The organism is Blautia glucerasea (assembly GCF_020537505.1).
Taxonomy (GTDB): Bacteria; Bacillota; Clostridia; order Lachnospirales; family Lachnospiraceae; genus Blautia_A.
Window position 1 is genome coordinate 1 of the sequence record NZ_JAJBMO010000009.1, and the last position, 57671, is coordinate 57671.

Annotated in this window: 42 protein-coding genes (1 of these 42 running past the window's edge); 34 read left to right on the forward strand and 8 right to left on the reverse strand. The window is 43.1% G+C overall.

The features are described from left to right. Positions 1-127 precede the first annotated feature (127 nt). Positions 128-1042, reverse strand: a complete 915-nt coding sequence (locus LIQ05_RS09430) for a LysR family transcriptional regulator (RefSeq protein WP_226820221.1) — start codon at positions 1040-1042, stop codon at positions 128-130. After that, positions 1039-1737 (reverse strand): FadR/GntR family transcriptional regulator, encoded by a 699-nt coding sequence (locus LIQ05_RS09435; RefSeq protein ID WP_226820223.1) that lies wholly within the window; start codon positions 1735-1737, stop codon positions 1039-1041. The genes LIQ05_RS09430 and LIQ05_RS09435 overlap by 4 nt, the downstream gene beginning before the upstream one ends. Before the next feature lie 286 nt (positions 1738-2023). On the opposite strand from LIQ05_RS09435, the gene LIQ05_RS09440 reads away from it, so the two are divergent. The 11 genes from LIQ05_RS09440 (at position 2024) to LIQ05_RS09490 (ending at position 15312) form a co-directional block, all read left to right on the forward strand. Beyond that, positions 2024-3379 (forward strand): GntP family permease, encoded by a 1356-nt coding sequence (locus tag LIQ05_RS09440; protein ID WP_226820225.1) that lies wholly within the window; start codon positions 2024-2026, stop codon positions 3377-3379. Positions 3380-3392: 13 nt separating this feature from the next. Continuing rightward, positions 3393-3629 (forward strand): HPr family phosphocarrier protein, encoded by a 237-nt coding sequence (locus LIQ05_RS09445; RefSeq protein WP_173715741.1) that lies wholly within the window; start codon positions 3393-3395, stop codon positions 3627-3629. 18 nt (positions 3630-3647) lie between these two features. After that, positions 3648-5393 carry a dihydroxy-acid dehydratase gene (gene ilvD / locus LIQ05_RS09450; RefSeq protein WP_226820227.1) on the forward strand — a complete coding sequence of 582 codons (1746 nt, stop codon included), beginning with the start codon at positions 3648-3650 and terminating at the stop codon, positions 5391-5393. Positions 5394-5395: 2 nt separating this feature from the next. Next, the gene (locus tag LIQ05_RS09455; RefSeq protein WP_226820229.1) at positions 5396-6448 is read left to right on the forward strand and encodes a sugar kinase; all 1053 of its coding nucleotides are present in this window, start codon (positions 5396-5398) and stop codon (positions 6446-6448) included. Between the two features lie 17 nt (positions 6449-6465). Further along, a complete protein-coding gene (locus LIQ05_RS09460) occupies positions 6466-7101 on the forward strand; it encodes a bifunctional 4-hydroxy-2-oxoglutarate aldolase/2-dehydro-3-deoxy-phosphogluconate aldolase (RefSeq protein WP_226820231.1) in 636 nt (211 codons plus the stop codon). A 201-nt stretch (positions 7102-7302) separates the two neighbouring features. Beyond that, entirely contained in the window at positions 7303-8835 is a 1533-nt protein-coding gene (locus LIQ05_RS09465; RefSeq protein ID WP_226820233.1) for a sugar ABC transporter ATP-binding protein, read from the forward strand. Further along, positions 8828-9844 (forward strand): ABC transporter permease, encoded by a 1017-nt coding sequence (locus LIQ05_RS09470; protein ID WP_118577607.1) that lies wholly within the window; start codon positions 8828-8830, stop codon positions 9842-9844. Before LIQ05_RS09465 ends, LIQ05_RS09470 begins: the two co-directional genes overlap by 8 nt. A 138-nt stretch (positions 9845-9982) precedes the next feature. Beyond that, on the forward strand, positions 9983-10915 hold the full coding sequence (locus LIQ05_RS09475) for an ABC transporter substrate-binding protein (protein ID WP_226820235.1): 933 nt from the start codon (positions 9983-9985) through the stop codon (positions 10913-10915). Between the two features lie 212 nt (positions 10916-11127). Further along, positions 11128-12774: a response regulator gene (locus LIQ05_RS09480; RefSeq protein ID WP_226820236.1), complete on the forward strand. Its 1647-nt coding sequence runs from the start codon at positions 11128-11130 to the stop codon at positions 12772-12774. Between the two features lie 7 nt (positions 12775-12781). Next, on the forward strand, positions 12782-13831 hold the full coding sequence (locus tag LIQ05_RS09485; RefSeq protein ID WP_226820238.1) for a sensor histidine kinase: 1050 nt from the start codon (positions 12782-12784) through the stop codon (positions 13829-13831). Then, the gene (locus tag LIQ05_RS09490) at positions 13828-15312 is read left to right on the forward strand and encodes an ATP-binding cassette domain-containing protein (protein ID WP_226820240.1); all 1485 of its coding nucleotides are present in this window, start codon (positions 13828-13830) and stop codon (positions 15310-15312) included. Before LIQ05_RS09485 ends, LIQ05_RS09490 begins: the two co-directional genes overlap by 4 nt. Before the next feature lie 252 nt (positions 15313-15564). Here the strand turns inward: LIQ05_RS09490 and LIQ05_RS09495 are convergent, their stop codons facing one another. Next, complete coding sequence (locus LIQ05_RS09495; RefSeq protein WP_226820242.1) at positions 15565-17976, reverse strand: glycoside hydrolase family 3 protein; 2412 nt, start codon at positions 17974-17976, stop codon at positions 15565-15567. Positions 17977-18253: 277 nt separating this feature from the next. Between LIQ05_RS09495 and LIQ05_RS09500 the strand changes: the two genes are divergently transcribed. Together LIQ05_RS09500 and LIQ05_RS09505 are read left to right on the forward strand one after the other, a co-directional pair. Beyond that, the gene (locus LIQ05_RS09500; protein ID WP_226820244.1) at positions 18254-19177 is read left to right on the forward strand and encodes an AraC family transcriptional regulator; all 924 of its coding nucleotides are present in this window, start codon (positions 18254-18256) and stop codon (positions 19175-19177) included. 260 nt (positions 19178-19437) lie between these two features. Then, positions 19438-20292 carry a hypothetical protein gene (locus LIQ05_RS09505; protein ID WP_226820246.1) on the forward strand — a complete coding sequence of 285 codons (855 nt, stop codon included), beginning with the start codon at positions 19438-19440 and terminating at the stop codon, positions 20290-20292. An 87-nt stretch (positions 20293-20379) separates the two neighbouring features. On the opposite strand, the gene LIQ05_RS09510 is transcribed toward LIQ05_RS09505, so the two are convergent. Next, positions 20380-21120: a lysophospholipid acyltransferase family protein gene (locus tag LIQ05_RS09510; RefSeq protein ID WP_226820248.1), complete on the reverse strand. Its 741-nt coding sequence runs from the start codon at positions 21118-21120 to the stop codon at positions 20380-20382. A 219-nt stretch (positions 21121-21339) separates the two neighbouring features. Between LIQ05_RS09510 and LIQ05_RS09515 the strand changes: the two genes are divergently transcribed. The 9 genes from LIQ05_RS09515 (at position 21340) to LIQ05_RS09555 (ending at position 30266) form a co-directional block, all read left to right on the forward strand. After that, on the forward strand, positions 21340-21750 hold the full coding sequence (locus LIQ05_RS09515; protein WP_226820250.1) for a protease complex subunit PrcB family protein: 411 nt from the start codon (positions 21340-21342) through the stop codon (positions 21748-21750). A 151-nt stretch (positions 21751-21901) separates the two neighbouring features. After that, the gene (locus LIQ05_RS09520) at positions 21902-23458 is read left to right on the forward strand and encodes a DUF3794 and LysM peptidoglycan-binding domain-containing protein (RefSeq protein ID WP_226820251.1); all 1557 of its coding nucleotides are present in this window, start codon (positions 21902-21904) and stop codon (positions 23456-23458) included. A 205-nt stretch (positions 23459-23663) separates the two neighbouring features. Then, positions 23664-24518 carry a 4-(cytidine 5'-diphospho)-2-C-methyl-D-erythritol kinase gene (ispE, locus tag LIQ05_RS09525; RefSeq protein ID WP_226820253.1) on the forward strand — a complete coding sequence of 285 codons (855 nt, stop codon included), beginning with the start codon at positions 23664-23666 and terminating at the stop codon, positions 24516-24518. A gap of 15 nt (positions 24519-24533) precedes the next feature. After that, on the forward strand, positions 24534-25208 hold the full coding sequence (locus LIQ05_RS09530) for a GntR family transcriptional regulator (protein ID WP_226820255.1): 675 nt from the start codon (positions 24534-24536) through the stop codon (positions 25206-25208). 113 nt (positions 25209-25321) lie between these two features. Continuing rightward, on the forward strand, positions 25322-26836 hold the full coding sequence (locus LIQ05_RS09535) for a spore germination protein (RefSeq protein ID WP_226820387.1): 1515 nt from the start codon (positions 25322-25324) through the stop codon (positions 26834-26836). A 9-nt stretch (positions 26837-26845) separates the two neighbouring features. After that, the gene (locus LIQ05_RS09540) at positions 26846-28510 is read left to right on the forward strand and encodes a GerAB/ArcD/ProY family transporter (RefSeq protein WP_226820257.1); all 1665 of its coding nucleotides are present in this window, start codon (positions 26846-26848) and stop codon (positions 28508-28510) included. Between the two features lie 148 nt (positions 28511-28658). Beyond that, positions 28659-28886, forward strand: a complete 228-nt coding sequence (locus LIQ05_RS09545; RefSeq protein ID WP_226820259.1) for a hypothetical protein — start codon at positions 28659-28661, stop codon at positions 28884-28886. 87 nt (positions 28887-28973) lie between these two features. Then, a complete protein-coding gene (murI, locus tag LIQ05_RS09550; protein ID WP_226820261.1) occupies positions 28974-29795 on the forward strand; it encodes a glutamate racemase in 822 nt (273 codons plus the stop codon). A gap of 24 nt (positions 29796-29819) precedes the next feature. Next, positions 29820-30266 (forward strand): DUF1934 domain-containing protein, encoded by a 447-nt coding sequence (locus tag LIQ05_RS09555; RefSeq protein ID WP_226820263.1) that lies wholly within the window; start codon positions 29820-29822, stop codon positions 30264-30266. A 63-nt stretch (positions 30267-30329) separates the two neighbouring features. Here LIQ05_RS09555 and LIQ05_RS09560 read toward each other — a convergent pair whose 3' ends face one another. Further along, the gene (locus LIQ05_RS09560; protein WP_226820265.1) at positions 30330-31499 is read right to left on the reverse strand and encodes an ATP-binding protein; all 1170 of its coding nucleotides are present in this window, start codon (positions 31497-31499) and stop codon (positions 30330-30332) included. A 205-nt stretch (positions 31500-31704) separates the two neighbouring features. Further along, the gene (locus tag LIQ05_RS09565; RefSeq protein WP_226820267.1) at positions 31705-32409 is read right to left on the reverse strand and encodes a LytR/AlgR family response regulator transcription factor; all 705 of its coding nucleotides are present in this window, start codon (positions 32407-32409) and stop codon (positions 31705-31707) included. A 14-nt stretch (positions 32410-32423) separates the two neighbouring features. Between LIQ05_RS09565 and LIQ05_RS20625 the strand changes: the two genes are divergently transcribed. From LIQ05_RS20625 to LIQ05_RS09610, 10 genes are all read left to right on the forward strand, one after another. Continuing rightward, positions 32424-32570: a DUF6783 domain-containing protein gene (locus LIQ05_RS20625; RefSeq protein ID WP_416385994.1), complete on the forward strand. Its 147-nt coding sequence runs from the start codon at positions 32424-32426 to the stop codon at positions 32568-32570. A gap of 219 nt (positions 32571-32789) precedes the next feature. After that, on the forward strand, positions 32790-35531 hold the full coding sequence (locus tag LIQ05_RS09570) for a glycoside hydrolase family 3 N-terminal domain-containing protein (RefSeq protein WP_226820269.1): 2742 nt from the start codon (positions 32790-32792) through the stop codon (positions 35529-35531). 167 nt (positions 35532-35698) lie between these two features. Continuing rightward, positions 35699-38734, forward strand: coding sequence for a beta-glucosidase (locus tag LIQ05_RS09575; protein ID WP_173770780.1), 3036 nt, complete (start codon positions 35699-35701; stop codon positions 38732-38734). A gap of 46 nt (positions 38735-38780) precedes the next feature. Continuing rightward, positions 38781-39845: an alpha/beta hydrolase gene (locus tag LIQ05_RS09580; protein ID WP_226820271.1), complete on the forward strand. Its 1065-nt coding sequence runs from the start codon at positions 38781-38783 to the stop codon at positions 39843-39845. A 355-nt stretch (positions 39846-40200) separates the two neighbouring features. Beyond that, a complete protein-coding gene (locus tag LIQ05_RS09585) occupies positions 40201-42117 on the forward strand; it encodes an amylo-alpha-1,6-glucosidase (protein WP_226820273.1) in 1917 nt (638 codons plus the stop codon). A gap of 271 nt (positions 42118-42388) precedes the next feature. Continuing rightward, positions 42389-43999 (forward strand): DUF1593 domain-containing protein, encoded by a 1611-nt coding sequence (locus tag LIQ05_RS09590; protein ID WP_226820275.1) that lies wholly within the window; start codon positions 42389-42391, stop codon positions 43997-43999. Positions 44000-44195: 196 nt separating this feature from the next. Continuing rightward, positions 44196-45899, forward strand: coding sequence for a sensor histidine kinase (locus LIQ05_RS19870; protein ID WP_226820277.1), 1704 nt, complete (start codon positions 44196-44198; stop codon positions 45897-45899). 33 nt (positions 45900-45932) lie between these two features. Then, positions 45933-46724 carry a response regulator transcription factor gene (locus LIQ05_RS09600; RefSeq protein WP_226820279.1) on the forward strand — a complete coding sequence of 264 codons (792 nt, stop codon included), beginning with the start codon at positions 45933-45935 and terminating at the stop codon, positions 46722-46724. A gap of 53 nt (positions 46725-46777) precedes the next feature. Then, on the forward strand, positions 46778-48229 hold the full coding sequence (locus LIQ05_RS09605) for an ABC transporter substrate-binding protein (protein ID WP_226820281.1): 1452 nt from the start codon (positions 46778-46780) through the stop codon (positions 48227-48229). A 137-nt stretch (positions 48230-48366) separates the two neighbouring features. Further along, on the forward strand, positions 48367-49896 hold the full coding sequence (locus LIQ05_RS09610) for a DUF1593 domain-containing protein (RefSeq protein WP_226820283.1): 1530 nt from the start codon (positions 48367-48369) through the stop codon (positions 49894-49896). A 24-nt stretch (positions 49897-49920) separates the two neighbouring features. Here LIQ05_RS09610 and LIQ05_RS09615 read toward each other — a convergent pair whose 3' ends face one another. Then, a complete protein-coding gene (locus LIQ05_RS09615; RefSeq protein ID WP_226820285.1) occupies positions 49921-51261 on the reverse strand; it encodes a sensor histidine kinase in 1341 nt (446 codons plus the stop codon). Further along, on the reverse strand, positions 51254-51967 hold the full coding sequence (locus tag LIQ05_RS09620) for a LytR/AlgR family response regulator transcription factor (RefSeq protein ID WP_226820287.1): 714 nt from the start codon (positions 51965-51967) through the stop codon (positions 51254-51256). The genes LIQ05_RS09615 and LIQ05_RS09620 overlap by 8 nt, the downstream gene beginning before the upstream one ends. Before the next feature lie 151 nt (positions 51968-52118). Here LIQ05_RS09620 and LIQ05_RS09625 point away from each other — a divergent pair, with 151 nt between their 5' ends. Together LIQ05_RS09625 and LIQ05_RS09630 are read left to right on the forward strand one after the other, a co-directional pair. Next, the gene (locus LIQ05_RS09625) at positions 52119-54974 is read left to right on the forward strand and encodes a glycoside hydrolase family 3 C-terminal domain-containing protein (RefSeq protein WP_226820289.1); all 2856 of its coding nucleotides are present in this window, start codon (positions 52119-52121) and stop codon (positions 54972-54974) included. Positions 54975-55246: 272 nt separating this feature from the next. Beyond that, positions 55247-57671 carry the 5' portion of a glycoside hydrolase family 2 TIM barrel-domain containing protein gene (locus LIQ05_RS09630; RefSeq protein ID WP_226820290.1) on the forward strand. The gene runs 200 nt beyond the window's last position, so only the first 2425 of its 2625 coding nucleotides appear in the window; its start codon is at positions 55247-55249; its stop codon lies beyond the right edge, outside the window.

Below are 57671 nucleotides of genomic sequence, written 5' to 3' on the forward strand. Positions count from 1 at the left end.
AACAGGTACAAAAAGGGAGATGCGAAAAAACTCAATCGAGTTTTTTCACATCCCCTTTTTTCGCTATATCAAGAAAGGTGTTTTCTCACTGCATTATTATTTTATAAGAAAATCGTTGGATTTTTATCTACATAGAAACAGCCTCATTTTGCATTAAAAGCTCCACAAAACGGCTGGCTGTATCAGAAAGCGTATGCTTTTGACGCAAAATCCATCCTATTTCAAGGCGGACTCCGTTTTTGACAGGCAGAGAAATAATGTCACTGTAATTACTATCAAAAGATCTGTAACCACTTCCAATAGCAAACCCATGGCAATAACGCATAGCAGAATAGGAAGCTGCCCGGTCAGAAACATGGATTATTTTTTTTACCTGATAATTAGGAATGATAAGATCAGTATAAGCAGGGTTCGTGTCAGGCGAACGATCATAAGAAATAAAAGGATATTGTATCATTTCTTCAATATTAATTTCCTGGCTATTGGCAAGTGGATGGTTTTGGCATATGTAAGCATGAGCCGTCTGATAAACAATGTGATTAAAAATAATACCACGATTTCTTAATTCCTGGATCATCTGTCCTTTGCTATGCTCTGTGAAAAAAATAATTCCCAAATCGTCCAGTCCACGTTCTACGCGATCCAGTACTTCTGATGTACGGCATTCATAAAAACCACAGTGATAGGAACCATAGCTTTCGTTTAATTTATTGATGACAGAAATAAAAGAGGCCATGCCGCAAATGTGGTGCTGGGCAGAAACGGACAGACCTAAAGGCCGTTTTTTGGAACCGTTATATTTCTCATCCAGGTAGTCAAGACGGCTTAAAATTCCCTTAAATTCAATTAAAAGCTCTTCACCGCTTCTGGTAAGACGCACACCTGTGCTCTCTCTTATAAATGCAGTAATATCATATGTATTTTCTATTTCCTTAATAGCACTGGAAATGCTTGATTGCGCTGTAAACAAACGCTTGGCTGCTTCACTGATAGAGCCGGACTCAGCTACGCTGATAAAATATTTTATTTGCTGCAGTGTCATATAAGGTCTCCTTTTTTTATCATCTGGATTCTCTTACGGTTGTAAACCAGATGCAGATACATGGCATCCTGTGCCCGGAGTGATTCATGAGCTGCAATGGCATCTGCAATCTCACGGTGAGTCTCGATGGTTTCTTCCTGCAGTGCACCTCCGGTGGTTTCTACAAAGAGAGGAATTGAGCTGTTGATCACAGGAACCAGTCTTGGAACTACAACATTTTTGCTGCTTAAAGCGATAGCCGTATGGAATTCGATATCCTTTTGCGTATGATCTTCGTGATTCCTTAACAATTCTTCCACTTCATCGCAAAGCGCAGTGATTTTTTTGATGTCTTTTTTGTCAGCATGTGTGGCGGCCATTGCTGCAATAGATGGCTCAAGAAGAAAACGGACCTCCAAAAGATCGTTGATCAGCTTTTGCTTGTTGCCGATGAAGGTAAAGCCAAGGGGATCCTCCACCATTCCGGGAGAGGAGGCAATATAGGTACCGGAACCCTGACGGATCGTAACAATGTTTCGGGAAGCGAGAAGCTTCATGGCTTCGCGCACAGAACTTCGTCCTGCATTCAGACGTTCCGACAGAATGGTTTCATTAGGCAACTTATCTCCTGGCTGTAAGTTTTCTTCCAAAATAAGTGTGATAATGTCTTCTGATATTTTTTGAGGAAGGCTTTTTTCTTCAGATAACAAATTCATCGTATGATTTGCTCCATTTTTAATAGTTATCGTTCTTGTTTCCTATGATAATGTGTTTCGGGTTCAATGTCAAAATGCTAAAATGTACAAAAATAGATACAAAAATTTAGATAAAATTCCAGTATTGCATTTTTGATGAATAGAATATATGATAAATACATCAGATGAATTCAAAGGAAAAACACATTAAATAGCGGGGAAAAAGGGTATAAACACCTAAATAGGTCAGATGAATTCATTGGAGAAAGGTAAAACATCAGATGAATCAAGGAGGTATAAGGAAAAAATGGAAGAAACAACTTTTGTGGCAGATCCAATGAGACTGATGATCGCCGCGGCGGCCGGAATCGTAGTTCTATTGGTGCTGATCATCAAATTTAAGCTTCATCCGGTCCTGTCAATGATGATTTCCGCTATTATCATTGGGGCAGGAGCAGGCATGCCGCTTACGATGATTTCGGATACAGTAGAAAAAGGTGTTGGAAAGACACTACAGGGAATTGCGCTTCTGGTAGGCCTGGGTTCCATGTTTGGCGGAATCCTGGAGGTAAGCGGAGGTGCCCAGAGAATAGCAGAGACATTGATTGGTAAATTTGGTCAGAAAAAAGCCGGATGGGCACTTGGGCTTACAGGACTTGTAATTGGTACTACCGTATTTTTTGAAGCCGGTGTTGTGGTACTGATTCCGCTGGTGTTCAGTGTTGCAAAGCAGACCAGAAAATCCACTTTGTATTATGCAATCCCCCTTCTTTCCGGTCTGGCCAGTGGCTATGCATTTGTTCCACCATCTGCAGGCTCCGTACTTGTGGCAAATGCACTTGGAGTAAATCTGGGAACCATGATTATGGTAGGAGTTCCGACAGCACTGATCTGTATGCTGGTTTCCGGAATTATCTGGGGAAGCGTGGTTGGAAACAAGATTTTCACAGAACTTCCGGCGAATGTAGAAGAAATCAAGGATGATGGAAAAGAGCTTCCGCCTTTCGGACTGGTCTTAGGAGTGATACTGATTCCGCTTATTCTCATACTTCTCAGTACATTATCTAAGTATATGCCGCTTCCTGCAGGAGTGAAGGATGTTCTTGGATTCATAGGAAAACCATTCCTGGCATTGACCATCGCCACTCTGGCATCCATGTATTTCCTGGGAATTCGAAGAGGATTTACAGGTGCCCAGTTAAAGAAAATCCTGGATCATTCGCTCAGACCTGTAGGTATGATCCTTCTGGTCATTGCCAGCGGCGGTGTGATCCGCTGGATGCTTCAGGATTCCGGACTTGGAAATATTATCGGACCGGTGCTGGAGAAGAGTGGTCTTCCATTGATCCTGATCGCATTTCTCATTGCACTTCTGGTCAGAGCTTCTGTAGGAAGTTCGATTGTAGCGATGACAATGGCATCCGGAATTATGGCAACCATGCCGGCTGTAATGGGAACCAGCATGATTTACAGAGCAGCAATGTGCTGTGCAATCTGTGGTGGCGCAACAGCACTGAGTCATGTGAATGATGCAGGCTTCTGGCTGGTAACTTCATTCCTTGAGATTGACGAAAAGACAACCCTGAAATCCTGGACGATCATGGAGACACTGATCGGTGTTACGGCACTTATTGTGAGCTTTATTGTTTCAATCTTTGCATAGGAGGCAGGACGCAATGATAAAGATACCGGTTTATTTAAGAGATATGTGTGATGCCAAGCATCTGGTGCAGGCAGCATCAGGATGTGAGAAAAATGTAGATCTGATCTGCGGAAGATATATTGTAGATGCGAAATCAATGCTGGGTGTGTTCAGTCTGCCAACATTTGATGATGTAGAACTTGGAGTAGAAGAAGAGGACGAAGAGAAACTCAGGAAAACACTGGAAAGTTTAAAGCTTATCAGAGAATAAAAAATGGAGGAAAAAATCATGCAGTTAAAAAGTCAGGAAATGAGAAAGCTTGCACCGGAGCTTGATCCGCTGCGTATTGGAACAGGATGGACAAAAGAAGATCTTGGAAAGGTCCAGGTTATGGTTGAAAGCACCTATGGTGACAGCCATCCGGGAAGCGGACATCTGAATATCCTTGTAGAAGAAGTCCGCAAAGGAATCGCAGAAGAAGGCGGTTTCGGAGCACGTTATAACTGTACAGATATCTGCGACGGTGAAAGCCAGGGAACAGACGGAATCAACTACAGTCTGGCAAGCCGTGAGATGATTGCCAATATGATCGAAATCCATGCAAATGCAACTCCTTTTGACGCTGGTGTATACCTTTCAAGCTGTGACAAGGGAGTTCCGGGAAATCTGATGGGACTTGCCAGAGTAAATATCCCTTCCGTATTTGTTCCTGGTGGAACCATGAATGCCGGACCGGAAATGCTGACCCTGGAGCAGCTTGGAATGTACAGCGCAAAATTTGAGCGTGGTGAAATTGATGAAGAGAAGCTTGACTGGGCAAAATGCAATGCATGCCCAAGCTGTGGCGCATGTTCCTTTATCGGAACTGCATCTACCATGCAGATTATGGCAGAGGCACTTGGTCTTGCACTTCCAGGCACAGCCCTAATGCCTGCAACCAGCCCTGACCTTCTTGACTTTGCAAGAGAAGCAGGAAGACAGGCAGTGAGAATTGCCCAGATGGAAAATATGCGTCCTTCCGACATTGTGACTATGGACAGCTTTGAGAATGCAATTCTTGTTCATGCTGCAATTTCAGGAAGCACCAACTGTCTGCTTCATCTTCCGGCAATTGCCCATGAGTTTGGCATTGAGATCACAGGTGATACCTTTGATAAGCTGCACAGAAATGCAAGATATCTTCTGAATGTACGTCCGGCAGGCCGCTGGCCAGCAGAGTGCTTCTACTATGCAGGTGGTGTACCGGCAATCATGGAGGAGATCAAAGATCACCTTCACCTGGATGTAATGACAGTTACCGGAAAGACATTAGGAGAAAACCTGGAAGAACTGAAGAACAACGGATTCTATGAAAAATGTGATAAATGGCTTCAGGAATTTAACAAACGTTATAATGTAAATGTTACGAAGGAAGACATCATCCGTCCATATGACAAAGCAATCGGAACAGATGGAAGTATCGCAGTTCTCCGTGGAAACCTTGCTCCTGAAGGCGCAGTGATCAAACACACTGCATGCCCGAAGGAAATGTTTAAATCTGTTCTCCGCGCAAGACCATTTGACAGCGAAGAAGAATGTCTGGATGCAGTTCTGAAGCATAAGGTTCAGAAGGGTGATGCAGTCTTCATCCGTTACGAGGGACCAAAGGGAAGCGGAATGCCGGAAATGTTCTATACCTCTGAGGCAATCAGCAGTGACAAAGAACTTGGAAAGAGCATTGCCCTGATCACTGACGGACGTTTCTCCGGTGCATCTACAGGCCCGGTTATCGGACACTGCAGCCCGGAGGCGGTTGACGGAGGCCCGATCGCTCTTGTGGAAGAAGGCGACCTTATCGAAATCGATGTTATGGAAAGAAAACTGAACATTATCGGAATCGCCGGAGAGCGCAAGTCTATGGAGGAAATTGACCAGATTCTTGCAGAAAGACGTAAAAACTGGAAACCACGTGAAATGAAATATAAAAAAGGTGTCCTGAGACTTTTCAGCCAGCATGCTGCAAGTCCAATGAAGGGAGCTTATCTGGAGTATTGATTATGAAGCATAAATTTATTACCATCGGCGAGATCATGCTTCGGCTGACTCCGCCAGATTATGAAAAAATCAGAACCGCAACATCTTTTGAGGCAAGATATGGGGGAAGCGAGGCCAATGTGGCCCTTTCCCTTGCAAATCTTGGCGTAGATGCCTCATTCTTTACCGTAGTTCCGGGAAACAGCCTTGGAAAAAGCGCAGTACGTATGCTGCGAAGCAATGACGTAAATTGTGACAGCGTAGTTTATTCAACAGAAGAAGAGACACCGACACATCGCCTTGGAACCTATTACCTGGAGACTGGTTATGGAATTCGTCCAAGTAAAGTGGTGTATGACAGAAAGCACAGTGCCTTTTCAGAATATGATTTCAGCAAAACAGATGTGAAAAAACTTCTGGAAGGTTACACCTGGCTTCATCTGAGTGGTATCACGCCAGCACTTGGAAAAAGCTGCAGTGAACTGATCCTGACCTGCCTGAAAACAGCAAAGGAAAACGGCATGACCGTCAGCTTTGACGGAAATTTCAGAAGTACATTGTGGAGCTGGGAGGAAGCAAGAGATTTCTGTACCCTCTGTCTTCCATACGTAGATGTTCTTTTTGGAATCGAGCCCTACCACATCTGGAAAAATGAAGAAGATCATACCGCAGGTGATGTAAAGGATGGTGTTCCATTCCAGCCGGACCGTGAACAGCAGGAAAAGGTTTTCAAGGCTTTTGTAGAGAGATATCCGAATATCAAATGCATTGCAAGACATGTGCGTTTTGCACACAGCTGCAGTGAGAACAGCCTTATGGCTTATCTCTGGTTAAATGGAAAGATTTACGAAAGCAAACGGCTTACCTTCCATATTCTTGACCGTGTTGGAGGCGGGGATGCATTTGTAAGTGGTATTATTTATGCCCTGATGAATGAATATACACCGGAAGATACTGTGAACTTTGGTGTTGCAGCCAGTGCAGTGAAGCATACCATTCATGGTGACGGAAATATTACAGATGATGTTTCCCTGATCAGACATGTGATGGAAATGAATTTTGATATAAAAAGATAACGAAAGGAATTCAAATAATGGATATAGCAGAGAAGTTTCAAAAGCTTGGTGTTGTTCCGGTAGTTGTGCTGGAAGATACAAAAGATGCAGTACCTCTTGCAAAGGCACTTGTTGAAGGTGGACTTCCGTGTGCAGAGGTAACCTTCCGTACAGAGGCAGCAGAAGAATCAATCCGTCTGATGACAGAGCAGTTTCCGGATATGCTTGTAGGAGCAGGAACCGTTCTTACCAGAGAGCAGGTGGATGCAGCTGTTGCAGCTGGTGCGAAGTTCATTGTAAGCCCTGGATTTGATTCTGAGATCGTAGATTACTGTCTGGAAAAAGAAATTCCTGTTTTTCCAGGCTGCATCACACCGTCTGAGGTTGCGCAGGCAGTAAAAAGGGGCCTTAAGGTGATTAAATTCTTCCCAGCAGAACCGGCAGGCGGAGTTGCCATGATCAAGGCTATGGCTGCACCTTATGTTGGAATTAAGTTTATGCCCACTGGCGGTATCAATGCAAAAAATCTGGAAAATTATCTTTCCTTTGACAAAATTATATGCTGCGGCGGAAGCTGGATGGTAAAAGGAGAGCTTGTAAAAAACGGAGAATTTGACAAGATCAGAGAACTGACAGCAGAAGCGCGAAAACTGGTTGATTCCATCCGAAAATAATCGGAGGTATTACACATATTCATATTCACAAAAAACAGGATCCTGCATGAAAACAGGGTCCTGTTTTTTACACACATACACTTCATACAATAAAAAAACCCCCATAAACCCAAACTCTTCCCCTCTATCCCAACCCCATCGTATGAGTTAAGATAATATCAACAAAGGAAAGCAAAAACAAATAAATGAGGAGGGAATGGAATGAATGAGGTCATTGTCTCCATGAACAATATCAGCAAAAGCTTCCCGGGCGTAAAGGCCCTGGATCATGTAAAGTTTGAGTTGCGTTCTGGAGAAGTCATGGCGCTGCTTGGGGAAAATGGAGCTGGAAAATCAACCCTGATGAAAATCCTCAGCGGTGTATATACCAGAGATGAAGGAACGATGGAAATCTTCGGAAAATCCTATGACGACCTGACACCAAAGCAGGCCCAGGAAGCAGGAGTAGCCATTATCCATCAGGAATTGAACATGTGCAGGCACTTAACAGTAACGGAGAACATGTTCCTTGGAAGAGAAGTAAAAGGTGGTTTATCCTTAAATAATGCGAAGATGCGAAAAGAAGCCAAGAAAGTTCTGGACGATCTTCGAATCGACATCAGTCCCGATCAGATCGTAGGAGATCTGCCAGTATCCAAACAGCAGATGGTTGAAATTGCAAAAGCACTTTCCATCAATGCAAGGATTCTGATCATGGACGAGCCTACATCTTCTCTGACAGCAAAAGAAATTGATGATCTTTTCCGTATTATCCGAAAGCTGAGGGACGAAGGAAGAGGAATCGTATATATTTCACACAGACTGGAAGAGCTGTCCCATATCGTGGACAGAGTTACCATCATGCGAGATGGACAATACATAACAGACGGTAATTTCAAAGACATGGACATGGACTACATTATCAAAAATATGGTAGGCCGTGAGATTAAAGAAAAATTCCCGAGAGTGGAATGCAAAAAAGGCAAGAAGATTTTTGAAGTAAAAAATCTTAACGCCGGAAAAATGGTCCGCGACATCAACTTCTCCTTATATGAAGGCGAGATCGTAGGATTTGCGGGACTGATGGGAGCCGGAAGAACGGAGACTACAAGAGCCATCTTCGGTGTTGATCCGAAAGACAGCGGAGAGCTTTATGTGGATGGTAAAAAAATCGAAGTCAACTGTCCAATGGATGCCATCCGAAATGGTGTTGTACTTGCTCCTGAGGATCGTAAAAAAGACGGTCTCTGTACGAAACTGAGTATCCGACAGAACCTGGCACTGCCAAATCTTGACCTTGTATGCAATAAAATGGGTGTGATAAACTCAGGAAAAGAAGATGCTCTTTGCGAAAAAGCAGTGAAGGATCTCCGGATCAAAACACCGAACGTGGAAATTGATTCCGGCAATCTTTCTGGTGGAAACCAGCAGAAAGTAGTTGTTGGAAAATGGCTTGCAAGAGATTCAAGGGTTGTTATCTTCGATGAGCCCACAAGAGGAATTGATGTTGGCGCAAAGGTAGAAATTTACAATCTGATGAATGAGCTGAAAAAACAGGGAATTGCAGTTATGTTTGTATCCTCTGAAATGCCGGAGGTCATGGGAATTGCAGACCGTATCATCGTAATGTGTGACGGACGTATCACCGGTGAGGTTTCAGCAAGGGAAGCCACCCAGGACGAGATCCTGACAATGGCAACATCCTTTGAAAACAAGAGTATTAAGGAAACTGAGGGAGGAAGTAAAAATGAATAGTAAACAGCAACGCCCATTAAAGAAATTATTGGGAATCAGGGGAATGGGGGCAGCACTTACCGCATTCGTGGGGCTGATCATTATTTATATCGCATTTGGTATCATTAACCCGGCGGTTTTTTCCGGACAGAATATGTTGAACCTGCTGCGTTCCATGTCCAAGTACCTGCTGATCGGTATTGCACAAAGTTACGTACTGATCACGGGAAACATTGATCTGTCAATCGGATCCATGGTCGGAATGAGCGCCATGATCGCAGCCACCTTAATGACAACAGGAATGGCACCATTCCTTGCAATTGTGATCGCACTTATTGCCTGTCTGGTAGTTGGTGTGGTAAACGGATATCTGGTTGGAAAATTTAAACTTCCTCCATTTATTGCAACACTGGGAACCATGTTCGTAGCACGAGGAATTGCCTACATGGTAAACGGAAACAGAAACACAGATGCCATTGCAACAGGTGTTGGAAAAGAAACGGCTGATGCATTCCAAAATTGTTTTTATTACGGTAAAACACTTGGCATTTATAACACATTCTGGATCGCACTTGTTATTTTTGTTATATTCTTCTTTATCTTATCCAAGACACGTACAGGCCGTCATATTTACGCAATCGGTTCTAACGTGGACGCAGCAAAGCTTTCTGGTGTAAACGTAGTTTCCACCACAGTAAAGACGTATCTGGTAAGCTCCGTATGCTCCTGTGTAGTTGGCCTTATCCTTTGCGCACAGGCTGGTATGGGAAATATGGAAGCTGGAAACATGTATGAGATGTACGGCGTAGCAGCCGGCGTAATCGGTGGCGTTTCCCCACTTGGAGGAACTGGAATCCTTCTTGGAACCTTTGCAGGTGCAGCCGTCTGGCAGACACTGGAAAATGGTCTGAACATGATTGGTGCACAGGTTGGTATCCAGCGTGTTGTAATCGGCGTGATCGTAGTTGCAGCCGTATTGCTGGATGTAGTTGTAAGAAACGGACAGTTTGGCAAACACAGAAAAAAATAACCGCAAGAAAACAGTATTTTTCGCAGAAAAATGAAATCGACAACTGAATATGGAAAATGTAAAATAATTTCATGAAACTAAACCGCAAATGGAGAAGGCGGGTAGTTATAAAAAATAATTTTTAGGAGGATTTTTACAATGAAAAGAAAACTTTTAGCTATGGTATGTGCAGTATCTATGATCGCTTCCCTTGGAGCTGCTACTGTTTACGCATCAGATGATGTTAAGGCTACAGGCGATGAGAAAATTGCGCTGATCACAATGGACTCTATCGACCAGCACTGGATCACCCTGAACGAAGGCGCTCAGGAAGAGGCTAAAGAGCTTGGTGTAACAGTTGACTTCATGTCCCCGAATACAAAAGATGACGCCCAGCAGATTGAGTGTGTAAACAACGCAGTAGCAGGCGGTTATGATGCGATCATGGTTGCTGCAAACGGACCAGATGCTATTTCTTCTGCACTTCAGGAAGCAAAAGACCAGGGAATTAAGATCGTATATGTTGACTCCCCTGCAAATGTCGAGGCAGAAGCTACTTTCTCCACAGACAACAAAGCAGCTGGAACAACAGCAGGAGAAGAGATGAAGAAGGCGCTTGAGGATGCTGGTATTACATCCGGAAAAATCGGTGTCATTAATGTAAACGCAGCTACTGATTCCTGCGTAAACCGTGAGGAAGGCTTCCGCGCAGCATTTGACGGCACAGACTTCGAGATCATGGAAACCCAGTACGGCGAAGGTGATGCTGCAAAATCCCAGAGTATCGCAGAGAACTACATTACACAGGGCGTTGTTGGTATCTTCGGATGCAATGAAGGATCCACAACTGGTGCCGGAAATGCCATCAAAGCAGCTGGAAACGCTGACATCATCGGTGTTGGTTTTGATAAATCTGACGCGATCCTGAACCTGATCGACGACGGATATCTTCTTTGCACAATGGCTCAGAACCCGGATGTTATGGGATCTGAAGGCGTAAAAGCAGCTGTAAAAGCAATCAACGGCGAGGAACTCGGCGGAGAAGTTACAGATACAGGTGTATCTGTGATTACAAAGGATTCTGATAAATAATCTGAAATAAAAGGAATATTGTTCATGGAACGTCATGGATGTGATGACGGCTGGGACAGTAATTATAAGGAGCAAGAAACCGTCGGTTTTTCCGGCGGTTTTCTTGCTTAAATTGCTGAAATGGATTATCATTAGAAGTAAGAAAAATGGAGAGAGTTTCTATAAAAATGGGGAAATTTCTTCAAAGTAATCATGTAATGGGGACGGAGAACATGGAGATTTTAAAGGTAGTAATTGCAGATGATGAGGTGCGGATCTGCCAGTTGATCCAGGCACTGGTCGACTGGGATTCTTTGGGGATGAAAGTGTTGGGAATCGCCCACAATGGAGAGGAAGCCTGCGAAATGGTACGGCAGACACAGCCGGATATTCTGATCACAGATATCCGCATGCCAGGCTGCAGTGGCCTGGAGCTGGTAAAAAGGGTGAAGGAGCTGGATTCCGCTCTGGAAGTGATCATAATCAGCGGTTACGCCCATTTTGAGTATGCACAGCAGGCTATCAGTTACGGTGTGGGGCATTATCTTCTGAAGCCGGTAAACAAGGGGGAACTGACTGCTACCCTGCAGAAATTGCAGAAAAAGATCGGGGAGCGCAAGGCGTCAGAACTGAATCACCAGGAGCTTGTAAATAAGGCAAAAAGAGATGATGCCCATTTACGGGCGAATCTGATCGACCGGCTGCTGGATCAGCCGGATATGCCGGTTTCACAGGACACACTGACGAGCATTTATCATCTGAAAGCAAGACTGGGAGTATACCAGGCGTTTTGCGTAAAAGTGGATTATGGAAGAAAGATTATTTCTGGCGGCAGAATGGATGGAACAACAGGTCTGGCTGGCACGAGAGAAATCAGCTCCACTTCCAGCGGGGTCCTTATGGAAAAAGTCCGCGAGGCCCTGGAGCGAAATCTGAAAAATGACAACCGCGAATTAATTCTTCTGATTCGTGATGACTACTGCTACGGCATTCTTAACTACCTGGAAAGTGAGAAAGAATCCATCCGCCGGGGCATGAAGAGCAGCCTTACCCAGATGGAAATCCAGAAAAACATGTTTCAGCATGTAAGCTTTTCCATGGCAGTTGGAGCGGCATACAAAGAGGCAGAGCATTTGGCAGACTCTATGCAGGAAGCCCGAAAACTGATCCAGGAAAGACTGGTAAAAGGGGATGGACGAGTTCTTGACTGTATGGGAAAAGCTTCAGAAATCCAGGAAAGTGAGCTGCTGAAAAAGTATCTTCGTGAGATCACCCATGCTGTAGAAATCTCAAGCATTCAGAATGCAGCAGAAGCAGTAGAGGATTTGCAGGATACGGTAAATAAGGCGAAAGAAATCCGGGGAAGTGAGATTTTCGAACTGGTATATGCAGCTGCTGATATTTTTGCGGCAAGTATTCGGATTCCAGAGCGCACTGCTACTGTGGAGGAATTCCGTAAACAGTGTGATAAATGTGGAAAAATAGATGAAATTTTTTCCTGTCTTGGGGATTTCCAGCAAAAATATATCCAGGAGCAGGCTGAACGCTATGAAAATGATATCATCCGTCCGGTCCGCAAGGCAAAGGAATATATCCAGAACCATTTCAGTGATCCGCTGACCTTAGAGGAAGTCAGCGAAATGGTAGGACTTAGCGCTGCTTATTTCAGCGTCTTATTTAAGAAGACAGAAGGAGAAGGTTTTGCCAAATATCTGATCAACGTGAGAATGGAACAGGCCAAGCTGCTCCTTCGGGAATCCAATCTTCCAGTAACAGAAATCTGCAGGAGGGTAGGATATAACGATCCGAAACATTTCACACATACCTTTGAGAAAGCGGCAGGGGTGAAACCCTCTACATATAGAAAATTGTATGGATAAATCAAAAATGAAATTTAAAGAAAAACTGAAATATATATCCAACCGTGCTCTTGTCCTGGGAACGGTAGTCTTCGGGAGTTTTATTATTCTGGCTGTAATTCAGCTGTTATTGGCATATAAAGGAGAAATACCCTGGTGGATGGCCATAATTATAACAATATTTGCAATTTTGTTTCCAACTGTATTCTGGCTCTGGATCCACCGTCCTTACATGCGCTGTGAAAAAATGATGGATCGTTTTCTGGAGGGTTATATTTTTTCAGAAAAAGAAGATATGGAGCTCTTGAACCTGACTCCAAGCATCCAGAAGCAGATGAAAATGGTAGACCGCATTGTGCGTTCTTCCCAATATATGGATCTGAATAAAAGACAGGCCCAGTACCTGGCTTTGCAGAATCAGATCAATCCCCACTTTCTCTACAATACACTGGAAAGCATCCGTGGAGAAGCCATTATTGCAGGCCTGGACAGCATTGCAGATATGACAGAAGCCCTGGCAAGATTTTTCCGTTACACCATTACCAAGGTGGAGAATCTGGTTTCTGTGGAGGAAGAACTGGATAACTGTGAGACTTATTTCGGAATTCAGAAATATCGTTTCGGGGACCGGCTGCAGCTTCATATTGATTATGATATTGCAGAGTATGAAAAGATCATGAACTGCAGAATTCCAAAACTGACGTTGCAGCCGATTCTGGAAAACAGCATTATCCATGGCGTGGAGCTGAAGGTTGGAGGTGGAAATCTCTACATCCGTTTTCAGTGTACAAAGGATCGCCTGCTCATTCGTATTTCTGACGATGGGGTGGGAATGGATGAGATGACTCTGGCAAAGCTGAACCAGAAGCTGGGCAAGTCAACCAAGGCTTTTCACGACAACGAAGAAAAACAGGGAGGAATCGCTCTGGTGAATGTGAATAACAGAATCCATCTGATCTTTGGGGATGAATATGGCATGCACGTTTATTCTGTACCAGGAGAAGGGACAGATGTGGAGATCACCATCCCTATACTTACTGACGACAGACAGGTGAAAAACAGGAGTGTGCTGGCATGAGAAATGAAGTTCTCAGAATGGAGCGTGTGACGTATAAAGAAGATGAGGTTGTGAAGCTGAAGGACTTCAACCTTCAGATATTTCAGGGGGAGATCATGGGATTTCTGCCTGTTAACAGCCATGGAAAAACAGCTCTTCTGAAGCTTCTGGAACGGAACCTTCCCCTCTATGACGGTTACATTTATTACGGTGGGGAAAAGGTAAATACCTGGAAAGAACATTACAAGGCTGCAAACCGGATCAGCATTATCCAGGAGAAAAGTTCTCTGGCAGGGAATTTAAATATTGCAGATAATATTTTTGTACTGCGCCCGGGCTTTCGCCAGTGGGTGATCCGCACAAAGATCCTGAACCGGCAGATGAAGCCCTTTTTTGAAGATATCGGAATGGACATTCCACTTAATAAAGATGTGGAGAAGCTTTCCGCTTTTGAACGGATCATTGTAGAATTGCTCCGGGCTGTGATCATGGGATATCATCTGATCGTGCTGGATGAAGTTGGAGCCCTTGTCAGTGATGATGAGTTGAAAAAGCTTCATGGAATTATTTGTCATTATGCGAAAAAAGGCTTTTCTTTTCTTTATATCTGTTCTCATCTGGAGGAGATTTCCAGTATTTGTGACAGGTGTGCACTGTTTACAAATGGAAGGGTCCAGAAGGTTCTGGAAAGAGAAGAACTGTTTAATGATCCGCCAGTGACTTACATGACGGAATACAATGATATGGTTCGCTATCATACAGAAAAAAGAGAAGGGCAGCAGGCTGCGCCGGTTGTTTTTCAGTGGAAGGGATACGGAGAGGATGCAGCATGCAATTTTTCCTTCGATGTGCATAAGGGAGAATGCCTGGCCGTACAGATTATGGATGCTGGCGGAATGGAGGAGCTTCGGGGAATTTTGTCTGGGGATATTTCCCCGGAGAGGGGAGAAATCCTTCTGAAGGGGAAGCGGACACAGATTCCGGGAAACAGCAAAATTGCGGTAATCCAGGAGCGTACTACGAAGACTATGATTTTTCCAGAATTGGATTATATGAATAATCTTTGCATCTGCCTGGCAGAAAAGGTACCTTCAATCTGGCATAATAAACGTTTGCGAAACAGTATTCGGAATGAGTACAGTCCTATATTAGGGACAGAGGTTTTTGATATGCCGGTGGAGAAATTAAGCGAGAGGCAGAAGTATCAGCTGGTGTATACAAGAGTGTTTTTGCAGAAACCAGAGATCCTATTTTGCATTCAGCCTTTCAGTGGGGCGGATCTGGCTCATCGGATGTTTATCTGGAGCATGTTAGAGAAGTTTCTGGATAAGGGGATTTCGGTGGTGATCTTGTCTTTGAATCTGTCGGATTCCCTGGCAATGGCAGATCGCCTGTTGATTCTTGGGGAGAATGGGGAAAAGAGGGAAATTGCAAGAGAAAATTTCCATAAAATTACATCGCCAGTGCCCTGGCTGCATATGTATCTGTCAGAGAGAAAATAAAATGTATAAAATATAATACTAATAATTCGGATTGTATTTTCAAACACGCTCCAGAGCCTAAATAAGAAGCCCATGGCAATAGAAACAAAATTGCCATGGGTTTCTTTATAACTAAAATTCGATTGTTTTACTTGTGCTTGCGTCCACTTTCCTGTCTGCGGATAAGAAGTATCCTTCGCTTGCAAATTGGCCAACTGCAATTAATTATAAGTTGCAAAAATTTATTATTGCGAAATATGAGATTACACTTTATCAGTCAATCTTCAGAATCAGTTCCAGCACCCGTCTTGCACAGTGCTCTAATTCCGGACGGCCAAGCTGTCCCATTTCCATGGCCTTTTTCACACGCTCTGGGAAACCGGTTCCCATTTTTACGTCATTTCCGGCCTTGATTTCTTTGTAATGTTCAGCTCTTGTCCACCAGTCGGTTGTAACCATGCCCTTGAAGCCCCACTCGACGCGGAGAACATCTTCCAGAAGCTCGCGGTTCTCAGAAGCGCGGTGTCCGTTGATGGCATTGTAGGAGGACATGATGGTCCATGGCTGTGCCTCTTTTACAATGATCTCGAAACCTTTCAGGTAGATCTCGCGAAGTGCACGCTCGGAAACGCGGGAATCGCTGTGCTTTCTGTTGGTCTCTTTGTTATTTGCTGCGAAATGCTTCACAGAAGCTGCAATGTGCTGGGACTGGATACCTTTTACCATGGCAGCACCCATTTTTCCGGCAATCAGCGGATCCTCGGAATAGTACTCGAAGTTTCTTCCGCAAAGTGGGTTTCTGTGGATATTTACTGCAGGGGTAAGCCATACTGCAAGATTGTTCTCCTTTACTTCCTCGGCGCCAGCCTGTCCAACCTGCTGAACAAGAGCCGGATTCCAGGTGCATGCAAGAAGGGTTGCACAAGGCCATGCAGTTGTGTTCATGCTGCATTCCCCGCTGATACGAAGCCCGGCAGGACCGTCTGCGGTCATAATGGATGGAACGCCGTAATCCGGAAGATTTCCAAAGCCGAAGGTATTGGAAACACCTACGTTTGGCTGTCCTCCAAGAAGATGAATCAGATCGTCATCGCTTAATTGTGCCATAAAATCATCCAGGGAAAGCCTGCCTTCTGCCACATCAATAAACTGCTTTCTTCCATAGTTGTCAAAAAGGGCACCTCGTGCACAGCTGCGGACCGCAGGGGTAAGACCTTCCTCAGTGCCTGGCTCCATTTTCTCAAATACGCATTCGTTCATGTCGTTGCATGCAGACTGTGGAAGCTCCTCAAAGCTGCCGTCAGAGAGCATACGCTCCTTCAGGCTGGTTGGAACAAGGTGTGCAGTGAGCTGCTTTGTGATTACATTTTCAGTGAGTTCCATTGTCTGGATGCCTTCCTCAGTGTCACGTACAGAAGTTCCAATGTAGAATTTGTAGGTACCTTTTTCCAGGATGTATGCAGATTTCTGGATCTTTCCAAGGTCATCGTAGGAAGCCATGTCAGCTTTGGCAAAGGAAAGGCGGATCTGTTGTGTTTCGCCTGGCTGAAGAAGACGGGTTTTTGCAAAAGCGGCAAGCTGGCGGGCTGGTTTCTTCAGAAGTCCCTGTGGTGCTTCGTAATAAATCTGGACAACCTCTTTTCCTGCAAAATTCCCAGTGTTTGTTACCTGAACCTCAGCAAAAACCGCACTTTCTGTTTCCCACATAGCGGTGGTGTCCAGGTCAAAGGTTGTGTAGGAAAGTCCATATCCAAATGGATAGATTACCTTCTCCTGTGCACCTGGAAGGGTTTCAAAATAGCGGTAGCCTACATAAATGTCCTCGGTGTAGTTTACGTAATCAAAGGACTCATGAAAGTTGGCTGTGGAAGGATAGTCGTTTACATCCGCTGCAAAAGTGTCTGCCAGCTTACCGGATGGATTCCCTTTGCCGGTGAGAAGCTCGGCCATGGCAAGTCCGCCTTCCATGCCGCCCTGCCATCCAAGAAGAGCGGAGGAAATCTGGTCGTCATTTTTTACCCAGGAAAGATCCATGATTCCGCCGATATTGAGAACGACTACAATATCATCAAAGCGCTCTTTTACCATGGAAAGCATTGCTTTCTCCCTGGCAGTGAGATAGAAGTCGCCATCTGGGAAAACTTCGCCGGAAATTTTCGGCATGGTGGTTTCTGTATCCCATGGATTAAATTCGTTGGTACACTCAATGCTGGAACGGTCCCAGCCCTCGCCGGAGAAACGGCTGATCACAACAACCGCAACGTCCGCAAATGCTTTTGCACCGTCAGCAAGCTCCGGGGAAAGCTCAGGCTCTACGGTCATTCCTGGTGCGGCACCTTTTTCATACTGGTGCTGGATATCGGTGCGGTAAAATGCGGATAACGGTTCGTAAATCTGAACGGCGCCTTCCTGCATTTTCAGACCGTCATAAAGGTTGTGTACATAGGAAACCATAACATCACCGCTTCCGCCGCCGCCTTTTACATAGTCGAAGCTGCCCTTGCCGAAAAGAGCGATGCGTGTGCCCTCAGCAAGAGGAAGCAGATTTTTCTCATTTTTTAAAAGAACCATACCTTCTTTGGCTGCTTCTTTGGAAAGAAGGATATGTTCTTTGCTTGCGGTAACACGGCCGCTTTCCTTAAGGGGAAGGTTTGGCTGGAATTTAACTCTGGACCATTTGTTCATTGTGGGATGTCCTCCTGTAAATAAATTTATTTTACTATGAAAGTGTTTTTTAGTGTAGTTGCCTTGATATCGCTATTGTACTGGAAAAATCGGTGGTGTACTAGATGGTTTATTGCTTCTTTTATAGGTCTTTCTTGATATTATAGATAAAATATTATATATTATTATAAAGAATAGATGGTGTATTTTGATTTTAAGCCTGTAATATAAGTGTTGTATATTGGGGATGAGGATAGAAGTCTGGGAATTTGAGTAAAAAGATGAGGTGAGGCATACTATGAGAGCGGAATATGAAAACGTGCTGGATGATCATTTGGGGAAAATTCATTTTACATATGTAAATACCTGGGATGAACTGTTACCGGCGCACTGGCATGAGCATTTGGAAATTATTTATGTGCTTGGCGGCGAGATTACAGCATCTATTAATGATGTGAGTTATGAGTTGAAAAAAGGGGATATTTTTCTGGTAAACTCCAATGATATCCATTATACCTATACACATGAGGATGCCAGGTATTATCTGTTGCAGATCCCGCCGGTTCATCTGGAAAGAATCTCTGCAAAGTGGAAGGGGCTGAAATTCCAGGAGCTTATAAGGTCGAAATCAGATGACGCATGTGTTCCGGGAGAAAAACTGGAGAATATGCAGGGAAAGGGACTTGTTGAGGTGGGGGAGAATCGAAGGTCTGCAAATCGGGCTGATGACCTGTATGATCAGTTGAGAGATGTATTTCGGGAAATTGCAGGCTTTTATGAAGAAAAAAAAGAAGGCTATCATCTTCTGGTGCTTTCTGTTGTTTATCGTTTACTTTATTTTCTTTATACAGAAGGAATCAGGAGTGAGGAAGATACAGAAACCGCTCATGGCACTCTGCATGATCTTGAGCGGATGAAGCTGTGCATGGAATTTGTCCGGGAACATTATGGGGAAAGAATTTCCCTTGCCGATGCTGCTGGGCTTTTGTCCATTACACCAGAACATTTCTGTCGCCTTTTTCGCAAATACACAGGACAGACCTTCCTGGCTTATGTAAATCAGATCCGCATGGAGCATTTCCACACAGATCTTTTGGAGACAGATAAAAACATAACATTTCTTCTGGATAAAAACGGGATTACCAATTACAAAGGTTTTTTGCGAAAATTCAAGGAAGCTTATGGGGAACCGCCGAAGGAAGTAAGGAGAAGAAAAAACTGAAATATTAGAAATTGTATTAAAGTATTCTTGTGATAAATAAAGTACTTGTAAATTACCATGGACAATGTTACTATGATAAAAAGCATATTTCTTATATAGTTCATGGCACGTCAGCCATCTGATTTATCTAATCGCATTTCAGAAATTCATGCTTTTAAACCCGTTGAAAATGAAAAAAGCAGGAGTTCTGAACGTGATTGGTTAACAAATAAGGATCGATCTGTATTTTCTGACTCCTGCAAGAAAAGGAGGACCAGCTTATGGTAAACAGAAACTACAAGGACACAATATTCAGGATGCTTTTTTCCGACCGTAAAAATCTGCTTTCGCTTTATAATGCGATTAACGGAACATCATATGAGAATCCAGAAGAACTGGAGATTGTGACACTAGAGAATGCTATTTATATGGGAATGAAAAATGATCTGGCGTTTATTATTGGCACCAATCTTTTTCTGTATGAACATCAGTCAACCTACACACCTAATATGCCCCTGAGGGATCTTTTTTACATATCAGCAGAATACCAGAAATTGGTGAATAAGAAGTCTCTGTATTCATCGACACTGCAGAAAATCCCTGCACCAAATTTTATTGTATTCTACAACGGTATAGAGAAGACAGATGAAAGATGGGAAAATTGTCTGTCAGAAGCGTATGAGAACCTATCTGGTGAGCCGAAACTGGAGCTTAAAGTGGTAACGTTGAATATTAATGAAGGAAGAAACCGAGAACTGCTGGAACAGTGTCAGACGTTAAGAGAATATGCAGTATATGTAGCAAAGGTACGTAAATATGCCCAATATATGGAACTAGAAGCAGCTGTGAAAAAAGCTGTGGACGAGTGCATTCAGAATGGAATTCTAAAAGATTTTCTTCAGAATAAAAGAGCGGAGGTTATCGCAGTGAGTATATTTGAGTATGATAAAGAAGAGGAAGAACGAAAGCTGAGAGAAGCCGAGTTTGAGGCTGGGGAGTTGTGTGGAATACAGAAAGGAATACAGCTGCGTGATAGGGAAATAGCCCAGTCATTGATGAAAAAAGGGATGACTGTAGCGGAGATTGCAGATATTCTTGAGATTAGTGAGAATGATGTTATAAAAATGCGGGAATGATTTTTCAAACAAGCTCCAGAACCCAAAAGCAGGACAGCCTTAAATCCTTTATGTAAAGGTCTGTCCTGCCAGTTGGAAGCTGACGCATTATAACTGCGCTTTATTTTTTACCAGCATTTCACGAATGATATTCTGAGTATAAGCACCCAGATGTTTTTTGTCCTCTTTTTCCAGTTGGTCTATGTAGATTGGTTTGCCATACTCCAGGATAACGTGGGTTTTCTTAACTCTGGGGAAATGGTTTTCCCAGATATCAGCAGAGCCGCTGATCGCCATCGGGATGATCGGACAGTTTGCCTTTGCGGCAATTTTGAAGCTGCCCTCATGGAATGGAAGCATGTCCAGTTCATCTTCATTCTTGTTTCGTGTACCCTCCGGAAAAATGCAGATGGAAATGCCGGATTTCACTTTCTCAATGGCAGTGAGAATTGTTTTCAGTCCCTGTTTCAGGTCATTACGGTCAAGAAACAGGCAGTGAAGACGTTTCATCCAGGTAGAAAGCAGAGGAACCTTTTCCATTTCTTTTTTTGCGATATAGCCGGTACGGATGGGGCAGCGTGGATAAGTGATCGGTACATCAAAAAAGCTTCTGTGATTTCCGATATAAAGAACCGGCACGTCAGTTGGTACATTCTCTTCTCCGATAACAGTCAGTTCCACACCGGATATCCACAGGATAAAACGAAATACTGCCTGAACGATCCGAAGAGAACTGATTTCCTTTGCCATAGGATTGAATTTGCCGATGATCCATTCTACAAAGAGAATGGGAATGGATAAAATCAGGAATCCAACCACTACGATCACGCATAAAATAAAACGAATCATATGATTTCCCTTTCTTTGATCTGTGCCTCATGCGTAGGAAGCATGTTTTGGCATATTGTTTATGTCTATTATATGTAATTTCAAAAATTCTTGCAATAAATCTTTTTTATTCCTCATAGAATAAAATTAAATGGAGGTTACTGTTCACTCCGTTCACAAAAAATACCTCGCGGAACTTTAGCAGTGAACAGTAACATTTGGAATTGCTGGGGTGATCTGATGAAAAAAACATCAGTTCTTTTGGGGGTGGTCTTGTGGTCTCTGTTTTTTCTTAGTGGATGTAATTTTATCCGGATTGAGGAGGAGCCGCGGAAGCCTCTGGAATATTCCATTGTAAAAAATGAAGATTTGCCGGCGGAGCTGGCTGCTTTGATACAGGAGAAAAAGGCGAATGAATTTCAGCTGACTTACCAAAGTGAAAAGGACCTGTATCTCATAAAAGGATACGGTCAGCAGATGAGCGGCGGTTACAGTATTTCCGTGGAAGAACTGGGGGCGACTTCCCAGGCGGTCTTTTTCCGGACACAGCTTATTGGGCCGTCAGATGGGAAAGCGGTACTTAGTCCTCCGTCTTATCCGTATATTGTGGTGAAAATGGAGTATCAGAAGGAACCGGTTATATTTGAGTAAAAAGAGAACAAAGACAATGTAGGCTTTACAGTTGGCTAAGTTTTGATTGCAAAAATATTTTGCAGGAAGTTTTTATGGGCAGTAAATATAAGGTTTTATAGCAGTTGGTTGAAATATGATATAGCAGATAGTCAAGAAGGAGTGGAAAATCGTGGAATTAAGAAAAGAAAGTGTGCAGATGCTTCACGTAAAAAGCCGGGCAACCAGTCAGGTAACCTTTGATACGGATTATAATGTCCCGGACGCCAAGCCGGATATTGGCAGGCTGATCCAAAGCAAGGGCGACGTTTCCATGGACGAAGTGCGCCTTAGCGACGGCAAAGCTTTTATCAATGGAAATCTGAATGTGGATATTCTCTATGTGGGGGAAGAAGACCAGAAAGTAAGCAGCCTGGGGGCAAAACTCCCATTTGATGAGACTTTGAACCTGGAAGGAATCGCTAGTGGGGATAAAATGTGCCTGAAGTGGGAGATTGAGGATCTCAGCGTGCACATGATCCATTCACGGAAACTGAACATAAAGGCAATCGTCACCTTTTATGCAGTAGTAGATGAGATGGCAGGAGTCCAGCTTCCTGTGGAAATCAGCGACGAAGGAATTTCTGTAAAAAGGAAGAAAGTCCGTTTAATGAGTCTTATGGTACATAAAAAGGACACTATGCGGATTAAGGATGAAGTAACTTTAGTGTCCAATAAACCAAACATTGAACACCTTTTGTGGTATACCATTGATGTCCGTGGCGTGGATCTGCGCCCTGAGGACAATGTGATAAAAGCGCGGGGCGAATTGTCTGTTTTTGTTCTTTATTCTGGAGAGGATGAGGAAAATCCACTTCAGTGGGCGGAGTATGTGCTGCCGTTTAACATGGAGGTAGAATGTACTGGCTGCACAGGAGAAATGATTCCTAACATTGGCTTTTCTGTTATGCACCAGAGCATTGAGGTGAAACCAGATTCCGATGGGGAAGAACGTGTAATAAGTGTAGATGTGGTTCTGGAGCTGGATATGAAGCTTTACCGGGAGGAAGAGCATGACCTGATCCTGGATGTGTATTCCCCGTTAAAGGAGTGTATCCCACAGGGAAAAGAAATGTGCCTGGAAAGTCTTCTGGTGCGCAATGGTTCCAAGTGCCGGGTAGCGGACCGTATTGAGCTGAAGGAAAGCCAGGGAAAAATTTTACAGATCTGTCACAGCCAGGGACGTGTAAAGGTTGAAAAAACAAAAATCGTGAAAAATGGGATCCAGGCGGATGGAATTGTATTTATGAAAATTCTGTACATTACGGGAAATGATGATATGCCGTTTTACTCTGTTGACGGGGTGATTCCTTTTTCCCATGTAATAGAAGCAAATGGAATTAACGAGGACAGTATCTTTTTTCTTCAGGCGGACCTGGAACAGCTGTCTACGTCTATGATCGACAGCAATGGGATTGAGGTAAAGGCTGTGATCAGCCTGAATGTGCTGGTGCTTCAGTGTGAAAAACAGGTGATCATCAGCAAAGTGGAGGAGCGGCCCCTTGACATGCAGAAAATCCAGGCTATGCCGGGAATTACGGTGTATGTGGTGAAAAACGGGGATACTATGTGGGACATTGCGAAAAGGTTTTATACCACGGTAGAGGAAATCTGTAGGCTGAATGAGTTGGAGAACGATAGTGTTGCCCCGGGAATGCCGTTGTTGCTGGTGAAGAAGGTGGAAGGGTAGGTGAGCCCCCATGCCGCAGCTTGCAGAAAACCGGAGAATTGCTGGAATGAGAAATTTCCTCGCATAAATGTATTGAAAAAAATACAAAAATATTTTACAATAAAAGCATTGATAAAATTGTATACAAAGTACAAAGAGGATTGCTGCTTACAGGTGATGACCTGCCTGGTGTTTGTGTGGGCAGCAGTTATAAGCGGAGGGAATTATGCGTTTACGTGCACTTGCAAAAATAAATCTGGGACTTGATGTGGTTGGCAAACGTGCTGACGGATATCATGAGGTTCGTATGCTCATGCAGACCATACAGATGTATGATGTGCTTGAAATCGGGAAGAAAGAGAAGCCGGGAATTACCCTTACTTCTAATATTCCCTATATTCCTACAGATGAGAGAAATCTTGTATATAAAGCAGCGAAAATGCTGATGGATGAATTTCATGTGGAAGAGGGACTTAACATGAAATTGGAGAAGTTCATTCCGGTAGCTGCTGGTATGGCAGGAGGAAGCTCCGATGCAGCAGCTGCCTTTGTGGGAGTGAACCGCCTGTTTGAACTGGGACTTTCAGAGGAAGAGCTGATGAAGCGGGCTGTGAAGGTAGGAGCAGATGTACCTTATTGTATTATGCGTGGAACTGCTCTGGCTGAAGGAATCGGAGAGAAGCTGACCAGACTTCCAAGAGTACCACACTGCTATGTGCTGGTGGGAAAACCGGGAGTAAATGTTTCCACAAAGACAGCCTATGAGAATCTGAAGCTGGATGATCCGGCAGTGGTCCATCCGGACATTGATGGCATGGTGACGGCTGTCCAGAATGGGGATCTTGATGGAATGATTTCCAGGATGGGAAATGTATTTGAACCAGGAATTATCGGAAAATATCCTGTGATTCAGGAGATTAAAGACCTGATGGAGAGCAATGGAGCGCGCAAGGCGATGATGAGCGGAAGCGGTCCTACTGTGTTCGGAATTTTTGACAGCAAAGAGAAAATGGAGCAGGCAGCGGTTGTCCTTCGGGAGAGCAGGCTGGCGAAGACTGTTTTTGCAACGGATGTTTTTTAGCGGAGGAAAATACAGATGACAAGTGATTTTACAGTGCATATGGATGAGTATCTTCCACTTAGGGAGGTCGTTTTTAATACATTGCGTCAGGCGATTTTGAAGGGAGAACTGAAGCCAGGCGAAAGACTGATGGAGATTGCTCTTGCGGAGAAGCTTGGGGTGAGCAGGACTCCTATCCGTGAGGCTATGCGGAAGCTGGAGCTGGAAGGTCTGGTTGTGATGATTCCAAGGCGTGGGGCCCAGGTTGCCAATATTACAGAGAAGGACCTGAATGACGTTCTGGAGGTAAGGATCACACTGGAAAATATGGCCATTGAGAAGGCTTGCGCCAATATGACAGATGCAGATATCCGGAAGCTGGAGCAGGCGGCAGAGGATTTTCAGAAGAGCACTGCAGAGGGAGATCTGGTAAAGATGGCTGAAGCAGATGTGAATTTTCATGAGGTAATTTACGAGGCGGCAGATAATAAGAGACTGATGCAGGTGCTGAATAATCTTCGGGAACAGATATACAGATACCGTGTAGAGTATCTGAAAGAGGACGAGTCCAGAAACCGTCTGGTGAAAGAGCATGAGGAGATTACCCAGGCCATTAAAGCCAAAGATGTGAAAAGGGCGCAGGAGCTGTCCTTTGAGCATCTGGAGAATCAGAGGATGGGAATCATCCAGGCAATCCGTGCTGAGGAATAAAGTCTTCGGGTTTTCTGGAAAATAAAGAATAAAATGAATATAATTAAAGGATCAGGAGATACTGGGATAGATAACCAGTATCTTTTTTTGTTCAAAATGAGGAATATGTGGAAATGAATGAAAATGACAATATTGTTATTATTTCAAAAGATATTCAAGAAAATGAGCATTATATAAGAGAACGATTGACAGATTGCGCAGATGTCCAGATACGAAGAATGAGATTGGGGGATGAGCGGAAGGTAGACTGTCTGATGGTCTATATTGAAGTGGCAACTTCCAATATGATGCTGGAGGACTCTGCCATTGGAAAAATGGTGGGACATTTCTGGGAGATTTCACCTGGGGAGATGCAGGAATTTGTGGAATACAACAGTCTGGGAATTGCGGATGTAAAGAAGCTGACTGACATGGAGCAGGTGTTCGCAGGGCTGCTTGCCGGAAATGCGGTTTTCTTTATGGATGGATTTGATCAGGCTATGAAAATTTCCAGTGCCGGTTATCCAAGCATGGGTGTAACGGAAGTGGAGATGGAGAAGGTTCTTCGAGGTTCCAGGGAAGGCTTCTCTGATTCTGTGAAAATAAATTCTTCACTGATCCGGAAGCGGCTTCGGGATACCAGATTAAAGGTAGTGGAATTTTATATTGGGGAGAGATCACATACACTGGTACAGATGGTATACATGGAAGATCTGGTGCAGGAGGAATTTCTGGAGCAGGTGAAAGAGCGGCTTGGAGACTTTCGAATTGATGGAATTCTGGATAGTGGAATGCTGGAACAGCTGACGGAGGATTCCTGGCTTTCTCCTTTTCCGCAGTATCAGACTACGGAAAGACCAGATCGTGCAGCGCAGGAAATTTTAAATGGAAAAGCAGTGCTTCTCTGTGACAATTCTCCGTCAGCGCTTATTTTGCCAGGTGTTTTTCATAGCTTTATGGAAAGCAGCGAGGACTGGTATAACCGATTTGAAATGGCATCATTTCTTCGAATACTGCGCTATGTGGCACTGGCAGCTGCTACGCTGCTGCCGGGACTTTATCTTGCAGTGATCCGGTTTCACACGCAGATTCTTCCCACAAATATGCTTCTGTCCTTTGCCCAGGCAAGAGAAGGCGTGCCATTTTCCAGCATTGCGGAGCTTGTTCTGCTGGAATTATCCTTTGAACTGATTCGGGAAGCTGGTGTACGGATTCCGGGAGCACTGGGAAATGCCATGGGAATTGTGGGAGGACTGATCGTGGGATCTGCTGCTGTGGAAGCGAATCTTGTAAGCCCGATCGTGGTTATGGTTGTGGCAATTACGGCGCTTGGTTCTCTTGCAATCCCAAATGAAGAATTTGCCTCGGCTTTTCGGATGCTTAAATATTTCTTTTTGTTTTTGGGAGGATATCTGGGGATTTTTGGAATTGTGACCGGGGTATATCTGACAGTATCACATCTGGCAGGACTTCTCAGCTTTGGAGTTCCATACCTGACGCCCTTTGTCAAACAAAGTACGGATAATGGGACTGGAAGCAAAATTGTGAGAGTGCCATTTAAAAAGAGATGGAGGCGCCCTTCATATGCCAGACAAAGCGAGCAGGTCAGGCTGCAAAAAATCCGGAACAAAAACAGGAAGGAAAGGTAACCGAAGTAAATGAAATTTGCAGAAAATAATCGAATTTCCCAACGGCAGCTCTACAGGCAGATCGTGATTGCGTTTATTGCACCATTAATACTATGCCTTTTCGGAAACAGAAAAACCCTGGGGCTTGGCGGGCTGGCAGGGACTGCAGCAGCTCTTGCAGCTGTGCTGTTTTATGTGATTTTTCTCATCCGTCTTCGTTATGCTTTTGCCAGGCCCTGCAAAACAGCCGGTGTGGTGTGGGGACGGCTGGCAGCGTTGTTTTTTCTTATATACTGTATTCTTGGAGCTGCGTTTCTTTTGAATCTTCTGGGAGAAATTGTTGCAGTCAGTCTGGGAACAGGTATAGGAAAAAAATGGCTATGTCTGGTCGCATTGCTGGTTTGCAGCCTTGGTACGCAAAAGGGGATTCAGAGACGGGGCAGAATGGGAGAAGTGTCAGGAGGTGTGGTGCTTGCAGCGGTTATGCTTATGCTAGTCCTGGCTGTAGGACAGGGAAAATGGGAGTATTTTCAGGAAATGGTATGGAATTCCTCTTTCTCAGGAAGAAAAATTCTGGAAAGTGGATATGATGTAATATGTGCATTTTCTGGATTGGGGCTGCTTCCCTTTGCATTGGACTGTGTAGGAAGCAGTAAAGATACAGGAAAAACTGTAAGCTTTGCCATTTTTACTCTGGGAATTTTGCTTATTCTGACGGAATTGCTGCTTCCTTCAGTATTTGGATGGGGGCGGCTGAAATATGAAAGCTTCCCGATTTTGCCGCTTCTGGCAGGTGCTGAGCTTCCTGGAAATGTATTGGCAAGATTTGATGTTCTCTGGATGGGATTTCTTTTATACAGCCTTTTATTTTCCATTGGAAGTTTTCTGCATTATGGCCATTTAATTGTGGAAAAAGCAGATATGGGAACAGGAAAGCTGTGGATATCTATTCTGGTTTTTGCCGGAGCCGTGTCAGAAACTGGCAGATGGGGAATCCGGAATAGCTTTCCCCTGTATCTGAAATATATATTTGTGCCCGGAATGCTGGTGCTTCAGATTATATTTTTTATGGCTGGAAAAAAGAAGTGGAAAAAGAAGCTTGCTGCAGCGTGTGTTAGTGCATTGTTTCTGTTAGCCGGCTGTGGCGGTGTGGAACCGGAGAAACGCATGTATCCGCTTGCACTTGGAGCTGATATTACAGAGGGGAGATATCAGCTGACTTACGGAATTCCGGATCTTCCAAAATCTACTGGGCAGGAAAAAGACGGGGAAGATCAGGGCAATGCTGCACCGTCGATTCAGGGAGAAACCTTCCGTGAGATTGAAAATATATACAGCCGGACACAGGAAAAATATCTGGATATGGGACATCTGGAAATTCTGGTTCTTGGCGAGAGTCTGTTGGATGGAGGCCGCTGGGAGCAGGTTCTTGAATATCTGAAGCAGGAGCCGGCCATAGGTGAAAATGTTTATGTGTTTCGCTGCGATGCGGCATCTGAAGCAGTAGCCTGGGTAAGTCCTCAGGATGTTTCCCTTGGAGAGTATCTTCTTGGGCTTCTGGAAAATAATCCAAATGGAAGCCCGGGGCAGGCAGTAACTCTTCGAGAGGTTTATCATGAGTTTTATGAACGTGGTGCTTTGCCTGAATTGCCGAAACTGGAAATTTATGGAAGGGAACTGGAGGTGAAATTTTAGCCGCATCAGGTAAGTCCCAGGGCGTGTTTGAATGCAGATAAGCATTCACCCGCTTTAAGCGCGCGGAGCACTAACCAGTGGGGATGAATGTGATTATTCCGGGCTGGGACAGGGAATACTTTTGATAGAAAATATTGGAGGTACTTTTATGTTCTGTTTAAGAAAAAACAAATATCATATAGCGGCAGCACTTCTGATGGCAGTATTACTTTGCCAGGTCAGTGAAAATTTTAATAAAAATTCCAACCTTCTTGCATGGTGGGGAACCATTTATCCCCAGTTCTGTTTTATGGAAGCACCGGGGACAGAGGAAGGCCAGAAGGCAGAGCCAAGATTTCATTTCTGGATTGTGGATACACTTAACGCTTTGATGTAGTACAAGCACTTGCACCGCCGCTCCTTTGGTGTTAAAATGAAGTACAGATTGCGAATATCGCTTGACTATGAATTTGGAGATAGAGGAATGAAAATAGACAGAGATGCGCCCGTTGGTGTGTTTGACTCCGGTATTGGCGGACTTACTGTGGCAAGGGAGATCATGCGGAATCTTCCAGCAGAGAAAATCGTGTATTTCGGCGATACTGCCAGGGTTCCATACGGAAGTAAATCCAAGGAAACGATTATAGGATATTCACGTCAGATTATCCGTTTCCTGAAAGAGCAGAAGGTGAAGGCGATTGTGGTGGCCTGTAATACAGCCAGTGCGTTTGCCCTGGAGGCAGTTCAGGAAGAATTTGACATTCCCATTCTTGGAGTGATTGAAGCCGGTGCCAAGGTAGCTGCGCAGGTTACCAGAAATAAACGGGTGGGAATCATCGGTACAGAAGGTACTGTTGGAAGTGGAATCCACGCGGAGGTTCTGAAAAAGATCGATCCGGAGATTACAGTGATCGGAAAGCCATGTCCCTTATTTGTACCGTTGGTAGAGGAAGGCTGGACTCATGATCCGGTGACAGTAGAAGTTGCAAGCAGATATCTGAAGGAACTACAGGAAAAAGATATTGATACACTGATCCTTGGCTGTACACATTATCCACTGCTCCGTTCTACCATCGGGCAGATTATGGGAGATGGTGTTACTTTGGTGAATCCGGCGTACGAGACGGCACTGGAGCTTGGCAGACTTCTGAAAGAGCAGGATATGCAGAGCACCGGACAGGGACAGTCTGATTTCCCATATCGTTTCTATGTGAGCGATCTGGCAGAGAAATTCAAGGGCTTTGCCAATTCGATTCTGCCATTTGATGTGGAGAAAACGCAGAAGATTGATATTGAGAAATATTGAAAAAGAGAAAGAAATGGAACAATAATGGAAAAAGAAGTTTTAATTCACGTAAAAGGTTTACATATGATGGACACACCAGAAGGTGATGAGCCAATCGAGATTGTGGTTCCGGGAGAGTATTATTTCCGCAATGGAAGCCATTATCTTCGTTATGAAGAAATGCTGGACGAGCAGGGAGATCCTACTATAAATTATATCAAGATATCTTCCCGGGGAATGGAAGTCCGAAAAAAAGGACAGGTAAATACACATATGGTTTTTGAGCAGGGAAAGCGTAATATGGCATTTTATACCACCCCGTTCGGAACTCTTGAAATGGGAATTTCAGCGACGAATCTGGAATTGGAAGAAAGTGACGGTCAAATTGCCATGAAAGTGAATTATTCTCTGGACCTGAATCAGGAGCATGTGGCAGATTGCTGTCTGGATATTCAGGCGCAGGGGAAGAATACAGTTGGGTTTGTGTTGTAGGAACTGTTGGGGAGAAGCATTACAGAAATTAATTTTAACAAGAAGACAGCAGGCGTTCGTTTGTTAGAATGAACTCCTGCTGTTTTTAGAATTGTTATCTGAATCGGTAGCAGTGGACGAATCTGGTATTGGAATTAATATTTTCAGATGAAACCAGTGGTCACTGGCGCTGGCATCCACGGCACCACCATATTTTTGAGCAACATACTGGACACTTTTTAATCCGTATCCATGGAACTGGGAATCAGCTTTGGTGGTAACTGGAAGTCCGGTACCCAGGTGAATTTCGCCCTCATAATAATTTTCGAAAAGAATGATCAGAAAATTTTTCCTGGAATGGGCATTTACGTGAATTAGTCTTTTTTCCTTGCTTGCAATCTTTGTTTCGCACTCTATGGCATTATCAAGTGCATTTCCGAAAATGGAGCTGATATCCATGGCATTCATGAATTTGAAAAGGGTTCCATCGATGACGCTGGTTATGGTAATCCCATGTTTCTGGCAATATATGGTTTTCATTGTGAGAACTACATCTATTACCGTATTTCCGGTCTTGTTCTGGGCTTCATAATTCAGCAGATCTGCCTCCATCTGATTTAGATATTCATTTCGTTTCTCTGTGTTTTCCTCTGCTCGCAAAACAATAATATGGTGCTTCAGATCATGATATTTATAGTTGATCATTTCAATGGCATCGCGGGCCTGCTTGTATTGTACATACTGATTGTGGAGAATGTTATGGACACTATCCAGCTCATAACGGATGCGCATGTTCATGCGCAGTATATGATAAGTATACATAATGGCAACACCACTTAAGTCTACCAGAGTCCGGGCATTATAAATCTGGTCGGAATAATTTCCATAGATTGGGAGTCCAGGAACAATGAATCCGAGGTTACTCATGACGAAAACTGCCAATCCGATAAAGGCATAGGAAATAAGCTCGCCGGTAGTAATCAGAGCATCTTTTTCCTTCGGATGATAATGGTAATACACGAAATCAAATATGGTAAAAAGAATCCCGTAACATATGACAAGAACAAGTATCCGGGCAGTGTAAGAGGTTATAGGTGGTTCATGGTTTATTAAAAGCAGTTCAAACTGCCATTCACAGGAGGATGCAAACTCAGCAATGATAAAGGAACGAATGGCATAATAAGCAGCATCCCGCCAGTTTACTTCTGCACACAGATAGATAAAGCCCCACATAATGAGCAATGCAGCAGTCATAAACAAAATCCACAGAATGTTATTAAGGTGTGGAGTCAGGCAAAATAAAGCAGACTGCAAAGTAAGGACCCCTACTGAAATGAATGCGATTTTCTTTGTGCTTATCCGGGGTCTGAGAAGTCGAAGGCAGATAATACAGGAAAGCCATTCGGCAATCGCAGTATAGAGCCTTGGTATATTTGGTGAGATTGGAAGTGGCAGCATATTAATGTTCTCCCCAATATTTTGTAAGGTCCTGAAGAAATGCGCTCTGACGTGGACGCCCAAGAGGAAGGCTTTCTCCTTTTACCTGGGCGCATTTATCCTGGATGCCGTCTACATGTGCGAGGTTGATCAGGTAACTTTTGTTTCCACGGGAAAATCCGTAGCTGCAAAGTGTTTTTTCCGCAGCACTTATGGTACCGGGAGAAATGTATTCACCGGCGCTGGCATGGTAGATCAGATTATGTCCCTGAACTTCAATATAGTAAATATCCGCTGTGTCAAGACGGACAACACCACCCTTTATGGGAACGACAACATAATGTCTGTCCTGCTTTTTAAGCTTGTTGATGGCCTGGTTGATACGTTCAGCAAATGCAAAGTAGGAGATTGGCTTCAGAATATAGTCCATAGCACCTACTTTGTATCCCTGTATGGCATATTGGGTCATATTTGTAATGAAAATGATGACTACACTGGAATCCATGCTGCGAATTTCCTGAGCGGCAGTCATGCCATTGATAAATTTCATCTGAATATCCATCAGGATAATGTCAAATTGTGATTTGTATTTGGATGTAATCTCGTCACCGTCACGATATACGGTTACAGCAATTTCTTCTTTGGAATTTTTTTGATATTCCTGCAGGTAATCTGTTAACTGCTGGATATATTCTTCCTCATCTTCTACAATAGCAATTCTGATCATATGTATTTTCCTTTATTAGAGCCTGCCTCAAAAATCATTCTTGCAATCTGCACGCCCCACTTTGCGGTATATTTTGCCGAAATCCTTTTTCAAACATGCTCTATAACAATGTTATCGTTTCTATAATTATATATAGTTTGGTACAGGTATGCAAGCAGTAAAATTGCTATGCATTCTTGAAAAATGGTAAATGCGCATAAAAATAGAAGATAAAATTGTAAAATATGCACAATATATATAAAGGCTTGACTTTGAAAATCAACAATTAATGCAAAAAAACAACACTTCTTGCAAGAAATGGCAGCAGCAGAATTTTTTATGCTATATTTCATTCACGACAAGGGAACAAGAGGTGTTCCAGAAAAAAGGAGGACAACAATATGAAACAGAGAAGCAGACGCCTGATGGCGCTGATGATTGCTGCAGCCATGACAGCAGGTTCTGTTGCAGTGGTTCCGGTAGCAGCGGAAGATGATCCGTACAAACAGGCTGAGGCAGCAGCGGAAGATCCGTACAAACAGGCTGAGGCAGCAGCAGACGACCCATACAAGCAGGCTGAGGCAGCGGCGGACGATCCATACAAGCAGGCCGAGGCAGCAACAGACGATCCATACAAGCAGGCTGAAGCAGCGGACGATCCGTACAAACAGGCTGAGGCAGCAGCGGAAGATCCGTACAAACAGGCTGAGGCAGCAGCGGACGATCCGTACAAACAGGCTGAGGCAGCAACAGACGACCCATACAAGCAGGCTGAAGCAGCTTCTGACGAAGAAGAGGCTCTTGGCGGAATCGTTCCAAGTGCAGATGCAAAATATACAATTTCCGTTACAGAAGACGGATGGATCAAGGTTGAGAACGAAGGTGGAGACACACTGGGTCTGGCAGATGATTCTGCAGTGAAGCTTCTGGAAGTAGATGGATATGCTTTCAAAGACATGAACCAGAACGGTGAGCTTGATAAATACGAAGACTGGAGACTTTCCACAGAAGAGCGTGCAGCTGATCTGGCTAGTCAGATGCAGGGTGAGGAAATCGCAGCAGTTCTGACACATGGCGGCTGGGGTGAGTTCACAACTGAGCCTTTGACAGAGGATGATGGTTCTTACACTTACCTGATGCAGGGCGGCCGTGGAGGCGTTACCAGAAGTATTTCCCAGGGCGGTGCAGCACATGCAAAATGGGCAAATGCAATTCAGGCAGTTGCAGAGCAGAGCTTCTATGGTATTCCGGCTATGCTCTCTATTGACCCATCAAATATTTCCGGTATGGTAGAGACTCTTTCCCTGGCATCTACCATGGATACAGAGCTTGCTGCAGAAATCGGACAGGAAACAGCAAAAGAATATCGTGCAGCTGGTGTTACTGCACTTCTTGGACCGCAGGTTGATATTGCATCTCCGATCATGAGCCGTGCAGGTGGTACTTATGGTGAGGACCCACAGCTGACACTTGACATTGCTACTGCATATGTAAACGGAATGCAGTCCACTTATGATGAGAACGGTGAAGATCTTGGATGGGGCAACGAATCTGTATATTGCTTTACCAAGCATTTCGCAGGTGCAGGTGCTACAGAAGGCGGACGTGATGACCATGGAAATGGAGGACGTTACGCAGTATTCCCGGGAAATAACCTGGAAGCACATCTGATCACATATTTTGACGGTGTATTTAATCTTCCTGGAAAAACAGGTTCCTCTGGTATTATGACAGAGTATGCAATAGACGTTGATGCAGATGGAAATCCATACGGCGGAGAGTGGGCTGGTGCTTACAACCCATACCTGAATGGTATGCTTGATGAAGCTGGTTTTGATGGTCTTAAGATCACAGACTGGAGTGTATTTACATTTGCGGGTGTGTGGGGTGCAGAAGACCTGGAAGAAGCAGACCGTGTTGCTACAGGCTGGGAAAATGGTGTAAACCTTCTCGGAGGATATGATAGTATCGACACTGCAAAAGAAGCATATGGCATTATGGTTGACCGTGATGGACAGGATAAAGCAGACGAGATCATGCGTGCAGCAGCAGAAAAGTTCGTAGGAACTATGATGAACCTTGAAATGTTTGAGCAGCCATACAGCGATTCTGCATATGCTGAGTCTATCATTACTACAGGTGATTCCAGTGAGTTTGCAAAAGAAGGCCAGAGAGAGTCTATCGTTATGCTGAAGAACGACGGAACTATCAGCGAGAACGGTGCTGTATCCGAAAAACCAACCGTATATGTTCCTTACGTATATAACACAGGCTGGAGCGCAACATGGACACAGGGTATTTCCGAGGGAACACCAAGCTGGACTCCGGGAATGGATCTTGACAAACTTGGACAGTATTTCAACATTGTAACAGATACTCTTGGCGATCCTACCGGTGAGGCTGATGCAGATGGAAATGCTACTTATACAAAAGACGATCTGACACGTGCATCTGAAGAAGAAATTGCAGCTTGCGATTATGTACTTGTTGGTATGAGCGGCGCGTATGTAAACTCCTATGATTCCCGTATCGAAGGTGCTTTCGGTGGTGATCCGGTTCCGGATGATGTAGAGGAAGAATGGTATCCGGCATCTCTCCAGTATGGTGAGTATGTAGCTGACAATGCAATTGAGACTTCTATTTCCGGAAAGATTCTGGAAGATGGAACAAAAGAGAACCGTTCCTACAAAGGACAGGCTGCTCATGAGGTTGCCAACTATGGTGATCTGGAAGCTCTTCAGTATGCATCTGAAGCAGCTGGCGATGTTCCGGTAATCGTTTCCATGAAGATGGAGCGCGGAATGGTATGGAGCGAGGTTGAGCCTCTTGCAGATGTAATTCTTGTAAATTACAACCAGCAGAGAGAAGATATTGTTGCAGAAGTAATCCTTGGACAGACAGAGCCTACCGGACTTCTGGTATTCCAGCAGCCGATTGATATGGAAACTGTTGAGGCACAGTTAGTAGACGTACCACGTGATATGGAATGCTACACAGATGCAGCAGGAAATACATATGACTTCGCATTTGGTCTGAACTGGTCTGGAAAAATTGAGGATGAGCGTACTGCAAAATACACTGCAGAGCCGCTTACAAAGGTTCAGAACTTTGATTATGAGGCATATGAGGCAGCAAACAAATAATTGTAACGACTCGGAGCTAAGCCTTGGCCAATGCTCTACATGGCCCGGCAGAGAGAAATCTTTGCCGGGCTTAAAATGTGAATGCTGGCAACAGCAGCCCAAGTAGTCACCATAAGTGCAGGTATGCAGCACTTGTGAAAGCATGCAAACAACAAAGAGGGAAAAAAATGGTTGATTTATTAGTAAAACTTCTGGGACCGTTTCTGTATAGTCTGGGAGTCAGCGAAGCCGATCTTATTTCTTACCTTACACAGCTGGAAGGATATATTTATGCAATTCTTGCCGCAGTTGTTGTATTGGTAGCTGTCATGATTCTGGCTCACTTTGCCAAGAAAGGCTTTCGTTGTGCGGTCCGCCTGGAAGCTCTTATGGCATTTTTGACAGCGATTCTGATCATTGTGAATTCCATTTGCTATGGTCCGATGTATGCAAACGTTTCAGGTTTTCTGAATGCATCAAAAGCAGAATTCTCTGAGGAGACAATCCAGCAGAGTAAAGACACAATTGAAAAGGTAGGAGAAGAAGGTATGGTTCTTGTAAAGAACGATGGTCTTCTTCCGTTATCTTCTGATGTAACAAACTTGAATGTATTTGGCTGGGATTCCACCTGCCCCATCTATGGCGGAACCGGTTCTGCCGGATCTCATTCTGATGGAAATGTGAGCATTCTGCAGTCTCTTCAGGATGCAGGCTATAAAACAAATGAAACACTTTCCAATATGTACACAGAATACTGTGCAGAGCGTCCGACTATTTCCATGTCCGCTCAGGACTGGTCACTGCCGGAGCCAAACATGAAGCACTACACAGATGACATCATGAACGAAGCAAAAGACTTTTCTGATACAGCCGTTGTAGTAATCGGACGTCCGGGTGGTGAAGGTGCAGATCTTCCTACTAATATGAGCGCTGTAATTAATGGCACATATAACCAGGGACTTGCTACATCAAATGCACCGGCGAACTGGCGTTATATGAATGCAAGCTATACAAATAATGGTGATTATGATGATTTCGAAGAAGGCGAATCCTATCTTGAGCTTTCTGTAACAGAAGAGCAGCTGGTAGATAAGGTTTGCTCCGAATTTGATAATGTAATCGTCGTAATTAATGCAAACAATACAATGGAGCTTGGCTGGGTTGATAACTATGAGCAGATCAAATCTGTTATTCTTGCTCCTGGAGCAGGTGAGACTGGTTTCACAGCACTTGGTGAAATCCTGAACGGTACGGTAAACCCATCCGGAAAAACAGCAGACACTTATGTTAAGAATCTGCTTTCCACACACTACATTAACAACATCGGAAACTTCCCATATACAAATGTGGATGACCTGAAAGCACAGGCACTTGCAGCGGATTCTTCCTACAAGGGAAATGTTTCTTTTGTAAATTATGTAGAGGGAATTTATGTTGGTTATAAATTCTATGAAACAGCTGCCGAGGAAGGTCTGATCGACTATGAAAGCAGTGTACAGTATCCGTTTGGATATGGTTTAAGCTACACAACATTTGATAAGACAATGACAAATTTCAAGGACAATGGGGATACCGTTTCCTTTGATGTTGAAGTAACCAATACAGGCGATGTTGCTGGAAAAGATGTAGTAGAAGTTTATTATACTCCTCCTTACACAAACGGAGGTATTGAAAAAGCATCTGTAAATCTTATTCAGTTTGAGAAAACGGAAACACTGGAGCCAGGAAAATCCCAGACACTTTCCTTCGAGATTGCAAAAGAGGACATGGCTTCCTATGATTCTGATGAGATTAAAGTAGCTGGCGGCGGATATATTCTGGAGGCAGGCGAATATACCATTTCTGTTCGATCTGATTCCCATACTGTAATTGCTGAAGAAACCTTTACAGTAGACGAGGATATCGATTACAGCACAGAGGGACGTTCTACAGACAAGATTGCACCTGTAAACGTATTTGAAGATTATACACAGGGCGACTTCATCCAGCTCTCCAGAGCAGATGGCTTCAAGAACGCCGGAGCTTCCTGGGCAGCACCGACTGCAGAGGATGCACAGATGTCTGATGAGCTTCGTGCAGAAGTAGAAGCGAACACATTTGGAATTTATGACAGCAGTAAATATGACAATGCAGATGACGAGATGCCGACTCTGGGCGCTGACAATGGTCTTACCCTCTTTGACCTGAAGGGTGTGGATTATGATGATGCAAAATGGGATGAGCTTCTCGATCAGCTTACTTATGAAGATATGGCTACCATGATCAATGTTGGAGGATGGCAGACCGCAGAGGTTAGCTCTGTTGGCAAGATTGCAACATCTGATTGTGACGGACCAGCAGGTCTGAACAACTTCGTAACTAAGACATATGGTACTTCTTACCCGACAGAGGTACTGCTTGCACAGACCTGGAATAAGGACCTTGCCCGTGAGGTTGGAGAATCTATGGGGCAGGAGTTCTCAGATGTTAAGAATTATGGATGGTACGGACCGGCTATGAACACACATCGTTCCGCATTTGCAGGACGTAACTTCGAGTATTATTCTGAGGACGGCGTACTTGCCGGATATCTGGCTATGAACCAGGTAAATGGTGCAGTAAGTAAGGGTGTATACCCATATGTTAAGCATTTTGCAGTAAACGATCAGGAGACAAACCGTGAATCCTTCCTGCTTACCTTTGTTTCTGAGCAGGCAATGAGAGAAATCTACCTGAAACCGTTTGAAATTTGTATTAAAGGCTTAGAGGGCGGCTCTATGGCTGTGATGACATCTTATAACTGGCTTGGAAGCGTTCCGGCTTGTGCAAACTCTGACCTGCTTCAGACCGTTCTTCGTGATGAGTGGGGATTCCGCGGCATGGCAATCACAGACTATGACGGATCCTATGGCTACATGATTTCCGAGAACTGTGTAAGAAACGGAAACGACCTGATGCTTGGATATGGCAATGCAGAATCCAACCAGTTCCCGAACCAGAGTGCAACAGGCACACTGGCAATGCGTCAGGCATGCAAGAACATTATGTACACGATTGTAAACAGCGGTGCATACGCTGGTGATGAGAATCCGGTTGGAGGCAAATCCAATATGGATAAGCTGTTTATGAAGGTGAATGTAACTTCTGGAATCATTATTGGGGTGATCGCGCTTCTTGTACTGGTACGTGCACTTATGAAGAGAAAGAAAATGAAAGCAGCAGAAATTAAGGTTACTGTTGAATAAGCTTTGGGAGAAAAAGGGCTGGCATAGAGAAATATGCCGGCCTTTTTTGAAGAAAATTACCCATAAATATATGCGGGAGAAGGGCGTTGGCGAACGAATGAAGAGAGTTGTAAGGTGTTTTCTGTATCTGACATTTTTGATAAGCTGTTGCAGCTATGTTTATGCGCAAGATGAAATTATCGGAGAAAATGTATATGGAAAAGTTGATGAATTTGTAAGTAATATTCCTCTGGACTCGTCCTATGCAGAAGAATGCAGTGAAAAAGGAACAGTAGAAACTTTAAGATATACCTGCCATTCCTATGCGCTGGAAGCAGTAACCGGGGAAAGCAATATCATAGTTGAGAAAGCCGTAAATGTTTATCTGCCCTACGGTTATTCTGCCGATAAAACATACAATATACTTTATCTGTTGCATGGAACTGGGGGATTTGAGGACTACTGGATTGGAGAAAGCTCTACTGGAAAAATGACATGTAATGTTTTGGATAATATGATTCAGGCAGGAGAATGTAAGCCTGTTATCGTGGTATCCCCAACCTATTATTCGCCAGTGGAGTCTATGGGATATAGGGAAATGAGCAGCGCAGAGTTATTTGATACGGAAAAAGATCCATATGCAGATCAGTGGCCTATGTATTTCTGGAAAGAATTAAGAAATGATATTATTCCCCTGGTGGAGTCTGAATATTCCACCTATGTCAAAAAGGATGTAAGCGTGGAAAATTTACAAAATACCAGAAATCATCGTGGTTTTGCAGGTCTTTCCAGAGGTTCAAAAGCGACAGTAAATTCCGGTATGATGCATTGTGCAGACCTTTTTGCCTATATTGGCTCTTATTCAGGAGCCTGGGCTGATGAGGAAGAATTTCAAAAAATTCTGGAATCAGACGAATATAAAGATTATGATTTCAAGTACTGGTACAATGGAAATGGAACGGACGATTTTTCATTGGAAAATCATGAGGAGTTTCTGGATGAAATATTGGAAAAGATGCCAGAACGATTTTCTCTGGATAAAAATGTAGCTTGGATTGTATTCCCAGAGGGCGGGCATGCGTATAATTCTTGGATTGCAGATTTGTATAATTCGTTGAAGGTGTTTTTCTGATGGTGTCTGTACTAGAGTGTGTTTGAAAAAGGCTTTCAATTTTAATGTAATGATGCAAACAAAAAAGGTGCGACTTAAAAGTTTGTTTTTAAGCTGCGCCTTCTTTTTTTAATTCACCAGCTGTAACCAGCTTCTTTATATATTGCAGCAACGAGCCCGAGGATGTCTGAATCCCATTTTTGCTCTTTGAGTGATACGAAAGCGTAATCTGTAGCTTTTTAAACGTGGGATGTTGTGGACTCCTGGAGAAATTCATTTTATACTATAGTTAAATTATGAGTAGATTTACAAGAAACGAGAACTGGTTACGGTTCAAAGATTGTGAACAGCAGCAATTTATGGGAGGAAAACAGAAATGGAAAATACATTTTGGATCTGGTATCCGGGAGATTTTGAATTATATCATGCAATGAAACAGAATTTCAGCCGTGTGGAGCGAGGCTTTGGGTGGCCGGCATTCTGGAAGAGCGAGGGCTTCCGTAACCGCGTGGCGTTCCGCCGGACCTATGAACTGGAGCAGGAGACAAGCTTTACTGTATTTTCCAATGCAATCGGTCATGTGCTTGTAACCTGGGAGAATGGGGAGAAGAAATATCCATTTGGAAAGAAGATTACAGTAGCATCTGGAAGGGTGCGGATCTCTATTCATGCAGGCTGTGTGGAGGCATTTCCTTGCGCTTATGTGCAGGGTGAGGTAATTCATTCAGATAAAACATGGATGGCAGAGGACTATTCCCAGCCATTAATGCCGGTTGGCGTGTGTAAATATTTCACGAAACTGGGACAGAATCCTACTGTATGGGAGTATACGGAAAAAGAGTGCAAGCCGGTGAAAATCAGCGAGGTAAATGGCGGTGTGCTGGCTGAGTTTGAGACAGAGCTGACGGCGGTGGTTTATGTGAAAGATAAACGCAAGGAAAGTTCTGAGGTGGAAGTTTTCTGCGGTGAGTCTATGGACGAAGCTCTTGACCTTGAGCATTGCTATTATAGCTGGCAGCCGGATCCTGTAACAAACAGATGTCCTTGCTGTGCAGTCCATTTTGCATTTATTCCGAACTGCAAGGCCGAAGATGTAGAGATTACAGCTTTTTATCAGTATGTAGATTTCCCGAAACGCGCTTCTTTTAAATGCAGTGATCAGAAGCTGAATAAGATCTGGGAGGTGGCAGAGCATACCTTCCGCCTTTGCAGCGGTATCTTTTTCCTGGATGGTGTGAAACGTGACAAATGGATCTGGTCTGGGGATGCTTACCAGAGCTTTTTCGTAAATCAGTATCTGCTGGCAGATCCTGATATTGACCAGAGAACTCTTCTGGCACTTCGTGGAAATGATCCTATGACAAGACATATCAATACCATCATGGACTATTCCCTGTTCTGGATCCTGGGCGTGCTTTATCATTATGAGGCATATGGTGACCTGGAATTTGTCCGCCAGGTTTACCCGAAAATGTGCTCCCTTATGGAGTTTTGTGAGGGACAGCTGGATGAAAACGGATTTCTTGTAGGTCGTGAAAATGACTGGATCTACATTGACTGGGCTGACATGGATAAGACCGGTGCCCTTTGTGCAGAGCAGATGCTGTTCGCAGCATGCTGGCAGACCATGGCGAAAGTGAGTGCGGCTCTTGGAGAAGAAAATCCGGAATATATGGAGAAATATGAGAAACTGATCGGGCAGATCCACAAATTTTACTGGGATCAGGAGAAAGGTGCATTTATTGATTCTTTTGAATCCGGTAAGAGAAATGTGACCCGTCATGCCAATATTTTCGCAATTCTTTTTCACATTGCAACACAAGAAGAGCAGGAGAAAATTCTGGAAAATGTAATCAAAAATGATGCGATTCCAGCGATTACAACTCCGTATTTCAATTTCTTCGAGCTGGATATGCTTTGCCAGACAGGGGAACTGGAACTGGTATTTAATAAGATCCGCAATTACTGGGGTGGAATGCTGGACCGCGGCGCAGTAACCTTTTGGGAGCAGTTTGACCCGGAGGCACCTGTGGAAGAGCAGTACGATATGTACGGCGACCGCTTTGGAAAGAGCCTTTGCCATGCCTGGGCGGCAAGCCCGATCTATTTCCTTGCAAAGTATTTTATGGGACTGAAATTTACCGGAGTCGGAGGAAAAGAATTTGTGGTAGAGCCGCATACTGAGTTTTTCGACAGCTTTGATTGTACATTGCCTGTTGCAGGAGGAAAGGTTCATATTGTGTGGGATGGAAAAGAACTGAAGATGGAGACGGATGCGGAAGCTGCATGCTAAAAAGTGTAGAGGCTTGAAATACGTGTACAACATTGGATAGATAATATAATTAAAGTGGTTTAAGGCAAGAAAAGCATTGTTACGTGGGCAAAAGGTTCCGTGACAGTGCTTTTTGCTTAATATGTCTGGGATTAGGTAAAAGTCAGTTTAGAACAATAAAATAGTCATAATCGAATAACCTGCCAGAAAAATCATATGCTATGATTTTACAGTGAATACAATATTTTTTTAAGTAGAAGTATTGCAGCTGTATAAAAGGAGGAAATCCAATATGAAAAAAAGAATGATCGCTCTGATGTTGATGGGGGTTATGGTAATTGGTGGAGGTGTGAAAGCACAGGCAGGAAGAATTGTGAAACCTATCGATGAGCAGTTGTCAGAAAGAGAGGTAATTACCACACCGCAGGAAAGAAAAATCAAACTGGGCGAAGATGGAAAACCTCGTGTTATCATAACATCTGATTTGGAAATTGATGATATGAACTCCTTTATCCACCAGAGCCTGTTCTTTAATGAAATTGATCTGGCTGGAATCGTTGTGTCCGGTTCTTTTTGCCATTTCACCGGAGACGGGGAGCATACGCAGGGAGAAGTAAATGATCATATTCAGAACCGTGAAGAGGGTGCCCTGGACATGACAGAATTTCGAGCTCAGCCCTTGGACTGGCTTTCTAATCTCTGGAACAATGAGTATGCAGAAGCTTATGAATATCTTTCCCAGAATGCAGATGGGTATCCTACACCAGATTATCTGACAAGTATTACTAAAATTGGAAATGTGCAGTTTGAAGGCGATGTACGTGAAGATACAGACGGTTCCAATTTAATTAAAGAGGCAATCCTGGACGACGATGAAAGAAGCCTTTATATTCTTTCCTGGGGCGGATTTAATACGGTAGCAAGAGCACTGCTTTCCATTTATGATGAATATTCCGGAACAGATCAGTGGGATGGGATTTATCAGAAAGTGTGTGATAAAGTACTGATAAGCGGAAACGGACAGGACTTTACATTTACAGACTACATTGCAGATAAGTATCCTGATCTTGTAATGGCAGGAGCAAACTGTGGATATGCTGGATATTCTGCTGCAATCAATGCCCAGGCAGATGCGTTGTATACATTCCAGGCAGATTGGCTGAAAGAGAATATTAAATTTGACCATGGCTCTCTTATGGGGGCCTATAAGCTGGTTCATGACGGACAGCATCTGGAAAATGAGGAAGATAAGTATCAGTTTGGTGAAACTAATACTGTCTATGAAAAAGAATATAATGATTACGATTTCATTGCTGAGGGAGACAGCTCCAGCATTATTGGTCTGTATTCCTGTGGTCTTCGCGGTTTGGAAAATGGCGCTTTTGGAACTTATGGAGGCAGATATTTTTACTATACAGCAAGTGGTGAGGATGCAGGATATCGGTCTACATTATCTGGCAGTGTAGTTCCAGGTCAGTATGTGAATCCGGAAACAAATAATATCGAGAAATATAACCCTTATTTGCTGGATTTCCAGCTTGAGTGGGCAGCCCGTGCCGATTGGTGTGTAAATACATATGAAAACTGCAATCACGCGCCGGTAGTAGAGATGGAGGAAAAAGATTTTACAGCGGCTCCTGGCGAGACAGTATCATTTGCAGCAAACGTATCCGATCCAGACGGAGATGACTGTACAGCAACCTGGACTACAGAGCCAACCGGCTGCGTATACAGCGGAAAAGATGAGACCATTTACAACTGGACACAGGATAGTGCAGAGGGCTCCTTTACAATTCCAGAAGATGCAGCTTCTGGTGACTGCTTTTGCCTGACACTGCGGGTTCAGGATAATGCAGATGCAGTAATGACAAGATATGCACAGGTTATGGTTACAGTAGCTTAACTGGCTGCGAAACTTTATTAGACAGAAAATGTAAAAATCGTGGTATAATGTGGGTGATTTAAATGCGCGCAAATACCACGATTTTTATTTTCGCGAGTAACGAGCCAAAGTCGCAGAGTGCATTTTGTCTCGTTAGGGATAATAGGAAATTTTGCTGGGATTTTCGGCAAAAAATAATTAAGGAGTTTCGAAAAAAGTGAAAGAACGAGTATCCCTAAATATCAGACTTTTTCTGGTAACAATGTGTATTGCAGTACCTGTGATCGCGGCACTTTTTTTTACTGGAATCAGGGAAAGAACTTCTGCAAAAAAAGAGAGAATAAACGAACTTCATGCAGATGTGGAAGTGGAAATGTCCAGGATTGATACACAGCTGAAATTTCTTAGAAACAGCCTGGCAAATCTGGTAATGGACAATGCCGAATTTAAGCATATTGCAGATGAAGATGAAGAAGATAACGACTTCTGGCTGGCAAATCAGACTGTATTGGAAAAGATTAATAATCAGACTGCAGAGCTGGATCCGGGCTTTACTGTGTTTGTGTACTATCCAGAAAATGGAGTATTTTATAATTATAAAAAAGATATTGGGGTTTCAGAATTCGTACGGCGGCAGATCAATGAGCAGGCAGAATTATCCGCCTACAGACAATGGAGCACAATATGGTGTGCCGGGCAGCCCTATCTATTTTTTCTACTGGATTATAACAATTATTATATTGGTGCATGGAGCTCTTATGAAAATCTTTTACAAGGTTTGCAGCAGAATACTGATAAGACCGGGGAAGCGGGGATTTTACAGGAAAAGTACCTGATCTGTGATGAAAATGGACAGGTAATGGTTCCTGCTGAGGATAAAGATACCTGGCTGTCTTTTGGCAGAAATATGTATACAGATGAAGAGAAAAACAGCTGGTATTACGCAGGGGCTATCAGTGAACTTTCTGATTTTTATCTGGTAAAGCAGATATCAAAAACAACGCTGGAAGAGCAGCTGCCGGCAATCGGAAGCGAAATTACAGTTTTTGCAGCGGTTATTCTTTTACTGTTTGTGGTATATGGCGTTTGCCTGTATCTGTGGATTCTCACTCCCATGGCATACCTGAAGAAAAGTATGGAGATTATTCAGCAGGGAGAACTGGATTACCGGATTCCTGAACTGGATAACTGCAGTGCCGAGTTTGATGCTGTAATCCAGGAATTTAATTATCTTATGGATCATATTAAGAATCTGAAAATTCAGATGTATGAGGAACGTCTGGCTGGAAAAGAAACGGAGCTTCAATATCTGAGCAGGCAGATTCAGCCCCATTTTATTTTAAATACTTTAAATACCATATATAATTACAGTGAAAGTGATGTGAAAACAACCAAACAGCTGATTCGGCTTACTTCAGGATATTATCGTTATGTTGTGAATGTAAATTCCAGATATGTGCAGCTTGGACAGGAACTGGAACATATTCAGGATTATATGAGACTGCAGAAGATGAGGTATCCAAATGCATTTAATTATAAAGTGACTTGTGAGGAGACAATTAAGATCGTTCCGATTCCTCCGTTTATTATAGAAAGCTTTGTGGGAAATGCGATCAAGCATGGCCTGAAGCCTGGGAAAATGACAGAAATACAGGTGAATGTGAGCAAATTGGAGGAATTCAGGATCCTGATACAGGTGAAAGACAATGGTACAGGTTTTTCAGATGACAGCCTGGATGCAGTGGAGGAATTTCTGGAAAAAGGAATTGTTTCAGAAGAACTTGGTGTAGGAATCTGTAATTCTGTAGCAAGGCTGAGGCTGATTTACGGAGATAAATGTGAAATCCGTATTTATAATCAGGAACCATCTGGTGCGGTGGTTGATATTACATTAAATCTGCAAAAAACAAAAGCTGTGTAAAAGCAAAAATAAAGGAAAGGCGGAGTGAAAAGCATGGAGATGGAAATAAATGCATTGTTGGTAGATGATGAAGAGCAATGCGTAAAAACATTACAGGAAAGTATTGACTGGAAAGCACTTGGAATAGCCCGTACCTTTGGTGTCTATAATGCGGTGCAGGCCCGTGAGATTATGGAAAAAGAAGTTATTTCTCTGATCCTTTGCGATATAGAAATGCCGGGAGAAAGTGGACTGGAGTTTATTTCCAGTGTAAGAGAAAAGGCAGATCTCGATGATGAAAACATAGAATGCATTATTCTTACCTGTTATCCAGATTACAAATTTATGCGAAAAGCAATGCAGATCAGGTGTAGTGATTATCTGATCAAACCGCTGGATACAGAAGAGATGACAGAGGTTTTAAAAAAAGCTATTGAAAAGATAAAAAAGAAATTTCAGAAGGATGAAAAAGAGAAAGCTTTTTTTCAGGATGAGACGAAGGCAACATTGTCAGATGGACAGCAAAACATTATTGACCAGAAAGTAATTCCATATATAAGGGAGCATTTTTCAGAATCACTGACGGTAACGGAAATTGCAGCCGATGCTGCTTTGAATCCGCAATATATGATGCGATTATTTAAGAAAAGAACTGGGCTTTCAGTGCTTGAGTTTGTAACCAACTGCCGTATGGAGATGGCAAAGGAGCTGCTGAAGAATACAGACTGGAATAATGAAATTGTTTCCGATAAGCTGGGATATGCAAGTTCTGGTTATTTTATCAAATTATTTAAAAAGACTTTTGGCATGACACCACGTGAGTTTAGAAAGGCTTCAGGCATATGAGAATCAGAAAAATCCTAGCTATATCAGTGATCGTTTTGTTAGGCGGAATAATTTTGTGGGGATGTAGGAACAGAGAAAATGTTTCTTCACAGGAAAACAGCCTGAGCGAAGAAGTATGTGAGATTGCAATTGAAAATATGACTCTTGGAGCAGCGTATCCGGATACAGAGGAAGTGGAAAAAATGATCAATGAGATTACAGTTCCTGCCATCTCATGTAAAGTGAAGATTGTAAACTGCTATATTGGAGATCATGCTAATATGCTGAAAAAGTCCAGAATGGGAATTCAACAGTTGGATTTAGTGAATACAGGAACGACCACTTCCCTGTCAGAGTTGGTTTCAGAGGGTGCATTGTTGGAATTGAATGATCTGTTAGAGAATTATGGACAGGATTTAGAAAAAAAAGAGGGAAATCTGTTAGATGTTACATCAATCAATGGGAAAATATACGCAGTATGCGCAAATTTGAATCCGGGAAGAGCTTCAGGGGTTGGCTATAACAACGATATTGCAAAGAAATATGATATTCAGGTTTCAGATCAGCTTACTTTGGACGATCTTACAGAGATTGGAAGACAACTAAAAGAGAAAAATACCGGGATATATCTTACCTCATTTGGTAATTTGGGAAATGTGGAATCCTCTGCATTTACATCTCTATTTGATGTAGAAGATTTTGGTGGAGATATGAATTATGGTGTTATTTTTCATCCTTTGGATAGTACAGAAATTGTAAATGCTTATGCTTCTGAGGAGTATCGTGATTTTTGCAGAATAATGAAATTGTGGAGAGATGAAGGCTATATACCGAAAGATTCTTTATACAGTGGTGTTGATGCCCAGTCAATGTTTAATACCGGTGAAATGTTTTTGCAGTGGACAAGTGTATCGCAGGGAACCCTTCATCTGGTTGGAAAAAAGAATCTTAGTTTTGATGAGGTATTAGTGGCTATGACACCAAATAGAATTACCACATCCCTGGTTCAGGAATTTACCTGGGGAATCAGCAGCTCCTGCAAGAAACCGGAGAAGGCAATGGAATTGCTCAACTTGATCTATACCAATAATCAAGTGGCAAATCTTCTGCAAAATGGACGAGAGGGAATTGATTATGTAAAAACAGGGGAGAAGACGATCCGGTATCCGGAAAATAAAGATAACAGCAACGTTGGCTATTCCAGTTATTTTTCCAGCTTCGGAGACGGGGAAATGGTGTATCAGTTTGGAGACAGTGATACAGACTGGCATGACTATATAAAAAACTACTCAGAAGATTCTAGTCCTTCTAAAACTCTTGGCTATGTATTTCAGACAGATTCAGTTGCAGAGGAGGTTGAAAATGTTTCCAGAATTGTAAATAAATACAGACCTGTTCTGGAGACTGGAATGACACAGGATGCAGATGAGACGCTGGATCAGTTTCTGGCTGAATTAGAGGCTGCTGGTATGGAACAGATTATTAAAGAGAATAGGCAGCAACTGAAGGCGTGGCTGGAAAAATAGAGGGCTTTTTGGAAAAAAGTCATTTTTGAATATAATTCAAGTCATAAATGGACAGCATAGGGACAGCTCCTTTGATAAAATAAAAAATAAATTGATATTGTATGAAAAGATTTAGTATGGAAATGAAGGAGAACAATATGCATAGAAAAAAATGGTTATCAGCATTATTTGGAGCACTAATCGGAACTATGAGCTTATCTGCATCTGCTTATGCGGCAGACTCTGTAACAGCACTTCCGAAAACAGAAGGAAAGCCTCGTCTTCTTGTTACCCAGGACGGGGAAGTAGATGATATGAATACTTTGATTCATACATTGCTTTATGCGAATGATATTGATCTGGAGGGAATTGTACAGACCAGTTCCAAGCTGCATTACAGTGGAGATGATACCACAGAATCCCTTCGGTGGATGGGAACGGACTGGATGTATGAGTTTATGGATGCGTATGCAGAGGTATATGACAATCTGAAGGTACACGATGCAGATTATCCTTCTCCGGATGACCTCCGTGCTATTACAAAAGTGGGAAATATCAAGAATGTAAGCGACACTTCTGAGGAAACAGAAGGTTCTGAGCTTGTGAAAGAGCGTATTCTGGCAGAAGATGACAGACCTCTTTATATTGAAGTTGGCGGTGGCGCAAATACAGTTGCAAGGGCATTGATGTCCATTGAAGAAGAATATAAAGATCAGGATGGCTGGGAAGAGCTTTACAATCGAATTTGCGAAAAAGTGATTCTTTTTGCCTGGGGAATGCAGGATGACTGTTATCTGAATTACATTCAGCCGAACTGGCCATCTATGCGTATGGTAGATGTTTCCGGTTCTACTCTTGCGTATGGTTACAGATGGGCGACTCTTGAGGTGCTTTCTGATGAATCCAGGGAGAAAATGAGCAGTGAATGGATGAAAGAAAATATTGAGCAGAATCTTGGCGCATTGATGGATAAATATGTGACCTGGGGAGACGGAACTTACCTGGAAGGGGAAGCAGATACTGATCAGTATGGTACAAATGAAGCACTTCTTGGAGATGACACTCTCTGGGTAGGGCATGCTTATGAGCAGTATGATTTCCTTTCTGAGGGTGATTCTCCGGCATGGTTTATTACCATTCCGAATGGACTTCGCAGTCTGGAGAATCTTTCCTACGGCGGCTGGGATGGAAGATATGAACTGAAAGAAAATGACGAAAATCCGGATGTGCGTCTGTATCAGGCGGCAAAAGGAAATGAAAAAGGAATTGCCAGCTGGATTGCTGCGATCCAGAGCGATTTTGCCATGAGAGCAAAATGGTGTGTAACGGATAAATATGAGGACGCCAATCATCTGCCGGAAGTTTCTGTGGCAGAAGGAATTGATCTGACTGCGACAGCAGGTGAAGAGATTACTTTAAATGGAACTGCTGAGGATCCTGACGGGGATACCACTACTTTCCGCTGGTATCATTATCCATTAGGAGATACTTATCAGGAAGCAGAGGATGAAGCTGGAAATCCTGTTGCGATTGAAGTGACAACCTCCGGAGAAAATCAGGAAACAGCAACATTTACAGTTCCTGAAGATGCAAAATCCGGCGACACCATCCATATCATCATGGAAGGTGTAGACGGCGGCGGAACCAATCCGGTGGCTTACCAGAGAGTGATCGTGACAATTAAATAAATCATAATAGTATGTGGAAAAAATTTATACTGGCTGGTTAAACGGCAGCATTACACTGGCAGTAAAATATCCTTTTTCACATTCAAAATTCAACAATCCGTTCTGACTTTCCACAGCAGAGCGGATTATTTTTATACCTAATCCGTGGTTGGAGGCATCTGCTTTGCTAGTGGCAAGACTGGGATTTTCTGAGAGAATATTACTGCTTATTTTGTTGCTTATTTTGCAGAGCAGATAATTTTGCACACATTTGATGATAATCTGGATGTCCGGAGTATCCTCCTGTTTGCTGGCTTCGATTGCGTTGTCAAGAAGATTCAGGAGAATGGTGCATAGGACTTCTTCATTGATAGAAAGCTGGCCTGGAATAATAATTTCTGTATAAGTTTTGATGTGGAACTTTTGAGCTTCCTGAATTTTTCGGTTGAGGAGGTAGTCGATTAAAGTATTTCCTGTCTGAATGTCCGTAAGTTTGCTCATTTTTCCCCCAATTGCCTGGGAAATATAGGTGTCCAGTTGATCGTATTTTTTATCTGCAAGGAGAGTCTGGATATAAAAATAGTTATTTTTCAGCTCATGGCGCTCCTTTTTTACCTGTTCCTGAACCTCCAGGGAATAGCGGTAACGGGCAAGCTGAGTGCGTGTTTGGGTAAGGGCATCGTCCAGTTTGCGCTGATCTTCGTAGGAATGGATGATGGTGGCAAAAAAATAATAAATTATAGGCAGATTAGTGAGCAAAATGCCGGAAAGAATGGCAATCTGGTTTACGGAGTAAATTTGCGTACTTGAGGATATTCCGAAAAAAATCAAAAAACCAATAGGAAAATAAAGGATAAGAACGCCCTTAAAACAAGACATGGGAAAAGGTGTAGATAATTTTATCTTCCGGAAAAGTTTTGATAAAAGGAAAAGCAATATGTATAAAACCAGGGTTGTAAGCATATCAAGTGTGCGGTAAACCTGCGGCTGCATAGAAAATTCCTGACTGTAAAGAGGAGAACATACCATTTTATAAAGCTGGGTGAAGGTCATAAAATATAAGACATATACCAGTTTAGTGAAAAGTGTACCCGTCAGGGCAATATGGGCGCAAAGTACAGAAACAGGGATCGTGCATACGAAATAAAACCAGTAAGGAGTTTGGGCAGCTCCTGTAAGCTTCAGACAAATGGAAGAAAGTTCCAGACGGAGAATAAGATACACTATTATTGTGAATAACAGGTATAAGGATGAACCTACAGCAATGGAGCGCCCCACAGTATGATTCTTTTTAAGACCACAGAGAATCAGCAGGGTATAGGAAAGAAATGAAAAAATAATGACGGAGTCAAGTGTCTGGTAAAGATGATAAATAAAATTAAACATAAAACCTCCTGAAGCCCTCCTTTACCTTGTCTACTTTACCGCGGCTTATAGGTAGCTCCTGACCGCTTGTAAGCTGGAGGGTAGATTTTCCTATATAAAAAATATGTCTGCAATTTACAAGATAGCTACGGTGGATTTTAATAAATCCATGAGGAACAAGATATTCTTCCATATCAGAAATTTTGCATTGAACAATGCTGTTGCCCACGGTTGTCACAATGAGACAGTTTTTACGCTGAGCCTCAACATAAAAAATATTGCGGATATCAAAGGAAAAAATATCTCCAGAACCTGGTTCTGTAATAAAAATCAAGTGTTTTGTCTGTTCTTCCAGCTTTTGTGATATGGCATCCACGAGAGCGGGGAGAAGTTTCTGATATTCGCTTTTTCGGATAAAACGGAAAGGCTGTACCTCGAATGTCTGGAAGACCAGCTCTTCTTTGTTGGATATAAAAATAACAAGAGAGTCAGGTGCTTGTGCCCGTATGTGGCGGCAGACCTGGATTCCGTCAATTCCTGGCATTTCGATATCAAGAAAAATAACATCATAATGATAATTCTCATTAAAAGTTTGCAGGAAATTTTCCCCAGAGGAAAAACTGTCGAATTCTATGGCAACATGACGGTTATTGAAGGAATCAATTAGAGTATTTTTTAGATATGAAAGAATTTCAGCTTCATCTTCTACAATAGCGGCCTGGAACATGTCTCTCCTCCTTAAGTCCTTTTTATTATACCAGAGTATAGCACATTTTTTTCTGCAATTGGTACCGTATTTCTGCAACTGGTACCAAAATCATGAAAATAGAATTTTTTGTGATAAGATTCAGCTATCTCAAAGGAGGAGGAAAAACAAAATGATCAAGTTAAACATGAGTGACGTGATCAGCGTCCTCAACATGTGCAAACCTTACCTCATTGCGATTGCCGTAATTCTGGTAGTTGGTATTGTGGCTGCGGTTATGTGCAAAAAAATGGAAAATCCAAAAAGAAAACTTGTCAGAGGAAACGCGATTCTGGCAATGATCCTTGGCGTTGTGATTGTAGCCAACCTGATTTGTACAGGTCCAATGTCTACTTTGCTTACGTTAAGTACACAGGCAGCAGAAACTGTTTCTGATGAGACAACAGAGCAGTCCAATGAAGACTGTCGTACTATTGCAGCGGAGGGAACGGTTCTCCTGGAAAACGACGGTGTACTGCCATTAAAGGATACAAAAAACATCAATGTCTTTGGCTGGGCAAGCGTGAATCCTATTTATGGCGGTTCCGGAGCTGGTGCTTTAAACGATCTTTATGACCGCGTAACTATGCTGGAAGGTCTTGAAGATGCCGGATTCAAGTTAAACAGTGAATTAACAGATATGTACACCAATTATGGAAAAGAACGCGCAGACTACGGTTCAGACTGGTCTTTACCGGAGGTTCCGGCAGAAGAATATTCAGATGAACTGATTGAAAATGCAAAGGAATTTTCAGATACTGCGATTGTAACAATTGCTAGATGGGGCGGAGAGGGAAGCGATCTTCCTACTGATATGTCCAGTGTTTCCTATACAAATAATTCTGACTCTTACAATGATTTTGAAGCAGGTCAGCATTATCTGGAACTGAGCCAGACTGAGAAAAATATGATCAATCTGGTATGCGAAAACTTTGAGCATGTAATCCTGGTTTATGATGGTCTATCTACTTTTGAACTTGGATTTGTGGAAGATTATCCGCAGATTGAAGGCGTTCTCTGGTGTGCAGGTCCTGGACAGACTGGATTTGACAGCCTTGGAAAAATCATAAGCGGAGAAGTAAATCCATCTGGAAAAACTTCCGATACTTTCTTATATGATCTGACTGAAACACCTACATGGAATAATTTTGGCGATTTCAAATACGACAATATGGAAGAGTTCAAAATTGATGAAAGTGATCCATATGTAGGCGGAAGCGTTCCTACATTTGTAAACTATGTAGAAGGAATTTATGTAGGATATCGTTTCTATGAAACTGCTGCACAGGAAGGATTCCTGGATTATGATAAGGTTGTAAAATATCCATTTGGGTATGGTCTCAGCTACACTGATTTTACCCAGGAACTGGAATCTTCCAGCATGGAAAATGGTGAAATTACCATTAATGTGAAGGTAACAAACACTGGAGACATAGCTGGGAAAGATGTTGTAGAAGTTTATTATAACCCGCCATATACCAATGGAGGAATTGAGAAATCAACAGCAAATCTCATTGGATATGAGAAAACAAAAGAACTGAAACCTGGTGAATCACAGACGGTTACAGTTTCTTTTACAGCCGAAGACATGGCGTCCTATGACTATCTGGAAAATGGCTGTTATGTGCTGGAAGCAGGTGATTATGAGATCAGTATCAACAGCGATTCTCATAATGTGATCGATTCTGTTACCTATACAGTAGATGAAGATATTGTTTATGACGAGGCAAATCCACGTTCTACAGATCTGACTGCTGCTGTGAATCAGTTCGGTTATGCAGACGGACATCTTACTTATTTATCACGTAAAGATGGCTTCAAGAATTATGATGAAACAACAGCTGCACCTGCGAGCACGTCTATGCCGAAGGATTTAAAAGAGGGATTTATTGTAACTTCCAACTATGAAATGCCGGAAATTCCAGATGCTGAAATGCCTGTGACTGGTGCGGATAATGGAATGAAACTGGCGGAACTCCGCGGCGCAGATTATGATGATGAGCGTTGGGAAACACTTCTGGATGAGCTTACAATCGATGAGATGCAGGATATGATCGCCCATGCTGGATTCCAGACCGCAGAGGCAAAAAGTGTAGAAAAGGTTGCTACTGTTGATTGTGATGGACCGTCTGCTGTAAGCAATAACTTTACAGGTGCAGGTTCTGTAGGATTCCCGTCAAATGTTATGATCGCCTGCACATGGAATAAGGATTTAGCTCATACATACGGATATGATATGGGAAAAATGGCTACAGAACTTGGCTGCTCTGGATGGTATGCACCATCTATGAACCTTCATAGAAGTGCATTTGGTGGGCGTACATATGAGTATCCGTCAGAGGATCCAATCCTTGCAGGAACTATGTCTGCACAGGCTGTAAATGGTGCTGCTGAGAATGGTGTTTATGCATATATGAAACATTTTGCAATGAACGAGCAGGAGACAAACCGTTGGATTATGATCTGCACTTGGTCAAATGAACAGGCAATGCGTGAACTGTATTTGAAACCATTCGAAATCTGTGTAAAAAACAGCAATGTTACAGCTGCAATGTCATCCTTTAACTACATTGGAAATGTGTGGGCTGGCGGAAATTACGAACTGCAGACAACGCTTCTCCGTGATGAATGGGGATTCAAAGGCTTTGTAGAAACCGACTATTTTGCTGGTGCATTTAACATGAATGCAGATCAGGTAATCGCAACTGGCGGTTCCTGCTGTTTGTCTACATTTGATGTAGGAACAAACTTTGTTACAGATACATCTGACCCATCCACAGTTCAGTATATGAGAACTGCCTGCAAGAACATTATGTATACTGTTGTGAACAGTAATGCATATGCTGATGAAACATCTTTAACACTGGCATTGTGGATGAAAATCATGGTTGGTGTGGACGTGGCAGTAGCTGTTATCCTGATTCTTCTGGAAGTAGTTCTGGTGAAGAAATATAAGAAGAGAAAAAGTGTGTTAATTGTTGTTGAGTAATAGATCGTGATGAATTCATGAAGATTAATCTGCCGCATCAAACCGTTGGGAATGATGCGGCAGTTGCTTTGTAGAAAAGGCAAATTTTATATATTATAAGTCAGGCTGTGGTCATTAGCGTTTAAAAAAAGACTGTTCGCGTTAATCTTTCCACAAAGGGGAAAAAATACGGTAAACTATTGCTAGATTGAGAATGTAGAGTTATAGGCTAGAGAATGCCGAAAAAGTAGTTGGTTTAAGGACAGAGATTTCAGAAAGGAGCAGTTTACTGTATGCAGAAAATTGATTTTAACAAGGATTGGATATGCAGGTGTCTTACCCGGGATGAGGCTGCTTATCCGGTGACTTTGCCACATGATGCAATGCTGAGTGAGCCGCGTACTCAGGAGAGTACCGGCGAGGGAAATATTGGATGGTATATTGGCGGGGATTACGAATATACCAAGAATTTCTTTGTGCCAGAGGAGTATAAAGATAAGAAAGTCCTCATTGAATTTGAGGGTATTTACCACAATGGTGAAGTTTACATAAATGGAAAAAAGGCGGCTTACCGTCCTTATGGTTATACCAATTTTTATGTGGATACAGAGGGCTTTTTCCAGTATGGAAAAGAGAATGAGATCAAAGTTATTGCGCGCAATGCTGACCAGCCAAATAGCCGCTGGTATTCAGGAACCGGTATTTACCGCCCGGCATATCTGTATGTTGGTGAAAAGAAACATATTCCGGTAAACGGTGTGAAAATCCGTACTTTAAGCTATGATCCTGCGAGAATTGAGGTTGTTGTGAAAACTTCTGAGCCGGGAGAGGTTTCCCTGAAGATTGAGTTTGAAGGAAATAAAGTGCTGACTGTAATAGGTGAAAGTACAAAAATAGGGAATGTAAACAATGACAAAATAATATCATCAGATAATAAAAACATGCAGCCAAATGAATCAGTACAGACTGGAAAAAATGGTCAGAAGAGTGAATTGGCGCAGGTGGAAGCGGAAAAAAATAATCAGGCAGCAGCATACCAGGCCATCTTCCAGCTGGATGTTCCAAACGCAAAACTCTGGGATACAGAGCACCCGAATCTCTATACCTGTAAAGCAGTTTTCGGCGAAGACGAAGTAACCGAAACCTTCGGAATCCGCGAACTGATCTGGAATCCGCAGGTAGGAATGACCATTAACGGAGAGCGTGTGATTCTTCGCGGAGCCTGCTTCCATCATGACAATGGTGTGCTTGGAGCATGTACTTATCTGGAAGCAGAAGAACGTAAAATGCGCATTTTTAAGGAGAATGGATATAATGCAGTCCGTTCCGCACACTATCCATGTTCCAAGGCACTTCTGGATGCCTGTGACCGTGTGGGAATGCTGATGATGGATGAATATGTAGATGTGTGGTACATTCATAAGACTAAATATGATTATGCCGGACAGCTTGCGGACTGGTGGAAACAGGATTTAAAAGACATGGTTGATAAGGATTACAACCATCCAAGTGTGATCATGTACTCCACCGGAAATGAGGTTGCAGAGACAGCCCAGAAGAAGGGAATTGCCCTCACCGGCGATATGACAAACTATCTTCACAGCCTGGATTCCACCCGTCCTGTTACCTGCGGAATCAACATTTTCTTCAACTTCTTAAGCTCCATAGGACTTGGCGTTTACAGTGATGACAAGGCAGAAAAGAGCGCTGGAAATGCAGAGAAAAATGCCGCTCAGGCAGCTGGAAAGAATGAGAAAAAGGTAGTTAAAAGTGGTGAAAAGACAGTAAATAAAGCCACAGAAAATGGAAAAAAAGGATTAGGCAGCACCAAGCCTGAAAAGAAGAAAAAGCCGGTAGGAAGTGAGTTCTATAATACTCTTGCCTGTCTGGTTGGAGACTACTTTATGAAGTGCGGTGCCACCCTTTATCCATGCGATTTAAGGACGAAGGATGCCTACGCAAATATGGATATCGCAGGATATAATTACGGCATTTTCCGCTACAAACATGACCTGAAAAAGTACCCAAACCGTCTGATTTTGGGAAGTGAAACCTTCTGTAAGGATGCGTATAGTTTCTGGGAAATTGCCAAGAAAAACAAACGGATTATCGGTGATTTTGTGTGGGCAGGATGGGATTATATCGGAGAAGTTGGGGATGGTGCAGCAGAGTATTCTGACTATAAATTTGAAGATCCAGCCACGAGAATGACAGGTGGAAACGGGCGAATTGACCTGAATGGAAAGCCGCGTGCAGAGGCTGCATATACCCGAGTTGCTTTTGAAAGAGAGACAGGTCCGTTTATTGCAGTTGATCCTGTTTACCAGAAGGAAAAGCTTCGTCTTACCGGCTGGCAGCTGACAAAGGCTCTGGAAAGCTGGGCATGGGATGGCTGTAACGGAGAACCGGCGAAGGTAGAGGTTTATGCAAGGGCTGCACAGGTTGAGCTGTTTATCAATGGCAAAAGTGCTGGTAAAAAGAAAGTGAAAAAATGCCGTGCAAATTTTAATATCACCTATCAGAATGGGGAGATAACGGCGGTTTCTTACGATGAAAACGGAAGAGAAATCAACCGTTATTCATTACATACAGCAGGAAAAGAAACGGTTCTTCAGGTGCGCCCAGAGGAGAAAACCGTGAAGCCGGAGGGCCTTGCATTTATTCAACTGCAATACACAGATAGCAAGGGAATCTGGAAACCAATGGAGAAACATAACA

Bases quoted from the DNA above. Each gene is read 5' to 3' on its own strand.
- LIQ05_RS09505 (WP_226820246.1), top strand. From the start codon at position 19,438: ATGGTAAACAGAAACTACAAGGACACAATATTCAGGATGCTTTTTTCC.
- LIQ05_RS09490 (WP_226820240.1), top strand. From the start codon at position 13,828: ATGAGAAATGAAGTTCTCAGAATGGAGCGTGTGACGTATAAAGAAGAT.
- LIQ05_RS09515 (WP_226820250.1), top strand. From the start codon at position 21,340: ATGAAAAAAACATCAGTTCTTTTGGGGGTGGTCTTGTGGTCTCTGTTT.
- LIQ05_RS09545 (WP_226820259.1), top strand. From the start codon at position 28,659: ATGTTCTGTTTAAGAAAAAACAAATATCATATAGCGGCAGCACTTCTG.
- LIQ05_RS09485 (WP_226820238.1), top strand. From the start codon at position 12,782: ATGAAATTTAAAGAAAAACTGAAATATATATCCAACCGTGCTCTTGTC.
- ilvD (WP_226820227.1), top strand. From the start codon at position 3,648: ATGCAGTTAAAAAGTCAGGAAATGAGAAAGCTTGCACCGGAGCTTGAT.
- LIQ05_RS09445 (WP_173715741.1), top strand. From the start codon at position 3,393: ATGATAAAGATACCGGTTTATTTAAGAGATATGTGTGATGCCAAGCAT.
- LIQ05_RS09585 (WP_226820273.1), top strand. From the start codon at position 40,201: ATGGAAAATACATTTTGGATCTGGTATCCGGGAGATTTTGAATTATAT.
- ispE (WP_226820253.1), top strand. From the start codon at position 23,664: ATGCGTTTACGTGCACTTGCAAAAATAAATCTGGGACTTGATGTGGTT.
- LIQ05_RS09570 (WP_226820269.1), top strand. From the start codon at position 32,790: ATGAAACAGAGAAGCAGACGCCTGATGGCGCTGATGATTGCTGCAGCC.
- LIQ05_RS09435 (WP_226820223.1), bottom strand. From the start codon at position 1,737: ATGAATTTGTTATCTGAAGAAAAAAGCCTTCCTCAAAAAATATCAGAA.
- LIQ05_RS09610 (WP_226820283.1), top strand. From the start codon at position 48,367: ATGCATAGAAAAAAATGGTTATCAGCATTATTTGGAGCACTAATCGGA.
- LIQ05_RS09530 (WP_226820255.1), top strand. From the start codon at position 24,534: ATGACAAGTGATTTTACAGTGCATATGGATGAGTATCTTCCACTTAGG.
- LIQ05_RS09615 (WP_226820285.1), bottom strand. From the start codon at position 51,261: ATGTTTAATTTTATTTATCATCTTTACCAGACACTTGACTCCGTCATT.
- LIQ05_RS09560 (WP_226820265.1), bottom strand. From the start codon at position 31,499: ATGACTGCTGCATTGCTCATTATGTGGGGCTTTATCTATCTGTGTGCA.
- LIQ05_RS09565 (WP_226820267.1), bottom strand. From the start codon at position 32,409: ATGATCAGAATTGCTATTGTAGAAGATGAGGAAGAATATATCCAGCAG.
- LIQ05_RS09480 (WP_226820236.1), top strand. From the start codon at position 11,128: ATGGAGATTTTAAAGGTAGTAATTGCAGATGATGAGGTGCGGATCTGC.
- LIQ05_RS09460 (WP_226820231.1), top strand. From the start codon at position 6,466: ATGGATATAGCAGAGAAGTTTCAAAAGCTTGGTGTTGTTCCGGTAGTT.
- LIQ05_RS09495 (WP_226820242.1), bottom strand. From the start codon at position 17,976: ATGAACAAATGGTCCAGAGTTAAATTCCAGCCAAACCTTCCCCTTAAG.
- LIQ05_RS09430 (WP_226820221.1), bottom strand. From the start codon at position 1,042: ATGACACTGCAGCAAATAAAATATTTTATCAGCGTAGCTGAGTCCGGC.
- LIQ05_RS09575 (WP_173770780.1), top strand. From the start codon at position 35,699: ATGGTTGATTTATTAGTAAAACTTCTGGGACCGTTTCTGTATAGTCTG.
- LIQ05_RS09625 (WP_226820289.1), top strand. From the start codon at position 52,119: ATGATCAAGTTAAACATGAGTGACGTGATCAGCGTCCTCAACATGTGC.
- LIQ05_RS09465 (WP_226820233.1), top strand. From the start codon at position 7,303: ATGAATGAGGTCATTGTCTCCATGAACAATATCAGCAAAAGCTTCCCG.
- LIQ05_RS09600 (WP_226820279.1), top strand. From the start codon at position 45,933: ATGGAGATGGAAATAAATGCATTGTTGGTAGATGATGAAGAGCAATGC.
- LIQ05_RS09540 (WP_226820257.1), top strand. From the start codon at position 26,846: ATGAAATTTGCAGAAAATAATCGAATTTCCCAACGGCAGCTCTACAGG.
- LIQ05_RS09535 (WP_226820387.1), top strand. From the start codon at position 25,322: ATGAATGAAAATGACAATATTGTTATTATTTCAAAAGATATTCAAGAA.
- LIQ05_RS09590 (WP_226820275.1), top strand. From the start codon at position 42,389: ATGAAAAAAAGAATGATCGCTCTGATGTTGATGGGGGTTATGGTAATT.
- LIQ05_RS09440 (WP_226820225.1), top strand. From the start codon at position 2,024: ATGGAAGAAACAACTTTTGTGGCAGATCCAATGAGACTGATGATCGCC.
- LIQ05_RS09510 (WP_226820248.1), bottom strand. From the start codon at position 21,120: ATGATTCGTTTTATTTTATGCGTGATCGTAGTGGTTGGATTCCTGATT.
- LIQ05_RS09555 (WP_226820263.1), top strand. From the start codon at position 29,820: ATGGAAAAAGAAGTTTTAATTCACGTAAAAGGTTTACATATGATGGAC.
- LIQ05_RS09500 (WP_226820244.1), top strand. From the start codon at position 18,254: ATGAGAGCGGAATATGAAAACGTGCTGGATGATCATTTGGGGAAAATT.
- murI (WP_226820261.1), top strand. From the start codon at position 28,974: ATGAAAATAGACAGAGATGCGCCCGTTGGTGTGTTTGACTCCGGTATT.
- LIQ05_RS09455 (WP_226820229.1), top strand. From the start codon at position 5,396: ATGAAGCATAAATTTATTACCATCGGCGAGATCATGCTTCGGCTGACT.
- LIQ05_RS09620 (WP_226820287.1), bottom strand. From the start codon at position 51,967: ATGTTCCAGGCCGCTATTGTAGAAGATGAAGCTGAAATTCTTTCATAT.
- LIQ05_RS09475 (WP_226820235.1), top strand. From the start codon at position 9,983: ATGAAAAGAAAACTTTTAGCTATGGTATGTGCAGTATCTATGATCGCT.
- LIQ05_RS09470 (WP_118577607.1), top strand. From the start codon at position 8,828: ATGAATAGTAAACAGCAACGCCCATTAAAGAAATTATTGGGAATCAGG.